This window comes from Tolypothrix tenuis PCC 7101 (assembly GCF_963874875.1).
Taxonomy (GTDB): Bacteria; Cyanobacteriota; Cyanobacteriia; order Cyanobacteriales; family Nostocaceae; genus Aulosira; species Aulosira tenue.
Genome location: NZ_CAWNJS010000001.1, coordinates 2,629,349 through 2,687,019 on the forward strand (window position 1 = coordinate 2,629,349; position 57,671 = coordinate 2,687,019).

At 40.2% G+C, this 57,671-nt stretch carries 48 protein-coding genes (1 of these 48 cut by a window edge); 21 read left to right on the forward strand and 27 right to left on the reverse strand.

Annotation, left to right across the window (positions count from 1 at the left end):
- Window positions 1-57: 57 nt before the first annotated feature.
- The 8 genes from AACU25_RS10845 (at window position 58) to trpD (ending at window position 13,271) form a co-directional block, all read left to right on the forward strand.
- Window positions 58-1,047 (forward strand): cyanophycin synthetase, encoded by a 990-nt coding sequence (locus tag AACU25_RS10845; protein ID WP_096575467.1) that lies wholly within the window; start codon window positions 58-60, stop codon window positions 1,045-1,047.
- A gap of 1,070 nt (window positions 1,048-2,117) precedes the next feature.
- Complete coding sequence (locus AACU25_RS10850; protein WP_096575469.1) at window positions 2,118-4,652, forward strand: P-loop NTPase family protein; 2,535 nt, start codon at window positions 2,118-2,120, stop codon at window positions 4,650-4,652.
- 117 nt (window positions 4,653-4,769) lie between these two features.
- Window positions 4,770-7,730, forward strand: coding sequence for an acetate and sugar kinases/Hsc70/actin family protein (locus AACU25_RS10855; protein ID WP_096575471.1), 2,961 nt, complete (start codon window positions 4,770-4,772; stop codon window positions 7,728-7,730).
- Window positions 7,731-7,818: 88 nt separating this feature from the next.
- Window positions 7,819-8,913 carry a hypothetical protein gene (locus AACU25_RS10860; protein WP_096575473.1) on the forward strand — a complete coding sequence of 365 codons (1,095 nt, stop codon included), beginning with the start codon at window positions 7,819-7,821 and terminating at the stop codon, window positions 8,911-8,913.
- Between the two features lie 100 nt (window positions 8,914-9,013).
- Entirely contained in the window at window positions 9,014-10,291 is a 1,278-nt protein-coding gene (gene tcmP, locus AACU25_RS10865) for a three-Cys-motif partner protein TcmP (RefSeq protein ID WP_096575475.1), read from the forward strand.
- Between the two features lie 44 nt (window positions 10,292-10,335).
- Window positions 10,336-11,085, forward strand: a complete 750-nt coding sequence (locus tag AACU25_RS10870) for a DUF5131 family protein (RefSeq protein ID WP_096575477.1) — start codon at window positions 10,336-10,338, stop codon at window positions 11,083-11,085.
- 69 nt (window positions 11,086-11,154) lie between these two features.
- Window positions 11,155-11,970: a DNA adenine methylase gene (locus AACU25_RS10875; RefSeq protein ID WP_096575479.1), complete on the forward strand. Its 816-nt coding sequence runs from the start codon at window positions 11,155-11,157 to the stop codon at window positions 11,968-11,970.
- A gap of 221 nt (window positions 11,971-12,191) precedes the next feature.
- Window positions 12,192-13,271 (forward strand): anthranilate phosphoribosyltransferase, encoded by a 1,080-nt coding sequence (trpD, locus tag AACU25_RS10880; RefSeq protein WP_096575481.1) that lies wholly within the window; start codon window positions 12,192-12,194, stop codon window positions 13,269-13,271.
- Here the strand turns inward: trpD and AACU25_RS10885 are convergent.
- On the reverse strand, window positions 13,201-14,268 hold the full coding sequence (locus AACU25_RS10885) for a retroviral-like aspartic protease family protein (protein ID WP_096583654.1): 1,068 nt from the start codon (window positions 14,266-14,268) through the stop codon (window positions 13,201-13,203). The two genes, trpD and AACU25_RS10885, sit on opposite strands and share 71 nt — an antisense overlap.
- A gap of 387 nt (window positions 14,269-14,655) precedes the next feature.
- On the opposite strand from AACU25_RS10885, the gene carA reads away from it, so the two are divergent.
- The 5 genes from carA to AACU25_RS10910 all read left to right on the forward strand — a co-directional run bounded on the left by carA (window position 14,656) and on the right by AACU25_RS10910 (window position 18,631).
- Window positions 14,656-15,819 (forward strand): glutamine-hydrolyzing carbamoyl-phosphate synthase small subunit, encoded by a 1,164-nt coding sequence (gene carA, locus AACU25_RS10890; RefSeq protein ID WP_096575483.1) that lies wholly within the window; start codon window positions 14,656-14,658, stop codon window positions 15,817-15,819.
- A 268-nt stretch (window positions 15,820-16,087) separates the two neighbouring features.
- Entirely contained in the window at window positions 16,088-16,432 is a 345-nt protein-coding gene (locus AACU25_RS10895) for an STAS domain-containing protein (protein WP_321206641.1), read from the forward strand.
- Between the two features lie 253 nt (window positions 16,433-16,685).
- A complete protein-coding gene (locus AACU25_RS10900; RefSeq protein WP_096575485.1) occupies window positions 16,686-17,165 on the forward strand; it encodes a Mini-ribonuclease 3 in 480 nt (159 codons plus the stop codon).
- Window positions 17,166-17,261: 96 nt separating this feature from the next.
- Window positions 17,262-18,230, forward strand: a complete 969-nt coding sequence (rlmB, locus tag AACU25_RS10905; protein WP_096575487.1) for a 23S rRNA (guanosine(2251)-2'-O)-methyltransferase RlmB — start codon at window positions 17,262-17,264, stop codon at window positions 18,228-18,230.
- A gap of 98 nt (window positions 18,231-18,328) precedes the next feature.
- Complete coding sequence (locus tag AACU25_RS10910; RefSeq protein WP_096575489.1) at window positions 18,329-18,631, forward strand: DUF1816 domain-containing protein; 303 nt, start codon at window positions 18,329-18,331, stop codon at window positions 18,629-18,631.
- Between the two features lie 442 nt (window positions 18,632-19,073).
- On the opposite strand, the gene AACU25_RS10915 is transcribed toward AACU25_RS10910, so the two are convergent.
- The 4 genes from AACU25_RS10915 to AACU25_RS10930 form a co-directional block, all read right to left on the reverse strand.
- Window positions 19,074-19,931: an alpha/beta fold hydrolase gene (locus AACU25_RS10915; RefSeq protein ID WP_096575491.1), complete on the reverse strand. Its 858-nt coding sequence runs from the start codon at window positions 19,929-19,931 to the stop codon at window positions 19,074-19,076.
- A gap of 94 nt (window positions 19,932-20,025) precedes the next feature.
- A complete protein-coding gene (locus AACU25_RS10920; RefSeq protein ID WP_096575493.1) occupies window positions 20,026-20,616 on the reverse strand; it encodes a CAP domain-containing protein in 591 nt (196 codons plus the stop codon).
- A gap of 65 nt (window positions 20,617-20,681) precedes the next feature.
- Complete coding sequence (locus tag AACU25_RS10925; RefSeq protein WP_096575495.1) at window positions 20,682-21,389, reverse strand: CAP domain-containing protein; 708 nt, start codon at window positions 21,387-21,389, stop codon at window positions 20,682-20,684.
- Window positions 21,390-21,860: 471 nt separating this feature from the next.
- The gene (locus AACU25_RS10930; RefSeq protein WP_321206640.1) at window positions 21,861-22,619 is read right to left on the reverse strand and encodes a DsbA family protein; all 759 of its coding nucleotides are present in this window, start codon (window positions 22,617-22,619) and stop codon (window positions 21,861-21,863) included.
- A 729-nt stretch (window positions 22,620-23,348) separates the two neighbouring features.
- On the opposite strand from AACU25_RS10930, the gene AACU25_RS10935 reads away from it, so the two are divergent.
- A complete protein-coding gene (locus AACU25_RS10935) occupies window positions 23,349-27,992 on the forward strand; it encodes a PAS domain S-box protein (RefSeq protein WP_096575499.1) in 4,644 nt (1,547 codons plus the stop codon).
- Here the strand turns inward: AACU25_RS10935 and AACU25_RS10940 are convergent.
- On the reverse strand, window positions 27,969-28,136 hold the full coding sequence (locus AACU25_RS10940) for a hypothetical protein (protein ID WP_190445703.1): 168 nt from the start codon (window positions 28,134-28,136) through the stop codon (window positions 27,969-27,971). The genes AACU25_RS10935 and AACU25_RS10940 overlap by 24 nt on opposite strands.
- Window positions 28,137-29,082: 946 nt before the next feature.
- Between AACU25_RS10940 and AACU25_RS10945 the strand changes: the two genes are divergently transcribed.
- Entirely contained in the window at window positions 29,083-29,934 is an 852-nt protein-coding gene (locus tag AACU25_RS10945; protein WP_096575501.1) for a universal stress protein, read from the forward strand.
- 80 nt (window positions 29,935-30,014) lie between these two features.
- Here AACU25_RS10945 and psbM read toward each other — a convergent pair whose 3' ends face one another.
- The 5 genes from psbM to AACU25_RS10970 form a co-directional block, all read right to left on the reverse strand.
- On the reverse strand, window positions 30,015-30,131 hold the full coding sequence (psbM, locus tag AACU25_RS10950; RefSeq protein WP_015113622.1) for a photosystem II reaction center protein PsbM: 117 nt from the start codon (window positions 30,129-30,131) through the stop codon (window positions 30,015-30,017).
- Window positions 30,132-30,251: 120 nt separating this feature from the next.
- A complete protein-coding gene (locus AACU25_RS10955; RefSeq protein WP_045871625.1) occupies window positions 30,252-30,548 on the reverse strand; it encodes a 2Fe-2S iron-sulfur cluster-binding protein in 297 nt (98 codons plus the stop codon).
- A gap of 184 nt (window positions 30,549-30,732) precedes the next feature.
- On the reverse strand, window positions 30,733-30,870 hold the full coding sequence (locus tag AACU25_RS10960; RefSeq protein ID WP_006195022.1) for a photosystem II reaction center protein K: 138 nt from the start codon (window positions 30,868-30,870) through the stop codon (window positions 30,733-30,735).
- 186 nt (window positions 30,871-31,056) lie between these two features.
- A complete protein-coding gene (tgt, locus tag AACU25_RS10965; protein ID WP_096575503.1) occupies window positions 31,057-32,160 on the reverse strand; it encodes a tRNA guanosine(34) transglycosylase Tgt in 1,104 nt (367 codons plus the stop codon).
- A gap of 624 nt (window positions 32,161-32,784) precedes the next feature.
- Window positions 32,785-33,237 (reverse strand): hypothetical protein, encoded by a 453-nt coding sequence (locus AACU25_RS10970; RefSeq protein ID WP_096575505.1) that lies wholly within the window; start codon window positions 33,235-33,237, stop codon window positions 32,785-32,787.
- Between the two features lie 371 nt (window positions 33,238-33,608).
- On the opposite strand from AACU25_RS10970, the gene cobS reads away from it, so the two are divergent.
- The gene (gene cobS / locus AACU25_RS10975; protein ID WP_096575507.1) at window positions 33,609-34,382 is read left to right on the forward strand and encodes an adenosylcobinamide-GDP ribazoletransferase; all 774 of its coding nucleotides are present in this window, start codon (window positions 33,609-33,611) and stop codon (window positions 34,380-34,382) included.
- 145 nt (window positions 34,383-34,527) lie between these two features.
- Here the strand turns inward: cobS and AACU25_RS10980 are convergent, their stop codons facing one another.
- Complete coding sequence (locus AACU25_RS10980) at window positions 34,528-34,989, reverse strand: PPC domain-containing protein (RefSeq protein WP_096575509.1); 462 nt, start codon at window positions 34,987-34,989, stop codon at window positions 34,528-34,530.
- 80 nt (window positions 34,990-35,069) lie between these two features.
- On the reverse strand, window positions 35,070-35,747 hold the full coding sequence (locus AACU25_RS10985; RefSeq protein WP_096575511.1) for a ComF family protein: 678 nt from the start codon (window positions 35,745-35,747) through the stop codon (window positions 35,070-35,072).
- Window positions 35,748-35,917: 170 nt separating this feature from the next.
- Between AACU25_RS10985 and AACU25_RS10990 the strand changes: the two genes are divergently transcribed.
- Window positions 35,918-36,499 (forward strand): Uma2 family endonuclease, encoded by a 582-nt coding sequence (locus AACU25_RS10990; protein ID WP_096575513.1) that lies wholly within the window; start codon window positions 35,918-35,920, stop codon window positions 36,497-36,499.
- 18 nt (window positions 36,500-36,517) lie between these two features.
- Here AACU25_RS10990 and AACU25_RS10995 read toward each other — a convergent pair whose 3' ends face one another.
- The 9 genes from AACU25_RS10995 to AACU25_RS11035 form a co-directional block, all read right to left on the reverse strand.
- Window positions 36,518-37,036 (reverse strand): GNAT family N-acetyltransferase, encoded by a 519-nt coding sequence (locus AACU25_RS10995; RefSeq protein ID WP_096575515.1) that lies wholly within the window; start codon window positions 37,034-37,036, stop codon window positions 36,518-36,520.
- 754 nt (window positions 37,037-37,790) lie between these two features.
- A complete protein-coding gene (locus AACU25_RS11000) occupies window positions 37,791-38,195 on the reverse strand; it encodes a VOC family protein (protein ID WP_096575517.1) in 405 nt (134 codons plus the stop codon).
- A 20-nt stretch (window positions 38,196-38,215) separates the two neighbouring features.
- Window positions 38,216-38,812 (reverse strand): MiaE family protein, encoded by a 597-nt coding sequence (locus AACU25_RS11005; protein ID WP_096583658.1) that lies wholly within the window; start codon window positions 38,810-38,812, stop codon window positions 38,216-38,218.
- A 410-nt stretch (window positions 38,813-39,222) separates the two neighbouring features.
- Window positions 39,223-39,945 (reverse strand): SDR family oxidoreductase, encoded by a 723-nt coding sequence (locus AACU25_RS11010; RefSeq protein WP_096575518.1) that lies wholly within the window; start codon window positions 39,943-39,945, stop codon window positions 39,223-39,225.
- A gap of 18 nt (window positions 39,946-39,963) precedes the next feature.
- Window positions 39,964-43,632 carry a PAS domain S-box protein gene (locus AACU25_RS11015; RefSeq protein ID WP_096575520.1) on the reverse strand — a complete coding sequence of 1,223 codons (3,669 nt, stop codon included), beginning with the start codon at window positions 43,630-43,632 and terminating at the stop codon, window positions 39,964-39,966.
- Window positions 43,633-44,428: 796 nt separating this feature from the next.
- Window positions 44,429-44,824 (reverse strand): VOC family protein, encoded by a 396-nt coding sequence (locus tag AACU25_RS11020; RefSeq protein WP_096575522.1) that lies wholly within the window; start codon window positions 44,822-44,824, stop codon window positions 44,429-44,431.
- 412 nt (window positions 44,825-45,236) lie between these two features.
- Window positions 45,237-45,893 carry a DUF1295 domain-containing protein gene (locus AACU25_RS11025; protein WP_096575524.1) on the reverse strand — a complete coding sequence of 219 codons (657 nt, stop codon included), beginning with the start codon at window positions 45,891-45,893 and terminating at the stop codon, window positions 45,237-45,239.
- Window positions 45,894-45,929: 36 nt separating this feature from the next.
- On the reverse strand, window positions 45,930-46,703 hold the full coding sequence (locus AACU25_RS11030; protein WP_096575526.1) for an SDR family oxidoreductase: 774 nt from the start codon (window positions 46,701-46,703) through the stop codon (window positions 45,930-45,932).
- A 176-nt stretch (window positions 46,704-46,879) separates the two neighbouring features.
- Window positions 46,880-47,752, reverse strand: coding sequence for a hypothetical protein (locus tag AACU25_RS11035; protein WP_096575528.1), 873 nt, complete (start codon window positions 47,750-47,752; stop codon window positions 46,880-46,882).
- A gap of 84 nt (window positions 47,753-47,836) precedes the next feature.
- On the opposite strand from AACU25_RS11035, the gene murG reads away from it, so the two are divergent.
- The 4 genes from murG (at window position 47,837) to AACU25_RS11055 (ending at window position 50,599) form a co-directional block, all read left to right on the forward strand.
- A complete protein-coding gene (gene murG / locus AACU25_RS11040) occupies window positions 47,837-48,913 on the forward strand; it encodes an undecaprenyldiphospho-muramoylpentapeptide beta-N-acetylglucosaminyltransferase (RefSeq protein WP_096575530.1) in 1,077 nt (358 codons plus the stop codon).
- A gap of 301 nt (window positions 48,914-49,214) precedes the next feature.
- On the forward strand, window positions 49,215-49,691 hold the full coding sequence (locus tag AACU25_RS11045; RefSeq protein ID WP_321206639.1) for a hypothetical protein: 477 nt from the start codon (window positions 49,215-49,217) through the stop codon (window positions 49,689-49,691).
- Between the two features lie 11 nt (window positions 49,692-49,702).
- Window positions 49,703-49,948, forward strand: a complete 246-nt coding sequence (locus AACU25_RS11050; RefSeq protein WP_096575532.1) for a DUF6737 family protein — start codon at window positions 49,703-49,705, stop codon at window positions 49,946-49,948.
- A 501-nt stretch (window positions 49,949-50,449) separates the two neighbouring features.
- Window positions 50,450-50,599 (forward strand): PsaJ protein, encoded by a 150-nt coding sequence (locus tag AACU25_RS11055; protein ID WP_096575534.1) that lies wholly within the window; start codon window positions 50,450-50,452, stop codon window positions 50,597-50,599.
- A 223-nt stretch (window positions 50,600-50,822) separates the two neighbouring features.
- Here the strand turns inward: AACU25_RS11055 and AACU25_RS11060 are convergent, their stop codons facing one another.
- From AACU25_RS11060 to AACU25_RS11080, 5 genes are all read right to left on the reverse strand, one after another.
- Window positions 50,823-51,626: an SDR family NAD(P)-dependent oxidoreductase gene (locus AACU25_RS11060; protein ID WP_096575536.1), complete on the reverse strand. Its 804-nt coding sequence runs from the start codon at window positions 51,624-51,626 to the stop codon at window positions 50,823-50,825.
- A 527-nt stretch (window positions 51,627-52,153) separates the two neighbouring features.
- Window positions 52,154-53,563, reverse strand: a complete 1,410-nt coding sequence (locus tag AACU25_RS11065; RefSeq protein ID WP_096575538.1) for an oligosaccharide flippase family protein — start codon at window positions 53,561-53,563, stop codon at window positions 52,154-52,156.
- Window positions 53,564-53,645: 82 nt separating this feature from the next.
- The gene (locus AACU25_RS11070; RefSeq protein ID WP_096575540.1) at window positions 53,646-55,148 is read right to left on the reverse strand and encodes an O-antigen ligase family protein; all 1,503 of its coding nucleotides are present in this window, start codon (window positions 55,146-55,148) and stop codon (window positions 53,646-53,648) included.
- Window positions 55,149-55,274: 126 nt separating this feature from the next.
- Window positions 55,275-57,476, reverse strand: coding sequence for a polysaccharide biosynthesis tyrosine autokinase (locus AACU25_RS11075; RefSeq protein WP_190445702.1), 2,202 nt, complete (start codon window positions 57,474-57,476; stop codon window positions 55,275-55,277).
- Window positions 57,477-57,570: 94 nt separating this feature from the next.
- Window positions 57,571-57,671 carry the 3' portion of a sugar transferase gene (locus AACU25_RS11080; protein ID WP_096575544.1) on the reverse strand. Its footprint extends 550 nt past the window's final position, so the window shows 101 of its 651 coding nt (coding positions 551-651); the start codon falls outside the window, past its right edge; its stop codon occupies window positions 57,571-57,573.

The following is a 57,671-nucleotide window of genomic DNA, read 5'->3' on the forward strand; positions in this document are numbered from 1 at the left end:
GAGTGTAATGCACGCTACAAAATATGGAATAAAGTTGAAACCTAATAATTTATAAAAATGAAGACACCATTTGTTGTCACAATAATTGAAAAAGTTGTTGAGCAAATTGGAGCAGTATTAGTATTAGACCCAGAATGTAAATATGTAGGTCACATTACTTTTAAAAATGGGAAAAAAACTGTTTTTCGCTCTACGCATTTCAGCCTTAATGGTTTTGGAGCAGCAGAGTTAGCGAAGGATAAAGGTTCCTCTAGTTTTTTTCTCAATCATTTTGGCTATAAAGTTCCTGAAGGCAAAACTTTTTTTAACGAAAAATTATGCAAACAAATTGAGACGTTAAGAAATATCGATGATGGTTTTAACTATGCTAAGTATTTGGGAATGCCTGTAATAGTTAAACCACTTAATCTCAGCCAAGGTAGATTCGTAACTAAAGTTTATAATAAACGAGAATACTATCAAGTAGCAAAAAAAATATTACAAATTACTCCAGGCTTAATTGTTGAGAGATTCCATATTGGCAATGACTACAGAATTGTAGTCTTAGATCAAGAAGTGATGGTTGCCTATCAGCGAATCCCTTTATTTATTGTAGGTGATGGAGAATCTACTGTTTTAGAGCTTTTGCATCAAAAGCAAGAAATTCTCAATCAACATTCTAGAAAAATTATCGATTTTGAAGATTTTAGAATTGCTCAAAAATTAAAAAGGCAAAAATTAGCCTTTGAGAGTGTGCTTCCCCCAGGTAATATTGTTTATCTTTTAGACAATGCAAATTTGTCGAGTGGCGGAGATGCTGTAGATTTAAGCGACATTATTCATCCCGATTTTAAAAAATTGGCAATTAATATCACTAAAGATATGGGTTTAAGATTAGCGGGAGTAGATATCATTACGAGTGATATCACAATGCCAATGGTAGACTACACAATTATTGAAGTTAACGGTTCTCCAGGATTGCTCAATTATGCTTCGTTGGGTGAATTGCAAACTCGGAGAGTTGAAAATCTCTATCTCAAAGTTCTGCTAACAATTGAGAATGAATGAAGGATTGGGGATTGGGGATTAGGGACTGGGGATTAGGGACTGGGTTTAAAAGAACAAAGTTATTGCACTGAAAAATATAAATTAAAAACACAAATCAAGTGCAGATTTTATTTTTGGATTAAGGTGAGAGCGATCGCACTCTTAAATAAAGAATCCCCCCAAGTCCTGAAAATCCAGGTTGTTTGAGGGGTTCAAATGTTGCAGCAAAAAGTGAATTACTCTTCAGTAAACAGGGTTTCGGTTAAAATTTCAATAAGTTTAGGTTAAGTTTCCGTAAAGAAGCTGTCAAAGATTCGTGAAGCCTACAAATAAAATCAGCCATTCTACATCTGAAATCTATGGCAGTAGGCAGGTTCAAAAGAATCTTCGACTCAGTAAAATTATCGAGAAAATGATTCTCACACGAAATTTTATTGGTGGCTAGAGGGTTTTCTCCCCTCATGGGTGCTGGGGACTGGGGACTGGGGACTGGGGATTGGGGATTGGGGATTGGGGATTAGGGACTGGGGATTAGGGAGATAAGGGAAAAAAATCCCATTACCAATTACCAATTACCCATTACCAAATGACAAATAGATAATTCGTGTAGGCGTAGCCCGCCTATGCGAATCTAACCAATCTTACTACCAAATTTATCTCTACACCCTTATCTAACTTTCTGCCTTTAGCCTCTTGAGGGCAGATATGAGAGATGCACTTGATTATCCGGATGTGTCTAAATCGATTATTTAATGTATCAAAACATAAATAGTTAGCAAAAAATACAAAATCAATAATTTTATAGTTGTTAATTCTTTATAAAGAAGAATGGGAACACAAGAAGGTAATTAACATTCTTTGTAATTACCATAATTGGGCAGATTTTTAACCGCAGATTCACGCTAAGTCAGCGCCGAGTAACGCAGAGGACTGCTAATTTTATTGGGTATGAACTTAGGAAATTTTGTATTTAGAAGTACTATGTATGGTAAAAAAATGTGAAATTTTAATTTTAAATTCCTGTTAGGCAAGGGTGATATTTTTTGTGTTATAAAACTCACAGCAATTTATCTTAGAGCAAAAAATACTCTATGGAAACAGAACAACTGGAGCGTTTTAAAGAGTATGGCGAATTCATCCTCCAGAAATTAGACTCTGTACCTGAATATCCCTCCAAGCAAGAAGATTGGGTACCAGCTAGTCTTGATGAGAGTCTGTTTCGCTTGCGGGAAGCTGCTCAAAAAACTGTAGAACTGGCTACCTCACCTGTCAAAATTGGGGTGATGGGTGAATTTAGCAGTGGGAAAACTTTGCTGCTAGGTAGTTTAATTGGCTACGCTGATGCTTTACCTGTAAGTGAAAATCCAACTACGGGAAACGTTACAGCTATACATATCATCCCCCAGGAAGGCTTTGCAACTACTCAGCTAGGCAATTTTACTGTAGAGTACCTGGATGATGAAGGTGTGCATGATTGTCTGCGGTTTATGTTGGGGGAAGCTAATCGTTGCACCATTGCTGCTGGACTTCCACCGGCGCTGCTGTCGAAGCTGAAGGAACCAAAAGATATTCTCAACTGGTGTGAAGAAACTTGGAAGAGTAGCAATAATTTGGAGTTGCGTTATTTACTGCGGGAATTAGTCACATTTATCCGCGCTTATCTATCTTACGGTGAGGCGATGTGTGGTGGATGCTACCAAATTAATGCTACCACTGCCCGTGAGGGGTTGCAGTTACTCGAGCAGCCAATGGCAATTCAAACCCTCAGCTTTGATGATTTACCACCTGCTCATATTAAATTACCAAGTCCACCGCAAAGATTAGCCTCAAAGTTATTACAGAATAGTTTCCCCTTGATTCGCCGTGTAGATATTGAAGTGAAAATCTCACGGGAAATTTGGGATGTTACAGGTGCTTCAGAATTTATTTTGCTGGACTTTCCGGGGTTGGGTGCTTCTAATTCGGGGACGCGAGACACATTTTTATCCCTGCGAGAATTAGCAGAGGTGCAGACAATTCTCGTATTGCTCAATGGTAAATCGCCAGGAAGTGATCGCGCCAATAAAATCTTTACCATGATGCAGCAGCAGCGACCAGGACAAGACCTCAAGGATCTGATTCTGGTGGGTGTGGGACGCTTCGATCAACTTCCCTTGGAAAGCGAAGGTGGGGAAAGGGAACTCGATCAACTGATTAACGATAGCGCCGAAAATCATCCTTTACAGGAAAGCAGCGTTTTTCAGAAACTTAAAGTTTTACAAACAACTATTGACGCAGCCAGCGCTTTTACTACTCAAAAAGACCGCATCGTTTTACTATCACCACTGTTAGGACTAGCAGATTTAGCGAAACGTTCCACTTCAGTAAAAGCAGGTTCGCCAGAGTTTTTAGCTAACCTCGATTATCCCGATTATCTAGACCGTTCTAAAAGGTTACAAGAAAAATGGGGCAGATTAAGCGATCGCTTATTAACAACTGATGGGCGTAATTATCTTGGCAGACAACTGGGTTACTTTGCTCAAGATGGGGGTATTAGTAAGCTACGGGAATTAATTCAAAAACACGTTGCTACCCACGGACTGAAGCAATTGTATGAAGATACAAAACGTGCGGCGGAAGTTGTGCGTCAGCAACAAGATAATCTCAAAAATATTCTCCACGAAATTCACGAACAAGGAATACCCACCGGAGACAGTCCCGCTTTTCTGGAATTACGAGAAGCAATTGAAAATTTAGATAAAAGCTATAGAAACTTCCAAAAAGATTTAGGAAAAGAACCTCTCAAAGATAGACGCAGCGTTGCTGTTAGCGATGTGGTGAAAGATGAATTAACTTTTAGAATCCTCAGTTGGAGTCAATGGACTTTACTGTTCAACAAAGTCAATAATGGTACAATTGCCCTCACAGAATCTAAAGGTGCAGCTGGCAAGTTATTTGAGCGGGGAAACCGAGTTAATATTACAATTCCCACCAAAAGCGACGATTTTTATCCCATCTTTGCCAAGACGATTCAAGAAGTAGAAGAATTTGCGCGCGATCGCATTAGTCAAGCGATTGGAGATTTGCTAACTAAGTTATCAAATTACGTTGCTAAAGAACGAGAATTTCTGCAAACAAATCTCAACCCAGAGATGGAATCAGATATTGAATCAAAATTTGGTATCGAAGAAGCAGAACTTTTTTATAAACTACTTTTAGGCTGTGACCCTAATCAATGGCAAGAAGCAATTATTTCTGAGATTCATAATCAAGAAAAATCGATTGCACCGGAAATGATATTTCCCTTAGCACGTCAAGATGAAAAACATAATATAGGGCAAATTTTTGATTGGGCCCCTGAACGCAACGGTGCGCCTAAAGCCAACAATCATCAACTTTTTGTCTTGCGTCTTAGAGATGAAATTACTGCTAGCGCCAGTCTGCATCTTGTGCAATATGTCAGCGAAGTGAATCAAAAAGTGAACGCTGAATTACAAGGAATTTTGGATCAAATTATTCCCAGTTTGCAAAATATTTCTAAAAAAGAGAATTTACTTAGACATATTGCTGCTGGCGACACCCCATCACAATCATCTATACCCACTTGGTTGCAAATTCTCGCTGATGTCTCAACGAAGAATTATTAGTAAATAGTGCTAAGAAACAAACTCCATCAAGCAAAAAACGCAAAGTAGAAACTCTGCGAAACTCTGCGCTAACCTTAGCGTTCCTCTGCGTTTAAAATTACCCCCTCCACAAATCCCATGAACTCCTCCCAACTAAATAGCGAACAACAAAAAAGATTTCCCGGATGGTTAGCTGTCGATTTTGGCACATCCAACTCTACTGTCACCCTATTCGATCCCATCGAAGTACCCATCGCCGAAGTATTACCCAGAGAACAAGAAATGCGACTGCGCGATCGCATGGCGCAATGGCTGAATTCTCCGGCGGGAATTGCTTTACCCGATGTCAGTGCTAGCGATTGGGATAAATTTATTGCTGATATTAGTAAGAATCTAGAAATCGAACCTAGCCGCTTAAGCGAAGTGTTTGAAAGTGATAATAGAGAACGATTTTTAGAAGCAATTCGCCAAATTGAACTATGTTTAGGAACAAGCGATCGCTTTCGCCGTGCTGTTAGTAAAAAGCTTTATCAGATATATCATGAAGTCTTCCGCGTTCCTACCCTAGAATCACAAAATCTCATCCCTGTTGTTTTAGATATTGATCGCCGCAGTACCGAAATTAAAAGTGAGTTAGAAATCTCGCGATTATCAGCTTTACAACTGAAAATGGGTAGAGAAGCAAGCGACAACAGAAAAAAAGCGATCGCGCAAGGAACTAGCAGTGCTTTAAAAGAAATTATTAGCCGCTTTCATCACTCACCCAAACGCTATTTTGGACAGGATCGTTCTTTTCCAGTAATTGTAGATGAAGATGAAGAAACAATTAATGTTAACCAATTAATTCAAGCCGCTTGGGGACATTTAATTGAGTTAACCCAAGACTATCGCCAACGCGCTAGACGCAAGTTTTCTGAAGGGGGATTTCTTTCCGCAGTTGTTACCTATCCCACCGTCGCACCGCCTGTTGTGCGTAAGGAAGTTAGGGAATTAGTTGAACAATTAGGATTAGATGATGTCCAAACTGCTTATGATGAAGCGGTTTCTGTAGCTATATTTTTCCTGTGGCGAGAATTTGGCGGTAATCTCAATATTGGGATTGAATCTTTCAAGACTCGTTGTCGCCAAGAAGGAAATAAATGGTCACAAAATGTCCTAGTTTTAGATATTGGTGGTGGTACTACAGACTTAGCTTTAATTGAACTCACATTAGAAGATAAAACGCCTTTCTTTGCTGATAATGAAGACCGAGGCTTAGGGGGACGCTACTATAAACTCACACCCAAACTATTAGGTTCATCAGGACATTTACAACTAGGTGGCGAGTTAATCACCCTGCGAATATTCCGACTTTTAAAAGTTGCGATCGCAGATTTTTTATTAACAGCAGTTTCCACTGGTGATTTAAGCAGCGATAAGCTGGAAGATTTAATTAATTCTGAATTAAATGAACGCTTCCTAGAAAATGGACAATTCAAAAGTGGCAGTATTTTAAAATGTGTGGATAAAGAAAATCCTGAAGGTGACGCTGCTTATAAAGACGCTTTAGATACTGCGGAAAAAGTTTTACCTACCCGTTGGCAACAAGCACCGCAACGTCTGCAAACATTTTATACCCTCTGGGATCATGCCGAAACTGCCAAAATCAAACTCGGACAAAAGACCCCAGAAGACGGTTCAATTTTGACTTTCAGCCTTTCTGAACAGCAAATTTATGAATTGCTAGTTCAAAGTGCCATTAAATACCAAGCAAAAGATACCAGTAGTATCTGCGTCACCATCGATAGTCAGCAATTTGATCGCGCCGCATCATCAGCTATTAAAGAAGCGATCGGTATTGCAAAAGGCTTGATGGATAGCCGCTTACGTCCAGAAGATACCAAAGTAGACTCGTGGAATTCCCACAAAGTTGATTGGTTAATTTTATCGGGGAAAACTTGCAATCTCGACTTGGTACAGCGTCACATCTACCAAGAATTTAGTAAATCTCCCTACTTCGTATGGAACCCCGAACGCATTACCTTTGTGTTGGAATTTACCAAATTAGCTACCTCCGCTGGTGCTTGCTACGCCGAGAAATTACGGAGATTACGCTTCGACCCCGAAGAGTCAAAAGGATTACTTCGTAAAGGCGCAAATCAATTAGAAATTGATGTCAAAAACCTGTTTTATTATTTACCTTGCAACTTCAAACGCAAAACTCAAAGTAACGAACTGCTGACAATCTTTAAAGCCGGACAAGAACTTTATCAACTAGGCGCGGATGAAAGCGTTGCTAAAGTTCGGACTGAGTGGCAAGGTATACAGTTAACAAATATTATTTACCGTCAAGATTATGAAGATGGTGATTTGCGGCTGTGGGGTAGCTTTGATGGCAAAACTTTGATGGAAAAACTGGGATTATCAGAACCAGACTTCCTGAAGAAAATCAAAGTCCAATTTGAAATTGACCAAACCCTACAATTTAGTGTCTTACTTTGTCAAGGAAATCCACATTATTTAATTGATGTTTCTGGTATTGATGTTAATTCTGTAATCTCTGCCGCCTCAGGAACTTCAGCCTTATTTGCTGATGGTAAATTAAAGTGGAATATTGCCGTAGAAAGACCTCATAAAGACTTAAATGATGGTGATATTGCCATCAATGTAATTGAGTCAGCAACAGTAGATCAACCAGATGCTTATCATCTTGTATTTGAAGCCGATAAAGATGTGAGTAAATCACTACAAGAATTCCATTATTTGCGCGATGGTTCACCAGAACCAGGAACCGGATTAATTAGTAATCCTCTACCTCCCTTCCCCAAAAATGGACAACACACCTTCTATGTTGTGCAAACTGACGCACAAACTAATACGAAAAAATGGATACGTATTGGTGCATTAAGTAAACCCGATTTCGCTACAGATTACCCTTGCCAATATCGTGTCAGCATAGACAATTACGGGATTTTACGAATGCACGCCGGGGAAGTACCTTACTGGACATCAAGCGATCAAAAATGTCTCAAACAAGAAGGATGTGTTTACCGTGCTGAACTAGAATTGCAACCCAATGAAGTTGATAAAGAACGCGATCCATTTTGCGGTATTCATTAGGTAATAAACTCACGCAAAAGCGCAAAGACGCAAAGGTTTTAAAATCTTAGCGTGAGAAAGAAAGCAGGTAAAACTAGAGGCGAAATTCATGCAGCACCTACGTCAGCTATTGGCAATAGAAAACTCCCAAATAGCCCAATTATTACGTTTTAGCCTGTACGGAATCGAAGCATCTTTAAAGCAAGCGCAAAAAGAACTACCTAGCGATCCAGGGGCTAAATTATGCGACGAGGTGCTGCAAGAAATTCATAGTATTTTGCAAGTCAAATATCAAAAATCTTCAGAACTAAACTCTAATCATGAATTAAAACTAATTCGTCTGAAGGAAGCTTTTAATATAGATAAAGACCTGAAATTATATTTAGGAAATTCTCAACTTCAAAGCCAAACAGATTCAGAATTATGGAACGAGATGCAACGCAAATTGCTACGAGTTCCTGAAGACTTAGCAACTGCTTGGCGACAACGTGCATTGACTTTAGCGCAAGAAGTTGGTGCAGTAGAAGATAATGCCAATCTCTACACCCTACCCTTCATCAGAGACGAAATTATTTACCCTGGATTGAGTGGTACTATCCAAGCTCAAGGCTTATATTTATCTCAAAAATTACTGCCAAATTCGGAAATTATTCCCAATAACGAATCCAGCGATTTAAATTTACTAGCTGGCTATTTGCTGCTTTGTATAAAATTTATCGAAATAGACCCAGATTTACACCACGCCTTAAAGAGCGTATTTAGCTTTGATATTATTTCCTTAAACTCCAAGCCAGAACAGCAAACTCAATATATTGAAGCATTAACAGGGCGCTTTCAGCGTACTCAAAAAGCTGTAGAAAATGCTGATCCAGTCTTAACCCTACGTGCTTGGATTGACATTGATGAAGCCATACACTCATTAGTATTTGTCCCGCCAAGCGATCGCTATTCTTGGTGGGGTAACCTACAACAAGAATCACGCCGGATGCTGAAAAAATTTGTCGATCAAGCGATTAATGCAGGTAATGAAGTCAGAATCCGCCAATTATCAGGGCTTTACGCCGATATATGCGCTTTAACTAAAGATGACTTACAACTCGATTGTGGTGGTAATCCTGGCGAAGTTTTAGCTTGTCTGCGAGTTTACACACGAATTAATCAAGAAGAATCCCCAGGGCGAGTTATATTTCGCGCATCACGGTAGTTTTTATTACAGGTTGTAATTGTTACCAGTTTTGATTGAATTTGCTAACCTAGTAAAAAGCTGTCAGATGTTAGCTTAATTAATCTACTGAGGTTGATTCATGGCTGTAAAGCAACTGTCTCTGTTTGATCAGCAACCAGAGGATTCAAATAAGTTTTTTACTCGTAAAAGGTCTTGGTCAGCAGCTAAACATCGGATTATGCTGAGATATATACAGGCTTTTTGCTACAGTTTAGCATCAAATAATACTTACATTAACTATGTAGATGGCTTTGCCGGAGTCGGCAAATATGATGAAGGTATTGGTATTGAAAATTTTGTAGATAATTCCAATTTTTGGCAAAGATATAAAACTGAGTTTTTAGATACTGATGGCTCACCTTTGATAGCTCTAAAATGTGCCAAAATTTTTAGATTAGAAGAGCGTGTTACCTTAAGATGTTTTTTTACAGAAGAAAAGAAAGAACTCAACTATAAGCTTAAGAATAACTGTGAATTAACAGGGCAAGGATTACCTTATAAAATTTATGAGCCTCAAGAATTTGGCAAAGCATTGCCTCAAATAATTAATGAACTAGAACAATACCCAACACTATTTTTTTTAGATGCTTTTGGAGTTAAAGGAGTTACCTTCGATCAAATATGTTATATCGCTAATTATGTTAGTAAATATAAAGGAGAGTTGTTTTTACTTTTTAACAATCGCACAGTAGCCCGTCATGCTGGACATTATAAAACTGTGTATGAAAAGTCAAGTTATCAGAAAACGGCAGAAACATACACACAAAATTTAACTAAACTCTTAGGTTATAAATCAGACTTAGACTGGAAACCAAAATGGCTTGAATATCAAGACCAAGAGCAAAAGTTTGAAAGATGGGCGCTTGAATACTTTAAATCTAGGTTAAAAAAGGAAAGTAGTTTTAAAGGAGTGGCTAGTTTTGAAATTAAAGAGACTTACAATGATCCTAGACCTCAATACAATATTGTAGTAGGTAGTAACTATCCTCAAAAGGCATTTGGTGAACTTCTAAATGAATTTTTCTGGCAAGAAAATCAATCACTTTTCTTTGAAGATGATAAAAGTGGAAAGAATCACAAGTTCCTTGCACAGATATGGGAGCGAGAAAATAATGAGAAAATCTTCAATGTTAAACCTATAATAATTGATATTTTACATAGGAAAAACCAAGATTGGATGATTTTAAAAGAAGTAATAACTCTTATTATCCTTGAAATGGGTAACCTTGGTTACTTAAATAGACCAAAATATAGAGAAATATTACTCAGTTTGTATCAAGAAAATATTATAGAAGCTAGAAATTTAGGTGTAAAAGGCAATTTAACTTTGGATAGCTACATCAAAGTAGTAAAATAGTACTAATATAACCATGCTAATTTACAGTTTTGAGGTAATATTCTATGTCGGTATCTTCAACAATAGAATGGACTGAAGCAACATGGAATCCTACTACTGGCTGTCATAAAATTAGCCCTGGCTGCCAAAATTGTTATGCAGAACGTTTTGCAGAAAGGTGGAGAGGAGTACCGGGTCATCCTTATGAGCAAGGCTTTGATGTTAAATCTTGGAATGAAAGAATAACAATGCCTCTTTCATGGAAGAAACCTCGCCTAATTTTTGTCAATTCTATGAGTGATTTATTTCTTGATGAAATTTCAGAAGAATTTATCAAAGATGTATTTTATGTTATGAAGCAGGCTCATTGGCATCAGTTTCAATTATTAACTAAACGTCCGCAAAGGATGCTTGAAATATCCAAAAATATTAAGGAATGGCCTCCTAATGTTTGGGCTGGAGTAAGCGTAGAATCTCAGGCATGGTTATGGAGAAGTGAAATTCTTAAAGAGATTCCAGCACAAATTAGATTTCTATCTTGTGAGCCTCTTCTAGGTTCTCTAAAACTTTGTTTAGAGGATTTACATTGGATTATTGTTGGTGGAGAGTCTGGTGTAGGCGCTCGCCCGATGAAAAGTGAATGGGTGAGGGATATTAGAGAACAGTGTATCCAAGCTCATGTGCCTTTTTTCTTTAAACAATGGGGAGGAGTTCAAAAGAAAAAAAACGGTAGAGTGTTAGATGGTAGAACTTGGGATGAATTTCCTATGAATGTAAATGATAAAAGCAAAAAACAGGTAGCGAATTTTAAATAGTTACATGATTATTCAACAACTATTATCAATATTTAGCCTAATTTAGTTCAATTCTAAACACTAGAAGCAATGCTCAAAAGTCCGCTCCGATATCCAGGCGGGAAATCAAAAGCAATTAATCAAATAATCCAATATTTGCCAGATGGTTTTTCTGAAATTAGAGAACCATTTGTAGGTGGTGGTTCTGTATTTATTTACTTAAAGCAAAAATTCCCTAATCTCAAAATTTGGATTAATGATTTAAATCGGGAATTATACCTATTTTGGAAATTTGCTCAATCTGATTTATGTGAGCTAGTTTCAGAAATTCGTCACATTAAAAATAAATATACAGATGGCAGATCATTCTTTAAAGAATTAACAACTGTAGATATTAGTCAGCTATCTGATTTTGAAAGAGCCGTGCGCTTTTTTGTTCTTAACCGCATTACATTTAGTGGAACTGTAGAATCTGGCGGTTATTCTCAAGAGGCATTCCATAAACGCTTTACTAATTCATCGATAGACCGTCTTGAGAAATTAGAAAGCATTTTATCAGAAGATATTCTTATTACTAACTTAGACTACAGCGAATTATTATATACAGCCGGGGAGAAAGTATTTTTATTTTTAGATCCGCCATATTTTATAGCTACCAAATCTAAACTCTATGGCAAAGGTGGTAACTTACATACTTCTTTTGAACATCAAAAATTCGCAGAAGTATTAAAACAATGCCACCACGATTGGTTAATTACCTATGATGACTCGCCACAAATCCGAGAAAATTTTAGCTGGGCGAATATTTTTGAGTGGGAATTGCAGTATGGAATGAATAATTACAAACAGAGTAATGCAGCCAAAGGTAAGGAGTTATTTATTACCAACTATAAAATTTCCTTGTAGTAAGAAATTAAATTATCTGTATATAGGAATCTGATTTGATTTCTGAAAAAATCTCAGATTGCTTACTGATGCGTTACGCTATCGCTAACGCATCCTACGTGAACTATTCTCTCTATATCAACCATTAAATTGCTAACTACAAACTGTTTCCCATTTTCCGGTAGGATAGCTCCCAGACATCTCAATAAAAGCTCAACCCTACCACACGCAAACAGAATTGTATGACAACTTCCCCCATCTCCACGCCAGAAATCTCAACAAGCTGGTATCTCTTGCTGCAACAATTAATCGATGGAGAATCTTTATCCCGCACTCAAGCTGCGGATTTGATGCAAGGCTGGCTAAGTGAATCTGTTCCGCCTGAATTATCGGGAGCAATTTTAACAGCGCTGAACTTTAAAGGTGTTTCGGCTGACGAATTAACAGGTATGGCGGAAGTACTACAATCTCAATCAAAAATGGGGACTGGTAACCCAATTTTTAATACCCAATCCCCTACTCCCCTAATTGATACTTGTGGTACTGGTGGAGATGGTTCGTCAACTTTTAATATTTCCACTGCGGTTGCTTTTGTGGCTGCTGCCTATGGTGTACCTGTGGCTAAACATGGTAACCGTTCGGCATCAAGCCTCACAGGAAGCGCCGATGTATTAGAAGCTTTGGGCGTAAATCTTGGTGCTGCTAGCGAAAAAGTCCAAGCCGCAGTTCAAGAAGTGGGGATCACTTTTCTGTTTGCTCCTGGTTGGCATCCCGCACTCAAAGCTGTGGCGACATTGCGGCGGACTCTTAAGGTACGGACAGTTTTCAACTTACTTGGGCCTTTAGTCAATCCTTTAAATCCGACTGGGCAAGTAGTAGGATTATTTACTCCGAAACTTTTGGCAACTGTTGCCCAAGCCTTACAAAAGTTGGGTAAGCAAAAGGCAATTGTTGTACATGGAAGAGAAAAATTAGATGAAGCGGGGTTAGGAGATATAACTGATTTGGCAGTGTTATCTAATGGTGAAGTGCAGTTAACTACCATTAATCCTGAAGAGGTAGGTTTAACCCCTGCAACAATAGGCACACTCAGAGGTGGAGATGTGCAAGAAAATGCGGAGATTTTAAAAGCAGTACTACAAGGTAAGGGAACTCAGGCGCAACAAGATGCTGTAGCGTTAAATACTTCATTGGCGCTACAAGTTGCGGGTGCGATCCCACTGCTAGACCATGCCCAAGGAATTAAGCTAGCTAAGGAGATCCTAAATAGTGGCGCTCCTTGGGTGAAATTGGAACAGTTAGTTCATTTTCTGAAGAATTAGCATCAGCACGCGATTGTGGGCGAAATTCCACGACATTGCGCTTGATGGTGACATCATAATTGCCAAAAAAGTCGTGTCCCAGCAGTCCAGTTTCTAAATCTGAGCCTGCGATCGCTACTGCTACTTTATTCACACTGACCCCAGCAGCTGCCATTGAGTCAACATAGCCGATAGTAAATTCTACTTGCTTAGAACTGGCTGTGTTGGCTTTAGTTCTACCGACTGGCACTACACCCAAAGCATTTGCCATGTTTTGAGTAATTACAGTTCCACTAGCCCCTGTATCCACAATCATCTCGAATTTGCGATCGCCGTTGAAGGTGACATCAATAATTGGTGTCCCCCCGATGCGGCGCTTGATTGGGGCTGTAAAGACAGCTTGATCCTCAGTAATTTGTGCCGATGGCATCAACACAGATTGCACTGCAGGCTGTGATTTTGCCACCAGTGGGGATAAAGGTTGAGTAGACTGAGGCGTGTTTTTTCTCGCAGATGGGACTACAACTACTACCCTTTGAGGAGCCTTTTGAGGTGGTTTTACCGCAATTGGCGCGAGAGATTTGGGTGTAGCTTGATTCAAAGCGTACTGAATTTGGCGCTGGTATTCCGAGATTTTGATTTGCGCGACCGTGAAATTAGGACTTTCTTGCTGCACGTTTTTCATCAGCGCGATCGCATCCTGAAACTGAGTTGCTACCAACTTCCAATCATCAGGAGATTGGGCAGACTGGCTAATTGTCATCGCACCTGCGGCTTTGTCCAGCGCCAATTCAAAAGAATTCAATTGAACAGCAGGTTCAGACGGTGGCTGTGATTCTGGGTCGGATAAAGGTGAAGCTTCGACAAAAGGCGATGCTGCTATCTTGTCCGCAAGCTGAGGTTGCTTTTGGTCAACAGTCACAGTGGTCTGTTTGTCTTTACTACAGGCAAAACCCAAAACCGCTAGCGCACTTGTTAAACAAATCAGGGTTGCACGGGATAAAAAAGACTGAAGCATAATTAACTTCGATTTTACCTGCCAGAAGGTGAGGAAATCTACCTTTGTTGTGGGAAAGTTGGGATTGGGAGATTGGGGAACTCGGGGCCCCCTCTGGGGATAAGGGGTAATGGGGACTGGGGACTGGGGATTAGGCATTAGGGATTGGGAAGAAGGGAGACAAGCAGGATAACTATTAATCACTAAACTTTCTGTTCTCTGACAAACACCAAACACCAAACACCAAACAACAAATGACAAATGCTTTTTATCGCTAATTTGTCCGACTCATGGGATAATTAACATTCGCAAGCTTACTAGGGACTAAAGAATAGGTCTAAGACTAGCAAAATTTTCCTAATCCCTAGCCCCTAGCCCCTAGCTCTTAACCCCTAATCCTGATTGCTTATGCCCCTGTCTGACACAATCCCGGCTTTACTTGTCCTAGCGGATGGCACCGCTTATCGCGGTTGGTCTTTTGGTGCTATAGGAACCACAATTGGGGAAGTGGTATTTAACACTGGCATGACTGGGTATCAAGAAGTGCTGACCGACCCTAGTTATTGCGGTCAAATTGTCGTTTTTACCTATCCTGAATTGGGTAACACTGGTGTTAATCCCGAAGATGAGGAATCAGCTAGACCGCAGGTGCGAGGTGCGATCGCCCGCAATATTTGCCACCGCCCAAGTAACTGGCGCTCAACACAATCTTTGCCTGACTACTTGAAACAGCACCAAATCCCTGGCATTTATGGGATTGATACCCGCGCCCTCACCCGTAAAATTCGGATGTATGGAGCCATGAATGGTGGAATTTCTACATCTATTTTGGATGAGGCGGAGTTATTAGAGCAGGTACAGGCAGCCCCCAGTATGCAAGGGCTAAATCTGGTGCGTGAAGTCACGACCCGAAAGGTTTATGAATGGTCTGACCCCACCATCCCCGCTTGGGAATTTAACTCTAATGTCTCTGAGAGCAACGGAGAAACCTTTACCGTTGTTGCCCTAGACTTTGGAGTGAAGCGGAATATCTTGCGGCGGCTAGCCAGTTATGGTTGTCAAGTCATTGTTGTGCCTGCCAATACAGCACCAGAGGAAATTCTCAAATATAATCCAGATGGTATCTTTCTTTCCAACGGGCCGGGCGATCCAGCAGCAGTCACAGAAGGAATTGAAACTACCAAGGCATTGCTAGGCGCTCAAAAACCCATCTTTGGCATTTGTATGGGACATCAAATTTTGGGTCATGCCTTGGGAGCAGAAACCTTTAAACTCAAGTTTGGGCATCGGGGATTAAATCAACCTGCGGGTTTACAGCAACGGGTAGAAATTACCAGCCAAAACCACAGTTTTGCCATTAATCCAGATTCTTTACCAGAAGCAGTGGTAGAAATCAGCCACCTGAACTTGAACGATCGCACTGTTGCTGGTGTCCGTCACAAGTCTTTACCCGTGTTCTCGGTGCAATACCACCCCGAAGCTAGCCCAGGCCCTCACGATGCTGATTACTTGTTTGAGGACTTCGTCAAAGCAATGCGAACAGCACGTCAATCGCAGGGGGCTAGGAATTAGGGACTGGGGACTGGGGATTGGGGAACTCGGGGCCCCCTCTGGGGATAAGGGGTAATGGGGATTGGGGACTGGGGACTGGGAATTTTAAATTTTAGATTGTAGATTTTAGATTCAAACTCAATCCAAAATCGCAAATCCAAAATCCAAAATTGATTTGCCCTATGCCCTAAGTCATCAGGTTGTAGACAAATTGTACCAAAACCATTTATACTGGAGCGTTCACTTTCACCATGAGGAGGGAGTTATTGCTGAACAACTGAATCTAACTGTGAGCCTAAGGGGTACTCGTGAAACCCGGGATAATTATCAGCTATTCCGCCTCACAGGTTTATTAGATGCCTTTTCTGAGCCGACATTTCGCAAGGTACTGGGTGGCAAAATTGATGAGGGGCCAAAGCATATTATTTTGGATCTCTCACAAATTGACTTTGTTGATAGCTCTGGCTTAGGTGCTTTGGTGCAGCTAGCCAAGCAGGCCCAAACCCTTTCTGGCACCTTGCAAATTGTCACTAATGCCCGTGTAACTCAAACGGTCAAGCTGGTTCGCTTAGAGAAGTTTCTCTCCCTGCAATCAAATGTTGAAGCGGCTCTAGAAAACATCAAGTCTTCTTGATTGCTTGACCACTAAAACTAATGTAGCTATCCGATGTTTTATCTGGATAGCTTAATTTTTGTCAAAGCTGTCAAATATAACTCTCTGGTTCTTAAGGAGACATAAAAGATAGCTAATCTGAAATAAAATGTCAAATTCTCAACAGAAAAATAAAACTTTAGTCAGTAATTTTGGTAGTGTATATTATGCTAAGTATTTAAAAACAATATCTATGATGTCTGCCAAATGTAGCCTACTAAGGAATGAATAACTTGTGAAGCCGGAGCAAGAAGAGTTATTAGATGGACAAAATGAACCTCTAACTCAAAATTCATTTTGGACGCAAGCACTCTTGGTAAGCACAGGGCAACTACCCCAATCCATGACGCACTCACAAGTGCAAAAAATTTCTCCTGCGGCATTAGCATACTTGGGAGATGCAATCTATGAATTATATGTTAGAATGTTTTATCTAATGCCATTGCAGCGACCAGATACTTACCATCGTCTGGTAGTGGCACAGGTGAGAGCAGAACAACAAGCGCTACATTTGCGATCGCTCATTCCTCATTTAAAGGAAATAGAATTAGATATAGTCCGAAGAGGTCGCAACGCCGCCACAGGACGCTCTAAGCGAGTTGATCCCGAAATTTACCAGCAAGCAACTAGTCTAGAAACTTTAATTGGCTACCTTTATCTGACTGATTTCCCACGATTAACCGAATTGTTGCAAACGCTCGAGCTAGAAAAATAGTGGGCAACTAATCTCACAAATCTTAAATCCAGTAGAGTTGATTTCGGTAAATTAGGGAATCGCTATGCCCACCTAAAAGTTATCCCACACACTCGTATGTCGAATAAATCAAAAAAAATTACCACGGTTGGCGAACCTAATCGCGTTGCTCCCCCTGTGAAAGTTAAAGGTAAGCGGATTCTGGCTAATCCCATCCGCAATCCCAGAAAGGTTGATGGTAAGCCTGTTGCTGTTAAAGTGCAGCAAAACCGGAACTTTGTGCCACCATCGTTGCCAAGCAAGGCGATCGCAGAAGATAGTGACATTATATATGGCCGTCATCCAGTATTAAGTGCTTTGGAAAACCAAAGAGGTCTTAACCGCATTTGGATTACTGCTCGGTTACGCTACGATCCCCGCTTTCATCATCTGATCCTGCAAGCTAAGGAAAATGGTGCAGTCATTGATGAAGTAGAACCAAAGCGCTTAGATCAAATTACTGAGGGAGCTAATCACCAAGGGATAGCAGCACAAATTTCCCCCTACAGCTACATCGAATTACATGATTTAATTGCTAAGGCCAAATCTGTCAACGATCCTGTAATCATTGTTGCTGATGGGATCACCGATCCTCACAACTTGGGTGCAATTATTCGTACCGCAGAAGCTATTGGCGCACAAGGTTTAGTAATTCCCCAACGACGGGCTGCTGGAATCACTTCTACAGTGGTAAAAGTAGCAGCTGGTGCTTTAGAAAACTTTCCAGTCTCCCGCGTTGTCAATCTCAGCCGTGCGATGGAAGAACTCAAGGAAGCTGGTTTTTGGATTTATGGCACAGCAGCTACAGGTAGCGAACCTTTGCATACAATCAGCTTTAGCGGGCCGATTGTTTTAGTAATTGGCTCTGAAGGTGAAGGGCTGAGTATGCTAACACAAAAATCTTGCGACGTACTGGTATCAATTCCCCTCCAGGGAAAAACACCCAGCCTGAATGCCTCAGTAGCAGCAGGTATGGCGCTTTATGAAATTTATCGCCAGCGCTCCTTAAACACACTTTACCTAGACAAATTGCACAAACCTCTTTAAAAATTCAGAGTAAAAGAGTATAAAGAAATGTAAAGCAAAAACCAGACAGCAAAATATCATTTAATATCCAATACCTCATTCATAAATTGGCAACTACCATGAAAACCATTTGGGATGACCTAAAGGAAACGTTGATTAGTACAGTCAACAATCTTGGCTTGGCTTGGTGGGTAGAGATTGTGACACAAAATCCCCGTTGCACATACTACTTTGGCCCATTTTTGAACTCTGTGGATGCCAATGTCGCCGTTAAAGGCTACATAGAAGATTTGGAGGCTGAAGGCGCACAGGGAATCATTGTTAACGTTAAGCGTTGTAAACCTGATTCTTTGACAATTGCTGATGACTTGGGGGAAAGGATTGACCGTAAAGTAAAGCCTGCCTTTAGCGGTCAATATTAATTAAATTAGGCTCCCATTCAGTCTTCTCAGTGTTTAGTCCTGTAGAACCTACACAACCACAAAGTTGCTTTTGTCTGGATTTTTGATTGGCTGGCGATAAGCCCTTGATAAGACAGAATGCTTGATACTTCTCAGTACGGGCTAAACGCCCTGCTATCACTGATAGGGCTTGCAATCAATCACTGGTCAATAGTTAAAAAAATTTTCCCAATTTGGACTATTGACCGCAAAAACTAATGATAGTAAAAGCATTATTGATTTATGTAGAAAAAACCAAATGTAACTAGATTAATTCATCGCAAATGAATTAATTCTGAGGATAATTAATTTGTAATTTTGAATTCCCCACAGGGGTTAAATAAACCTCTTTGGACGAAACAATTTAGTCTCAAAAATCAGTGCGTCTCCAAGCGGAGAATATTAAAACCGTGATTTTTAATCCTTAACTGGCTAGAATTTCTTGAGAATGAAGTTGTAGCCAGTTGTCAATATCTCCTAATACTTGATCTGGAATTTCCCAAGGGAATAAATGGGCAGTATGGGGATAAGATTGCCATTGACAATTTTTTAGATGGCGAGCCGTTTCTAAACTAGCATCAACTGTAATGTGACGGTCTTGGGCACCAGCAAGTACTAGGGTAGGACATTCAATTTGCCATAAGTCTGTTAGCCTGTTGTACCCAGAACGAATGGCAGTAAACAAGGCATTAGTAGCAGCCCCAGATGTTTGTAAATAAGCGGGTACAGCGTCCTTAGCGATATAACTGTATGCTGTAGGTGTATGTTGTTGGATTAAGTAACGAAACAGCGATCGCTTACCAAAAGTATCAATATTCCATTGCCAACTAGGTTTAATATAGTTCAATATTCCTGCAACACCAGTATATAAATTATCCTGCCAAGTTATCGGAGGATGATTCCCACGGGGTCTGGCGGCTGTAGCCACCAAAATTAGCCCAGTTACACGCTGTGGGAAGCGCAATGCTAATTCCATCGCCAAAATCCCACCTAGCGACCACCCCAATACTAGACATTTTTCAATCTGAAAGCGGTCTAATAAGGCTTCTAAGTCGTATAAATGGTCTTGCATATTAAAATTGCCCTGGAAGCGACTTTTCCCATATCCACGCAAATCAGGGGCAAAAGTTTGGTAGCGCTGTGAGAGGTGATTTATAAATACAGCCAGACTACGACCAGAACCGGGATGACCATGTAAAGCCAGAATGGGGAAGCCTTGACCTTGAACGTAGACATTCAACTTCGCAGCACCAGCCGTAGGATAATTATGGCGATCGCCCATTACGTTCTGTTCTCCTGACTACGCAAAAAAATACCTTGCTTCTAATTCTGACATACCGATAGCAGCAAGGATTTTAGGAAGATTTTGTGTGTGATCAAAGCAATTTTTCTTGATAACCGCCAGCGTAAGTAATCACGCACATCTGTCTATATAAAGTGTGAATCCCAAACGCTACTCCTGTGACTTTAAAAGCTGAGTTAAACATATTTCGACGATGACCGCGATCGCTTACTCCATCGTCAATAATTAACTGCATGATGATGTCTTGTGCTATGTGAGAACCATAACTAATATTTTCTGCGGCGGTGATTTGCCAATTACCATAGCGACTCATGCGAGTAAAGGGATCGCTACCATCACTACCATAGTGGCCTGTTATACCCTTTGCTCCTTGGTCTTGCACGTGATCTCTCGCAGCCAAAGACATCCCTTCAGATATACTCAAGGCTCCCACAGGACGAGCTGATTTGAGAAATGCGATCGCCTCATCAACAGCTTTGACCCCTTCTTGAGTCTGCAAATAAACCCGTTCCGATATGAGGACTTGCTTCCCATCAAAACGCCGTCGCCAATTATCTAAAACTTGAAGATATGCGGTGGGATTTATCCGCACTTTATTCATTTGTGCTATGACTTCTTGTTCTAAAAGTGATAGAGAAATACTATTGGAAATGTTAGATTTCATGAGTTAATAGTCAAGATTTGTACAGACGCGATTAATCGCGTCTGAAAAAGAGTCAATTAGCTATTTCATCCTTTTTCTATATAGCCTCCTGCATAATTAATTACGCAGATTGTTCTATATTTTTTGTGAGAACCATAAGCCACACCAGCAACCTTGAAGCTACCGTTAAATATGTTTGTGCGATGACCGCGATCGCGCACGCCATCATCAATAATTAACTGCATGACAATATCTTGGGCAGTATTGGGGCCATAGCTAATATTTTCCCCTGCAGTAGATTGCCATTTACCATAGCGATTAATGCGAGTCACAGGGTTGCTACCATCACTACCCTCATGACCTGTGATTCCTTTGGGGCCTTGGTCTTTGACATGATCCTTCGCACCTAAAGACATACCTTTAGATGGACTTAATGCTCCCACAGGACGGGCTGACTTGAGATATGCGATCGCCTCATCGACGGCTTTTACCCCTTCTTGTGTGATCAAATAGGTATTATTAGAGATTTTGACTTTGTTTCCTTGAAAGCGCTTTCTATAGTTTTGTAATATGGGAAGATAAGATTTAGGATTTGTTCGCACCTTGTTAGTTTCATCAATTACCTGTCTTTCCAAAGGTGAAAGATAAGTTGCTTTCGCTAACAAAGTTGAATTAGCTGGTTGAACTACAGCCTGAGGAGATTTTGCCATAGACTGGTTAGTGGGTAGCAGTTGTTGATAACAGCTAGCTATCAAAGTCAGGGGCAAAAATAGCCAAAATCCTGGGCGACCCATGAATTGCCTCTCTAGAATAATTTTCTTTTTAAGGGTTTCTATACTTGTATTTAGATACACTACAAGTCAATAAAGTTTCCTAAATTTCAACTAAGTTATTTATCTAGAAAATTTTTCACAATTGACACTATAAAACCTACAATGGTAATAAATATTCGCAAAGAAAAGCGCAGAGTTACGCACAAATAATACAGACAACTCTCTCATACTTGGCGTGAACCTCTGCGTTGTACAATTCTCACTCAACAGTATGTTGTAACCTTTATAACAATAAACGTAAAGGGTAAGTACACAATCTGCTAGGGCAAAACAAAGTTTTGCCCCGATCTAGCAATTTTGATGTCCAGACAACACACCGTAAAGCTACGGCATTGATTGAGATTGATATAGCACCAACAGCTTCTAGCCCCTCAGGACGGCTTTGAAAGCTTCTGTCCCATAAATGTTGGTTTAAGCGTAGCGCAACCCAACCTACTGGTGCCCTATTCCTTCTGACTGAGCATTAGCCAACAAGCTTTCGATTTTGGATAACTGCACCACACCCGAGAAGTTGTTACTATTCATGATAAAAAAGGGTGTGCCACCAAGCCCTAATTTTTCCGCTAGTTGAATATCTTTGCTAATGGCTTGTTCAGCAATAGGGTTAACACCAAAGGCATCTGTTTTAAATTTTTCTACATCTAAATTTAAAGATTTGGCTGTTGAAAGATATAAATCCTCACTTAGTTGCTGTTGATGAGTAAATAGAGCATCATGATATTCCCAAAATTTACCCTGTTGATATGCCGCCCAAGCTGCTTTAGCTGCTGGTAAAGCTTGATCGTGAATTGGAATCAGGGGAAAATGTTTGTAAACCAATGTAAATTTGTTTGGATACTTGGTTAGCAACTGCTTGAGGGTTTTGTGAGCCTCAGCACAGTAAGGACATTGAAAATCAGAAAATTCTACCAACACTATTTTGGATTGTGGCGAGCCGATGGTAGGTGAATCGCCAATCACCAATTGGGTATTGGTTTTTAAATCTTGTAAAAATACTTGTCGTGTTTGTTGTAATTTCTGTTGCTGTTGCTGCTCGAATTTTTGGACAGATTCGATAATAACTTCTGGGTGTTCGCGGAGTATTTGTAATACTTGCTGTTCTAGTTTGGGATTGGCAGAACTAACGGCTATTGCAGGAAATGACCAGCCTAAAACCAAACATGATAGGCAGATTAATAACCATGTACGCATATACTTAATTGATGGGTGCATTTTACCACGCTGGAATCAATTTATTAGATTTGGGAAATCTGATCATCGTAATTTGTAATTCATAATACCTGCTACAGGCAAGCAACAAGATACTGAATTTTCAATTAAGAAATAACAATTTATATTACGAAATTTTTAGGGCTTACGCGACTGGTATACCCATCTTCTTGTGTAAGACTCAAGAGTCAAGGGAAACCCGCCCACGGCACTTGCTCCTCTTGATCCTTGACAGCCTAAACAAGAAAAATATGACATTTGCGAAAGTCCTAAGTTTTTTAAAATTAACTATTATTCAGCATTTTGTTAAAAATCCTGCAAAAATTAAATTATTCAATTTTTAGAGGTACACAACCACTGTAGTCTTCTATTTTTAAACATAAGTGATCGCATATTTTTGATTTGCAATTCCCTAATTTTAGATTTCTTTGGCCAGATTAGCTAAAAATCTTTGCTCAGGAATTTTTAACTACGCAAATATAATACAATTTAAACTCCTAAGACAAATGATTCTCTGTATAAATTGGTTGTTTTGTATATTAACAAGCATATTTATCCCGTTGTAACAAAATGTTTATTTAGATAAATAGCGTAGATACTTTTGTGGAGCATTCTCTAAAAAGCATCGAACAATCAATCTCAATAAACTAAAATCGATACCTCGCATTTGCAATATCCGATCAATATGCCAGCCTATATAAGAATTTATCTATGGTTGCTGAATTTGATTACAAAATTTTGATTGTGGACGATGTTCAAGACGATCGGGTAATTTATCATCGCTATTTAAATAGAGAAACTCGCTACACTTATCAGATCATAGAAGCAGAATCAGTTAGTGAAGCACTGGAATTGTACGATCGCAACTTACCCGATCTCGTAGTGCTAGATTATCAGCTACCCGATGATGACGGCATGGTATTTCTGCGGGAATGGCAAAAGCGATATAACGATACCCTGGTGCCAGTGGTGATGTTGACAGGAAACGAGAATGCCGCAGCCGCAGTGGAAGCAATGAAATTAGGTGTCCAAGACTATTGGATCAAAAGCCAATTAACGGCCGATTTATTTTGCCAAGGAGTTCGCACAGCCTTAGAACAGATACAGTTAAAACGGCAACTCTTTTTTCAACAAGAACAACAACGCCTAGTTAATAGTATTGCGCTTCGCATTCGTCAATCTCTCCAGCTTCAGGATGTTTTGCAAACTACAGTTGAGGAAGTGCGTCAATTGCTCCAGGTAGATCGCACTTTGATCTACAAGTTTGGCCCTAGTATGACAGGTATAGTCACAAATGAATCGGTTCTGCCTCAGTGGAAAGCCTGCTTAAATGCGGAGATTGCAGAGACTTGTTTTCAACAAAGTAGCGCCAACAAATACGATCAAGGTTGGTTGTGGGCTGTCTCCGATATTGCTCAAGCTGGCTTAACTAAATGTCATCAGCAACTGTTAGAAAATTTGCAAATAAAAGCAAATCTGGTGGTACCCATTTTGTTAGCAGTAGGAAATGGGCAGAGCAATTATACAGACAAAGAATCCACGAGCCAACACAAACTATGGGGATTGCTCATCGCTAATCAATGCGATCGCCCGCGTTATTGGCAAAATGCCGAAATCGCTTTGCTCAGTCAGTTGAGCGTACAACTAGCGATCGCTATCCAGCAATCGGAAATGTATGAGCGGGTGCAAGCTCAATTGTACGCACAAGTACAAGCTGAATTGCAGGAAAGGCAACGGGTTGCCGCAGAATTTCGCGCCTTGGTAGAGTCTGCTTCCGATATTATTTTTCGCATTGATCGCGATTTGCGCTATCTCTATATCAACCCCGCTATTGAGCGGATGGTTCCCCAAGCTAGTAGTAATTGGCTGGGCAAAACTTTAGAAGATTTGGCAATTGATTTACAGACAATCGCTTTATGGCGTGAACTTCTCAATCGCATTATTGTTACACGCACAGAAGCCACCATCGAACATCCCTTCCCGATATCACACTCAGAAACTTGGTGCCAAACCCGCATTGTTCCGGAGGTAGATCGAGCAGGCAAAGTGCAATCGTTTTTATGTATTGCCCGCGATATTAGCGATCGCAAACGTAGCGAAGCCACATTAAAGTTGCAAGCGCAAATCCTCGATCAGATACATGACGCGGTGATTAGCACAGATATAAACTGCATGATTCAAAGCTGGAATCACGGCGCAGAAAAATACTTTGGCTATCAAGCTCATGAAGTACTTGGGCAACATCTCAGCATCATCTACCCAGATGAAAGGGAACTACAAACGAAGGTATTAGAGCCGTTGTTGGTCAAAGATTATCATGAAGCGGAAGTGCAGTGTTGCTCAAAATTGGGAATTTCTCTATATCTGAGTTTGCGTCTTTCAGTGGTTCGGAATCAGTATGGTGAAATTATTCGCCTCATTGGTTGCTCCAACGATATTAGTGATCGCAAAAATATGGAGCAAGAATTGCAGTTGTTGAACCAAGAGTTAGAATTTAGAGTCCGAAAACGCACTGCACAGTTACAAGAGAGTCAACAGTTCATTCAAAGTATCACTGACAATATTCCCAATGTACTTTACATCTACGACCTGGAACAAAGATGTAGTATTTACACCAATCGAGAAGTTGTCAAAACTCTAGGCTACTCGTCCGAAGAGATATCCACAATGGGATCATCTTTCCTGACTCAGCTGATGCACCCTGACGATTTAGCAAATGCGGCTGCTTATTTTCACAGCTTACGCAGCGCTGGCGATGGCGAACGGCTAGTGTTCGAGTATCGTCTGCGAGATATTTATGGCAGATGGCGCTGGTTTCTTAGCCATGACACACCTTTTCAGCGTGGAGAAGATGGGCAAGTAAAACAAATTATTGGTATTGCCCAAGACATAACCGATCGCAAGCAGATAGAGGAGCAATTGCGGTACAGCGAAACCCAACTGAAAATGCTTCAGCGCATAGCAAGGCTAGGTAGTTGGGAATTTGACCTGCAAACTAGAGAAATTACTTGGTCAGAGGAAGTTTTTCGGAATTTCGGACGTAATCCTGATCATGGCACTCCCACCTACGAAGAATTGCAGCAGCTGATACATCCAGAAGATCGCGATCGCTTCAATTTGCTGGTGCAAAGGGCAATTGAGCAAGCACAACCCTATAATATTGAGTTTTGCCTTTACTGCCCTAATGGTAGCCTGCGTTACTTACAAGCACGTGGAGAAGCCGTCTGCAATGAAAGCGGTGAGGTAGTGAAGCTAATAGGCACTTCGCTAGATATTACTGAGCGCAAACAAGCCGAAGAACAACTACGAAATCTGTCTGAACGTCTGACTATGGCTATTCAATCAGGGGGTTTTGGCATCTGGGAATATAATCTTCCCCAGGATAAATTAATTTGGGATGACCGGATGTTTGAAATTTACGGTGTCAACCCTAGCAATTTTTCCGGTAATTTCAATGCTTGGGTGAGCTGTCTGCATCCAGATGATCGCGTGCAAAAGCTGACATTAATTCAGGAATTTTTAGAAAAGGGTTATGAATATAACACTGAGTTTCGCATCGTGCAGCCAGGAGGTAAAATTCGATTTATCAAAGCTTATGGAATGATCCAAGTCAATCAGGAACAGGAAATCGTCAGAGTTATTGGTATTAACGATGACATTACTGACCTGAAGCAAGCAGAAGTAGCTCTTAAAGACAGCGAACGTCGTTATTCCACCCTAGCCGCAGCCGTCCCAGTCGCAATTTTGCGGTTCGATGTGGCTGGTAACTGTTTTTATGTTAATGATCGCTGGAGCGATCTCACAGGTAGGCCTAGGGAAGCAGCCTTAGGGATGGAATGGACAAAAATCTTGTACCAGCAAGACAGCGACCTCCTACTCACTGAATGGTCGCAATGGGCTGTTACTGCAGAAGGACTCTACCATAATGAAGGTAAAATGGTGCGGCCAGATGGTATCGAGGTTTGGTTTTATGTGCAAGCAGTAGCCGAAACTAATTCTGATGGTGCAGTAGTTGGCTATATTGGCACATTAACCGATATCACAGCGCGCAAACAAGCAGAAGAAAAATTGCAACAGGTAAACGAGCGCTTAACCCTGACTAATGCCGAACTCTATCGGGCTACTCGACTCAAAGATGAGTTTCTAGCAAACATGAGTCATGAATTGCGAACGCCTTTGAATGCGATTTTAGGGATGTCCCAAGGTTTACAAGATGAGATTATGGGTATCCTCAACGATCGCCAAAAATCTGCCATTGATAGTATTGAACGTAGCGGTCAACATTTGTTAGCACTGATTAACGACATTCTCGATTTAGCAAAAGTCGAATCTGGCAAATTAGAATTGCAACTCGCTCCAGTAGCGATCGCCTATATTTGTAAATCTAGTTTGTCTTTTGTCCAACAACAAGCGCTCTCTAAAAACATTCAACTCTCAATTGAAGCACCCTCGAATTTGGCGGACATTGTGGTTGATGAATTACGAATTCGTCAAGTTTTGATTAATTTACTCAGCAATGCTGTCAAATTCACTCCCAATGGTGGCAGTGTAAAGCTGACGGTGAGACAGGAACAGTCCGACAACAAAAATTTACTTTGCTTTTCGGTGATTGATACCGGGATTGGCATTGCTCCAGAAAATATCCCCAAACTCTTCCAACCCTTCACCCAAATTGATAGTCGATTAAATCGCCTGCATCCTGGTACAGGCTTAGGTTTATCACTGGTGCGTCGTTTAGTGCAATTGCATCAAGGTTCCATCGCTGTCACCAGTGAATTAGGACAGGGAAGCTGTTTTACTGTTTATTTACCCTACCGCGTAATTGAGCCGTTAGCGATCGCTCCATCGTTAGTGGAATCTGAATCTACAGTTAACCCATCACTACAAGCGACTCTGAATCAAAAACAGTCTCCAGCAGCAGCCCCAAGCTTGAACCAATTGACTATTCCCATAGCATCCCCAGATAAACCAACCTCAAAGGCTTTAATTTTGCTGGTAGAGGATCAAGAAGTCAATGCCCTCAGCATTTCTAGCTATTTAGAAGGTCGGGGCTATCATTGGTTGTGGGCCGCTAATGGCCAAGAAGCAATTACTATGGCCAGTACTCAGCATCCAGATGTGATCTTGATGGATATCCAGATGCCAGAAATGGATGGATTAGAAGCGATATCACGCATTCGCTCCGATCTGCAATTAGCTCAGATCCCAATTATCGCCATTACCGCCTTAGCCATGCCTGGCGATGAAGAAAGATGTTTGCAGGCTGGAGCTGATTTATACATTACTAAACCAATCAAACTCAAGCAACTGATTGCTGTTATTCAAAAATTATTAAGCGATCGGGGGAATGGGTGATGGGGAATGGGGAATGGGTAGAAGTCGGGCATAAATGCGATCGCTAATTTTGCTCCAAAAAACAAACAGCGCGATCGCTTTGATAATCAGCAACCAAAATTTTTTAACTACCAGACTTTTGTGGTTGATACGCTTCAAACCCATCTTATACTGATAATTATTATGTCTAAATATGAATTCTAATTCAGTAAATACACATAAACAGTCATCGCTCTAGCATCAACTTGAGCAAAATTTAGATATATTTTGCTGTTAACTTGCGAGAAATTTCCTGTTTTATCTCAAAATCATCAGTCAGAAGTCAACGGTGAAAATACCTTATTGGAAAATTTTTGCTAATTGCCATAGCAATTTATGAATAAAGCAAGTACAAATTATTTATAAAAATATAACTTTATCTAAATGTGATTTAAGGATTTAAATCTTGATAAATCCGACGATTATCGTAAAATCAGGTTATAGTGCTACTCTACGAAGCTTTATGAGACAACTGAAGCTGCTTAATTATTCTTAAATTTTATTTAAAAATAGTGAATTTATAATAAATTCAATGTAATATGTTTGTCTTTTATTTAATTTATTTGCATTACTTAAATAGCTTTTAATGAACAAAGATGAACATAGGTTAAAAATAATAAATACCATCATATTTTATTAAGTTTGACAGGCTAAATTGAGAGTATGCTTAATCATTAGAGACTATTTAAGAACTTAAGTAACGGAGCGCAAATAAATATCTCAATCTTTAGTACTCCAGCCCATAACTCTCAACACCGCAAAAATGACGGTGTAGATTATTGACAGTGCTTGACTTTGAGTAGTGCTGATTACGAGTTCTTAGTTTCTTATCCCCATAGCTAAATTTACGGGATTAAGCAAAGAAAAAAGCTGTTTTTTCTGCTTATCTACAACTAGTGAATTCAGGCTTCTAAAAGCTCGGTTAAAAGCTGAATTTGCCCTTAATGAGAATTCATTTTAGTGATTTGATGAGAGCAGAAAAGTGACTAGGTTTTCAAGGCTGTGATGAAAATCTAGCTAATCCAAATTACTACGAGCAGAAACCTAAGCAACCTTAACAACAAGACGTAAGATGATAGAAAAAATTTTGCTGGCTGTATCTGGATTGGGGCACGCAGAAGAGATGCTCAAGGCTTTGAAAGAAGTGCCATCAATTCAAAGTGCAAAAGTTACAGTTTTGCACGTAGTTAATGCTAAATCCGCTGCTTCTGAAATGACAGAGAAGTGGGAAGAAGGCGGCAAGATTCTAGCTAATGCTATTCAGTCTTTGAACTTAGATCCGAGTCAGGTTTCTTCCATCTTGCGCCAAGGCGATCCTAAAGATGTAGTTTGCAAGGTAGCTGATGAAATAGATGCTGACTTAATTATTATGGGTTCACGGGGACTCAAGCGTTTGCAATCGATTTTATCGAACTCCGTGAGCCAGTATGTATTTCAACTGTCGTCTCGCCCCATGCTGCTGGTAAAAGATGACATTTATGTCAAGAGAATTAACCGCGTCATGGTGGCTATAGATAACTCTGAGTCCGCAAAACATTGTTTAAGTTTGGCTTTGTTCCTGCTGCGAGATATTCCCGGAGGTCAGTTATTTTTAGCTAATGTTAATACAGATTTACGTGGTAAATCATCTGAAGCAACCGAAATTACTCCAGAGAAAAATTCAGTTTTGGGTGCAGCAGTTGCAGAGGCTGAAAAATATGGAATTAAAGCTCGTAGTTTCATTAGTAGTGGTAAACCAGGTGAAGAAATTTGCAGCTTGGCAGACAAGTTGAACATAGATTTATTATTACTTGGATCTCCAGATCGCCGTCCATCGGTAGCTAAGAGTTTTGTCGATATAGATAGGCTAATCGGCTCATCTTTGTCTGACTATGTTCGCGTCAACGCTACTTGTCCTGTGTTGTTGGCACGAACCACTAGTTAAGGTCACAATAGATTTAGCGGTTGATAAACAAAAACCCCTACACCATAGGTGCAGGGGTTCTTTATTTTATAAAAAACGTATTAACTATCTTTTTTACCTTCGCGGCTAGCTGTTTGGATGTACAGAATCAACAAAAATACAGAGGGAACGAGCACGAACAGAATGCTCGCTACGAACCCTAGGTCATTCACTTGCATGGCAAGAAAGCCTCTCTTAGATTTCCAGTCAACAACATTAGAATAGCATCATCGATGGCAGAGTTTATGGAAATTTTCTGCTTTTGCAAACCTGAAACCAACCAGAAATAGCCTACAAAGCTAAGGCTTTGTAACTACACTCACAGGCCCATTTACTAAAGTTTGGCAAGCAAGGCGGTAATTTGCAGGCTTTTTCTTCAATTTGCGGTTTTCTACATCTGTGCGCGGAGAAAGATTGTCTATTCCTTCAGTAATCTCGACTATGCAAGTACCACATTGACCATAGCCGCCGCAATTAGTCATTTTTCCAAACAATGTATAGATATCTATACCATTTTGCATTGCTTTTAGCCGAAGATTAGCACCATCCGCAGCCACTACTTCCTTATCTTCTTTAACGAATTTTATATTACCCATAACTGATACCTTACTGACTTTTAGCGTGGCTTTTGCCTGTTTGTTGACTAGGATTGATATACTAATTTAAGTCTATATTAATTTATTACAAAATATTAAGAAATATCAATTTGAGTAAACAATCTGATACCAAAAAATAGGACAGGTTTTTTGTACCTGTCCCAGCAATTTTAAATTAATTAACTTACCTAAATCCGACTGCTGCTTGCCAGACGAAAGCAAGTAACAAGAAGAAAACGGGAATGACTGGGAGAACATCCACCAAAGGATCAAAAATTTGGTAAGCTTCTGGTAATTTTGCTAACAACAGTGCTGCTTCCATATTTGTTTATATCCACCTATCCAACACAGCATTTCATAATTGATAGGTATCTTAACATGGTTTGGTCATTAGTCATTTGGGGTTTGTCATTTGTCATTTGTCGTTGGTCATTACCCATTACCCATTACCCATTACCCATTACCCATTACCCATTACCCATTACCCATTACCCATTCCCCATTCCCCTCACTCCAGCCAGTGTCCAAATTCACTGTAAAAGCGATCGCTTAATATGGCTTCGCGGATGCGTTGGGTAAAGCGAATCAGTTCGGTGATGTTGTGAATACTTAGTAAGGTGTAGGCTAAGATTTCTTGCGATCGCACTAGATGGGAGATGTAAGCACGGCTAAAATTTTGGCAAGCGTAGCAAGGACAAGTTTCGTCTAATGGTGTAAAATCTTCGCGGAATTTAGCGTTTTTCAAATTCCAGCGTTCGCCTTGGACGATGGCGGTACCATGTCTAGCCCAACGGGTGGGAATGACACAGTCAAATAAATCTACCCCAGAAGCGATCGCGATCGCCATCTCTTTGTACGTACCCACACCCATCAAGTAACGCGGCTTTTCGGGCGGTAATAATGGTGCGGTTGTTTGTACGATTTGCGCCATCAGTTCTGGGGGTTCTCCGACACTCACGCCCCCAATTGCATATCCTGGTAAATTCAACTTTGCTAAAGCCACAGCAGCTTGCGATCGCAAATCTAAATATACACCCCCCTGCACAATGCCAAATAGCGCCTGATCGCTACGTTGATGAGCCACTATGCAGCGTTCTAACCAACGATAAGTACGCTCCGTTGCAGCCTCTACTTCCTGGCGAGTTGCTGGGTAGGGAGGACATTCATCAAACGCCATAATTACATCCGCCCCTAGAGTATTTTGAATCTCTATCGAGCGTTCTGGTGTTAATTTAATAATTTGCCCGTCATGGGGAGAACGAAAAGTTACGCCTTCTTCCGTAATTTTTCGCATCTCACTCAAACTAAAAACCTGAAACCCACCAGAATCAGTGAGCATCGGCCCATTCCAACCCATAAATTTATGCAGTCCTCCACCACCAGCCACAATCGCTTCACCTGGTTGGAGGTGCAGATGATAAGTATTAGACAAAACCATTTGCGCGCCAGTATCCCTGAGTTGGGCTGGCGTGACAGTTTTGACATTAGCTAGTGTCCCCACAGGCATAAATCTTGGGGTTTCTACAGGGCCATGAGGAGTGAAAAAGACTCCCGCCCTAGCTTTTGTCTGGCTACAGCAAGCAAGACATTGAAAAGAAAAATTGGCACTCAAGGTAAAAGTAACTTTATTTCGCTAAATATTTTGGCAAACATAAAAATACTAATACCAAATCAAATAATGTTTGCAACACCTCAATATATTGTAGAGGGCAAGGCAGTGCCATCTTCCTACAACCTGTTGCATTCTTTTTTCAAAATGGTATAACTTTATAGCGAACTCAGGAATAACAGAATATTAATTTTTATCGCCTGTTCATGGGCGCAATTCCTGATCGATGGCTGACTTTAAAACTTGGTGATGGCTAAATGCTAATTCAGCAATCATTTGTTTCTCAAATGAATGGAGTACACAACAGAGGCCCAACAATTTTTATGCCCTAAAAATCATCTATACCAAAAGTTGGCATAGCCTCTAAAAGAAAATTTTTAATCGGCTGTATTAGCTAATCGCGCCTAGTACAGCATGGTGGAAATCAAGCTACCATTTCCAACAGGCACAAGCCTTGATGATATATAAACCTTTTGACTTGCCTATTGCAGTATTAGCCCCTTTTTTCTGGGTGCTAAATATGCAATTCTATGAGCAATAGCGAGAAAAACTGCTGAATCCTGAGTGCTGAATCAAAAATAATAGTATCTAGCCCTAGTTTAAACACCTTTTTTTATTTAGGGCTAATTAAAACGAATCAGAAGCATCGTCATCAATTTCAGCATCCCATCTGGCTGAGAGTACTTGATCCATCATGGCTTCGATGGCGCTGACATTCAAGCTTCTCTCTCTACGCTCTTGTAGAGGTGTAGAAAGGGGAATTAACCGCAAACACATACCTTCTTGGATTAAATCAAAGTAGGTTTCTTGTTGGGGGGACTGTTTTAGTTCTAAATAATCAAAACTATAAACATTCAAATACAGCGCTTGGTTTGCGACTAAAGTAGACCTTTGAGGATTGGCAAATACTTCCATTACATCGCCATCACCCTCGCTCTGTAATTGACCTTCGTGGGTGTAGATGTAGTGGACTCGACCTAAATCAGCTAACAAGCGCCTAATGTCGAGCTTATTCACAATAATTCCCGTGTTAATAATGCACGGAGCTGGTATTCTTGTGTCGGGTAGATGATGACTCATAAAAAAATAGGGAATGAGCGAAGGTGAGGTGCAACAGAAGCACAACAGTTTAAGTTAATAGGCTCCCTGTGTACCCCTATATTTAAAAAAATATCAACTTTCTTAGGCAATCGTCTAATAACCTTGATGAAGTTATTAGTTCAAGGATACAAGACAAAAGTGTGTCTGAGGAAATATTGCCTAATAATTTTATTTTCAGTATATAAAACTACTAATAAATAGTTGTTGTTACTGAAACTAGCATAACAAAATTTTGTGGATGAATCGCCAGAGAAAAGAAAACTTATAGAAAGCTTTAATCTGTTCTTCTACTGGCTGTGCAGTAATAGAAAGCGGTATTCCACAAATAGCTTTTCAAGAAAGTAAATTATATGACAAATCAGCCTCCGTGGTGGAAAAAGCTGTTGCTAAATCTACTATCTAGCGTGATATTTTATACTACTATTCCATTACCATATGTGAATGGATTGGAATTCGATAAAGTAGCACGTTTTGCTTTGCTAGTAGGGGTGTTGATTGGGGGAATTTTAGGGTTATGTGATACAGGAATGAGTTATCTGGGTATACCAATATTAACTCGTAGTGCTTTAGTAATTAGCTTAGGAATTGGCATTACTGGCGGATTGCATCTAGATGGTGCAATGGATACTGCTGACGGATTGGCGGTAGGTGACCCAAAAAGACGGCTAGAAGTGATGGCAGATAGCGCTACAGGTGCATTTGGAGCAATGGCAGCGATCGCCATATTACTGCTAAAAACAACAGCGTTAACAGAGGTAGAAACCCATCGTTGGCTGATATTGATGGCAACTTGTGGTTGGGGACGCTGGGGACAACAGCTAGCGATCGCTTGTTATCCTTACCTTAAACCTACTGGTAAAGGCGCAATTCACAAACAAGCCATTCAATCTTATAAAGACGTATTACCAGGGCTTTTGTTACTGATGGCTTTAAGTGGTTTATTTTTTTTAATAGATAGCCAGCAGAAAATTTTAGCAATAGCAATGGTAATCGCCGGGAGTGCGATCGCCACTATAACCGGTGCTTGGTTTAACCACAAATTAGGCGGACACACAGGCGATACCTACGGCGCAGTCGTGGAGTGGACTGAAGCCCTGTTTCTCTGTGTGCTAACGGTTTTTTAATGGGGATTGGGGATTGGGGACTGGTGATTGGGGATTGGGTAAAAGGGGATGAGGGGGCAAAGGAAAATCCCCAAACACCAATTACCAATTACCCATTACCAATTACCGATTACCCAATGCCCCATGCCCAATGCCCCATGCCCATTTATTTAATTGGCTGCAACTTCGTCACCTTAAGTTTAAAGTTACCAACACCAGTTTCCCCGAAAGAGCGAACGCGAATTATATAATTTCCTGTCTCTGCAATGCGGGTAAATAATAGGGAATTACTGGTGCCATCAGGGCCATCATCATTTTCTGCTAGGGTAGTACCATTAGGTGAAAGCAGGGTAATAATGCTGTCAAAGTTATCGGATGACAAATCAACTGCTAAATTATCACCTTTAGTTAACTTCACAGAGTAATCACGAGCGTATCCGCCCTGACCTGTGGGAATATCTTTATCTGAAAGTGTATCGGAAAATTCAGAACTAGTTGTAGTTAAAGGAATTGGACTATATAACTTATTTTGAGCAAAAGCGGCAGTTGTACAGATGCTCATTGCCAATAAGGTGGCAGGAAAGATAATTAATCGTGGCAAACTCGCTGCAAAGCCTTGACTTTTCATTTAAAGCAAAATTCCCAAACAACAGGGTGATTTGGTCAAATATAGAGTTTACTTGAATTACTTTTCCATGAGTTGTTAAGTTATGGATTTTTTATAGCAGTAGCAAGTGCTACTAACCCTGAAACCGTGATTCCACACTGGCTAAGTGTTTGTACCGCAGCAGCGGCGGTAGCACCTGTAGTGTAGATATCGTCTACTAACAACACTGGGAAAGTTGGAGGACTGCGGCGAAATTCTTGACCAACAGCAAAAGCTGCTGCCAAGTTTTGTTCTCGCTCAGATACCGATAAACCAAATTGTGCTTTAGTTTCTCTAACTCTTTCTAGACCATTTAGTTTGAATTTTAACCCAGTTGTTTGGCAAAAGCTTTGTGCTATGAGTGCTGCTTGGTTATAGCCTCGCTTTTTTTGCTTGCTGGCGTGGAGTGGGATGGGAACAACAGTCAGCTTTTGATGACGTATTGGTGAATTTAATAACCAAGTCTCACCTAACCATTGACCCAACGGCTGAGAAATTTGTGGTTGATTTTCATATTTCATCACTGCGATCACTCTTTTTAGCGAACCACCATAAATTCCCCAGCTAAATACGGGTATAGGTTGTTGCCAGAACTTATTAGGGTCTTCTAGGCGACATTGCTGCAACTGTCTTTCACAGTATTCACACACTTGACGAGATGTACTGCGCTGACACAAAGGGCAATGGGATTGGAGAAAAAGGTTAAGTAAGCCTTTCAATGCGCTTCTAGCATAAATCACAGCTAGCTTGTCCTTTCAATATCAGAATTTAACTGACATTAATCTGGCACAAATTAACTTTGGTGTTGGGGGTTTGTCATTGGTCATTTGTCCCCAATTACCTATTACCCCTTTCCTTTTTCAAGTTACGATACTAAAATCTCCCAATTCTCAAATTTGCTCAACAAACCATGCAAAACACAGAAACGACGTTACCGCTTCGCCTGTGGACAGTTGAGGAATACCACCGGATGGCTGAGGCTGGGATTTTTGGTGCAGATGAACGAGTGGAACTCCTAGAAGGAAAGATTATCTGGATGAGTGCCAAAGGAACAGCCCATCGTTCGGCTGTGGGGAGAACAGATTATTTGCTAAAAAATCGGTTGGTAAATCGGGCTTGGGTAGCTATTCAAGACCCAGTAAAGTTAAATGAAAAGTCTGAGCCAGAACCAGATATTGCGGTCGTCAAAATAGATCCATTGGACTATGCGGATCATCATCCTACCCCATCTGAGATTTACTTAATTATTGAAGTGGCAGATAGCAGCCTGAAACTAGACTGTGAAATTAAAGGTAAATCCTATTCAAAAGCGAGAATTCGTGATTATTGGGTGTTAAATGTGCTTAAACGTCAATTAAACGTCTTTCGGGAACCAACAGATGATGGCTACCAAAGCGAACAGATTTTGTCAGAAGATGAAACTATTTCACCCCTAGAGTTTACAGATTTAAGGATTACAGTTTTACAGATGTTACCGCTAGTAAATAAATAGCTAGCCTTCTTCATCCCGTCACTTAATCCCCAGTTCCCAGTCACCGAGTAATGGTTGATTGAGATATTTAACATAAACGCGATCGCACCTTGGGGTTTCTACTCCGGTTGCGGGTTGATAGCCGTTGCTTTCATAAAGTTTGACGGCTTCTACTAAAACGCTGGCGGTTTCAATCCAAATTTGCTGAAAACCACGGGCGGCGATCGCAGCTTCTAGTTGTTGTAATAAATATTTCCCTAGCCCTATACCTCTGATACTGGGTAAAAGGTACATTTTCCTTATTTCTACGGCTTTTTCACCCCGATTTACGGGGTAATATGCCCCAGTTCCTACTAGGTGACCTTGGTGTTCAATTACCCAAAACTCACCGCCTGCGGCTAAGTAGCATTCTTCGACTTTGACCACATCTCGGTCAGCACCGTTTGGTTCCCAGCCCAAACCGTATTCTGATAATACATAACTGATGACTGCGGCAGTGCTTGTGCGATCGCTCTGCTCCCAGTTACGAATCAAAAAGTCTCGGTAATAATCTCTCATCGTAAAATTTTCAATAATTATAATTTTGAACGGGAGCAAAAAGAGAGTCAAGTTTGCACAGAAAATTCTTCTGGATCTATATCCCAATTTACCTAACCTATAGCTACTCTGGCAGAGTTGATCTCAGGCGGTACTATTAATGTATGAATTTTGCCAGTACTAGAGCTAGTCATTTTTATTAAATGCATCGGTTCGACATCGATAATCAGCATCAATGCGAAGTCAGGTGTATTCTTACCAAGAATCGAGTGCTTGCGCCTGTAATTGCTCACACATATGATCGTAGCCTATAGCTTGGATCAAAACGCGTCTAAGTTGGGCGTGCTGTTCTTCTAAAAGCCACTGTGCTTGCTATTCGTGAGGGTGTAGCTTGCCGTATTTATCCGGTAATTTGACTCCGTCAAACAATTTTGGATTATGGATTTTAGATTTTAGATTGACCCCATAGATAAATCTGGGGGCTTCTACCATCAAAGAAGTATCGATGATAGTAGTATCAAGTATGCCAGCCAATTGCACACTATACAAACTTTCGCATAGATAAATATTCAACTACCGTTTTCAAATAGTTGATATAGTCATTGCAATATCTGTATCAAAATCCTCACAGAATGATAAAGTATTTCAGATTCCAATGTATAAGCAATCTGAAAAACTCTTGCTCTATTTCTTAATTATAAATCGATAATATCCAGGTCATCAGACTTTGTTTTAGGTGTGGTTCAGACATTGGGTAATAGCTGGCGGGAAATTTTTAAATGACGATACCCATATTGGTGTAAATCTCAATTAAATTACCATCAGGATCGCGAAAATGAGCTGTGCGGATTCCCCATTCTGGACGGTCTGTAGGTGGAGCCATTAAGATGCCATTATGCTCTTTGAGCTTTTGATAAACTTCATCGACGTTATCGACTGCAAAAATTAAGGATGTTTTATCCTGGCTGGCAAAGGATGAAGGCTGATCCATGCTAGGGATGACTTGAGCCATTAACTCTTTTTTGAATATAGCTATTTGAATAGATCCGGTACTAAACTCAGCGTATCCGCTTTCTTCATCACCCCAATCCAAATTCAAACCTAATAAATCTCGGTAGAACAAAAAAGTGTCTTTGTAATTGGAAACGAGCAGTCTGAGATGTGTTAACTGAAGTTTCATAATTGATGCACGTCAATGGATTAACTATGAATTCTAGGTTCTGGGTGTAAATTTGCTAGCAATTCACTTTCAACAAATGCTAGTTCATCGAGCCGTTGCCTGACAATTGCTCGGTCAAAATAAGTATCTGCTAAAACCCAGTACGTACCAAAGTGACGGGCTTCTGATGCCATCAAACCACGGTAAAATTTTGCTAACTCTGGCTCAGGACAGTGTGTAGCTAATAATCCTAAACGTTCGTGACTGCGTGCTTCAATTAATCCAGTGACGAGTAATGAATCTAAAAATCTGTCGGGTTCTTGGGGACGAACTTGTGCTTTTAAACCTGCGCCGTAGGGAGGTGGGGGTAAGGGTGCAAGGGGAATATTGCGGCGTTCTAGCCACTGGTTGACAAGTTCAAAGTGTTCTAATTCTTCGCGAGCGATCGCAGTTAATTCCCTGACCATTTTCGCATTAGAAGGGTAGCGAAACATAAAATTTAACGCCACTCCCGCAGCTTTGCGTTCGCAGTGGGAATGGTCGAGCAGGATAATATCTAAGTTAGCGATCGCTTGTTCTACCCAAGCTGAACTAGTAGGTTGTTTGAGAGCGTTGATAGTCGGTAATTCGGTAAGCACAGGATAAAAAAACTCCAGATATCTCAATGTAGCTGAGATAGCCCAGCACATTGATTTTAATCTTTTCACAGTGGACTGTTGACTGTTGACTGTCAACAGCCCATGAAATGATTATGGCAATTGATATGACTTACGCAAAAGTTACGTCATTACGAGCGTAGCGACGTAATGACGTAATCCCCTAAAATTATGGGATTGCTTCCCTACACTAAGTTCCGGTCGCAATGACAAATTTTGCTGGCGTAAGTCCTGAACTGAGATAGTTTTTAGTTTAGGGACTTCCAGAAATTAAATTATTTAATCAGCAAAAGCGAAGATATTTAGCAAATTCTTTCTCTCCCTCTGCGCCCCTGCTTCCTCTGCTTCCTCTGCTACCCTAGCGATAGGATATTTTTTTAGTTGGAAGTATCTTACCAGTCTATTCGTTGGCGATCGCGGAAGAATCCACCAGTAGGGCTATGATCAGGAAGCGTGGCTAACCAGACAATTGTATCTGCGCCTTGTTCTAGGGTTCTGGGTGCGTTTACGCCACCCATATCGGTTTTCACCCAACCTGGACATACTGAATTAACTAAAATATTTGTTCCTTGTAATTCACTAGCAAAAATTCGGGTGACAGCATTCAATGCGGTTTTGGAAATACGATATGCTGGAGAGCCTCCCCCCATGCTACTGAGTTGTCCCATTCCGGAAGAAACATTCACAATTCTGCCGTAATTCTGGTTTTTCATTAAAGGAAGTAAAGCCTGGGTAACTCGTAAAGCACCGTAAACATTAGTTTCTATTGTTTGTTGTATTGTGTCAATTTTGGTATTAAAAATACTCAAATTATTACCACTTGCTTCTGAATCAATGTAGATGCCGGCATTATTTACCAAGGCATCAACTTTACCAAATTCTTTATTCAGAAATTCTGCTAATTTATGAGCGCTTTCATCACTAGTAATATCTAGTGGATGATAAATTACATCTAATTCCTCATCTGTTAATTTTGTAGCCGCAGCATTACCTTTTTCTTGGTTGCGGCTAGTGAGAATTACTTGATATCCTTGTTTAGCTAATTCGCGGGAAACTTCCAATCCTAAACCGCGATTTCCACCTGTGATAACGGCAATTTTTTTATTATTACTCATGGTTTCCTCTCGATAATTTTAATCAATATTTATTATTAGCGAAGATAAAGTACTTAATAAATCTGCCGCAGTGTAGGGTTTAGCTAAAAACTCTTGAGCGCCGGCTGCTAAAGCTTCTCGACTTTGAGTAGGTAAACCACTAGTAGCGATGATTTTGAGTTGCGGATTTAATTTTTTGAGGGTACGGATAGCAGTAAATCCATCTAAACTTGGCATCATGATATCGATTAACACTAAATTAATTTCCTGCTGATTCTGGACGTAAATTGCGATCGCCTCTAGACCATCGCTAGCAACCAAAGTTCTATAATTAGCTTGTTCTAGTGTTGTTTTGGTGGCTAATTGCACCATAACCTCATCATCAACAATCATCACTAGCTCTTGGTTGCCTGTTGGTATTGTCACTGCTGATGCTTGCTCATTGATGGCTGCTTCTATGGCTGGTAAGTAAACCTTAAATTTTGTGCCTTTACCCTCTTGGCTCAATACTTGCACAAAGCCCCCACTATTTTTCACAATACTCATGACAGTGGAAAGCCCTAATCCTGTGCCTTTACCAGGTTCTTTGGTGGTAAAAAAAGGGTCAAAAATCCGATCCATCAATTCTGGGGGAATACCTGTACCTGTATCGGAAATGGTAATCACGACATAATTTCCCACCTGGGCATTAAGATCCATCCGGGCATAAATTTCATCAATAAACTGATTTTCAGCAGATATATCGAGAGTTCCACCATCAGGCATTGCATCACGTGCATTGACACAGAGATTCATCAAAATCTGATGTATTTGGGTAGGATAGCCTTTCACCATCCACAGGGTTCTAATAGGAATGTTGGTGGTAATTTCAATAGATTTAGGAAATGTCTGTGTAATAACTTTTGCTACTTCTAAAAGCAAATGTCCAATTTGTAAACAGATGGGTTTGCCTTCTGTTCCTCTAGAAAACATGAGTATTTGTTTAACTAAGTCGCTGCCACGTTTAGCACTTTTAGTTAATACTTCTACCAGTTCTTGAGTTTTGCTATCAACTGCGGGGATTCTTAATGGTAAAAGTTGAGAAATTGACAAAATAGGTGTAAATATATTGTTGAGGTCGTGGGCAATACCGCTAGCTAGAGTTCCCAAACTTTCCAAACGTTGGGCGCGCAGAAATTGCTTTTCTAGACTCTTCTTTTCTGTAATATCAGTGTTGACAATCAGGATTGATTTTGGCTGTCCTGATTCTTCCTGCACCAAAGTCCAACGACTCTCAACGATAATTTTTGTACCTGCTTTGGTAACTTGCTCCAATTCTCCCCGCCAGCAGCCTTTCTCTAATGTACTGTTCATTGCGGCTGCGAGTTGAGATGCATCATCGTTAAATAACTCTTGGGCTGTCTTCTCTATAGCTTCGGCGGCATCAAAGCCATATAATCGCTCAGATCCTAAGCTCCAAAATAAGATTTTATTGTGTAGATTGGTGACAAAAATCGCATCTGTGGCAATATCAATTAAGGCTGCTTGTTCGCGCATTTTCTGTTCTGCTTGTTTGCGCTCTGTAATATCGGTAATCATGCCTAAACCACCGATATATTCACCATTTTCATCAAACATGGGGGTTCCAGAGACAATCGCCCAGACATCACGTCCATTGCGATCGCAAAATTTAAAGTCGTGCTGTTCTTTAATGCCTGGTTGCCGACGTTGCCAATATTGTAAGGCGATCGCTTTTCCCTGGGCATCCATAAATTCAAACAGCGATTTTGCCTGCATTTCCTCGATGGTATAGCCCAACATCGAAGCCATTTGTTGATTAACTAAGGTTGTTTTCCCCTCAGCATCTACAGCCCATACCCCTTCTATGGCAGTTTCCACGATGCAGCGATATTTGGCTTCACTTTGGCGCACAGCCAGTTCTGCTTGCTTTTGCTTGGTAATATTGCGCGTGATGATGAGTACTGATGCAACGGTGCCATTTTGGTCAAATTCTGGGACACAGCGGCTTTGGTAATATTTCACACCCATAGGGCTGGGAAATTCAAATTCTATTTCTGCTGGCTGACTTGTGGTAAATACTTGTGTGAGAGTTTTGTTCCATATAGTTAATTGATCTGCTGGCATTCCTAACTCTTCGTTGGTTTTACCAATAAACTCATGAGCAGGTAAGCCTGTTTCAGCTTCAATGGCTCGATTGACGTAAAGATGGCGGAAATGAGAATCTAATCTGGCAATAATATCGGGTGCATTGTCTGCTAGCGCTCTAAATGCTTGTTTTTCTTGAGATAGTTCAGAAGTGCGCTGTGCTACGCGGATTTCTAATTCTTCACGGGCTTGACGGAGGACTGATTCTGCTAATTTACGCTCGGTGATATCATCTACTACCCCTACCAGGCGTATCGCTTGCCCATACTGATTGTAATAAAAACTACCACGAGCATTCACCCAGCGAATCTGATTATCCGGGAGAATTATCCGATATTCACATATATAGTTTTGTCGATTGGCGATCGCTTTTTGCATACTTGCTTGAACTTCTGGCAAATCTTCCGGGTGAACTCGATTTGCCCAATCTTGGTAACTACGTTTTGGGGTTCCTGGTTGATAGCCAAAAATAATCTCATGGTAAGGTGTCCAAATTGTCTCATTCTTGACCATATCCCAATCCCAAGAGCCAGCTTGAGCCGCCTCTAGCGCTAGTTTTAAACGCTCATTACTTTGTTGCAGTTCTACTTCCAACTGCTGACGTTCGAGTATTTGCTGGTGCAATTCATTTCTTTTTTCAGCAATCTGCTGTTGTAATGTGATAATCACACTCGACACTTCTAAGGGATCGACTGCATTGAGAAAACTGCTTTGAGTGACAATTCCCAACAGTTCGCTGCGATCGCCAGTTACCACTAATCTACGGATATAGCGCTGCTGCATCTGTTGATAAGCAGCCCACATTGAATCCTCTGGCTTGACAGTAAATATAGGCGTACTCATCACTGTTACAGCTTGGGTATGGGCTAAATCCAGATTTAATGCCCGAAATTGCACAATATCTCGTTCGCTAACGATGCCTATGGGGTATATTAATTCCGAGTCGCCTGCTGCTTGAGCTTCGACAATGACGATACAGCTAACCCGATGCTGGCTCATCTGTTGAGCTAAATCGAGTACAGAGGCGTTATGAGGCGCATGAATTACCTGAGTCAGCATTACTTCCCGGACTAGGCGCAATTTCAGCAGATTAGCAGGTTGGAGAGCTTGACGGAGGCTGTTGTGAGTTACAATTCCCAGTAATTTTTCCTGCTCATCCACAATCGGAAGATGGCGAATTTGATGCTGACGCATCAGAGATAGGGGAATTGCAGCATTGTAAGCATCGCTGTATTGCAGGGTGATGGCTTGTTGTGTCATCACTTCGCCTACTTGAATGTTTGCTAAGTTTACCCCCATAGCAATGAGCCTGACTACGTCTCGCTCAGTAAATATACCTCGTATAGCTACTCCTTCGGTAACTAACACATAACTATTGATTCCCGAACTGGAAGAACTCAGTGTTGATGTGGACTTTGCATCATCTAAACTACAACTCCTACCTCGCGCCTGACTCATAAAAGCGATCGCATCCATCACAGTAGTATCAGGTGTCACAGTCAAAGGATGGGGATCGATAACCTGTGCAAGAGCAGGTAATGCGAAGAGATGGTCATTTTGCATATTGTACTCAATAGTTTTTATCTGCGATCGCCAAAATTCACCATGACAATGGGTAGAGAAAATTTGTGATTTGGCAATATTTTTCAGGTGGAATTTTCAAGGGTTTATCCCAATTGAGTCTATCTTCGACTTCTTTAATTTTTAGTTTATCTATTCACCAAAATATCCCGTATGCCATGAAAATATCAATCTCCATATCTATTAAACTTTTCTTATCAATAGATAACCCAGAGATATAAAAGCCTATATTAAATTTTTTTGTTGCGAAAATCACAGACAAAATATTGATATCGCAGTTTGCAAGTAAATGAGGTATCAACTAGGGAATAAATATCAAAATTCTTCTTCCTCATAGCTTGAAAATAGGGAAAATGTTACAGGGGAAGAGAGATTTTCATGTTTGGTTTTGGGCTTTTTACATTGCAGCAAGGATTTTACAGCGTTACAGCTTACAATTAACGCACACTTGATTCCTATATATTTGAGAATTACTTTTAATTATTACTAATGATATTTGTCAATTTTTCCCTTGCGTCTTAAAACGCTCAAAATCAGCGCTTTGAAGCTTTTAAGCTTCTATATCACCATCTTACCTTGAATCAATTTATTTTAATAGATTGCCAACTCTTAGATCATCCTTATGATACAGAATAAATGCATTATTATTTTCGCATCTACCATTAGATATATTTAAGGAATATTACTTAAGCAAAAGTTGCTGCCCAGATCCCCGACTTTTTCAAAAAGGCGGAGATCTAAATCTCGCTAAAGTCAGCAACATTCCACCCTACACATACTACGCCAAAGCATAATCGCGATTATATTCAACTAACTCAATTTCATTACCATCGGGGTCGTTGACATAAATTCTATGCTTTGTTTCTGGTGCTGTCATTGTGTAATAATCAATGCCTTTAGCTTCTAGTAATGCTTTCATAGCTTCGCCATCATTAATTACAAAGCCGACGTGATTAATCCCAATACTTTCGTAGGGTTTATGTACTCGCTCTTGTTCTGAGTCATCATTCAAGGCTAAATAAAACTGATTGTTACCAAAATGCATCCAGCGATCGCCATTGAATATTCCTTCGGCTCGCACATACCAATCAGGAAATAAAGTTTGGTAAAAATTCCGGCTGGCATCGATATCTTTACAAGAAATGTTAATGTGTTCAAAGCGAATCATAGTCATAGTTGGCTCCTTTAAAATGGAAAAATAGAAGACTTATGAATTTTAATTAGTTCGTAATTTAGATTAGTCAAATAATCTCCTGTAAAGGATTAGCAAAGATATTAATATTTGGTTTTTAGCAAAAGAATAGTGATTGTATAGAACAGAATTCAGAAATCAGGAACGGAGCCTGAGACTCAGAAAGCTCCGATCATAAATGTGGCAAGTCTTGCGCCTAAGTTGGCAATGATACCAATGACTAGGCTTTCTATAGCTGGGGTGATTTATTTTCTTGCTCTAAATAAATCATAGTCGAAATGATTATGAGTTGCAACTAGCTGAGATAAAAAATCGCAGATGTTGTTGATCTGCGATCGCAAAAGTCAAATCCCTCCGAAGAGAATTTGGATGAGGTTGATGTTATGTGAAAGTATTACCAAATAAATGGAATCAAACGGGCGCTAGATTTTTGGTACTCATCATAGTCTGGATACTTGGCAGACATAGACTGTTCTTTCTGTGATACGCGTTGTAAGTAGATGGCAAAAACGATTCCAGGTAGCAAATAAGCCCAAGGCGAACCGGCTACCACACTAAAACTTAAATACCGTAGCAAATCGCCAAAATAATTAATATTACGCGAAAAACGCCAGATACCATCACGAACTAGCCCCGCACCATAATCCTTGGCGGTTAGCTTTTGGACATCGGCGGTAGCATTGATCAGTGTACCAAAGGTATATAAAGGCAATGCTATGGCGGTTGCCGTTATTGATAAAGGAATAGGATTAGTAAATGCCAAGTAGCCTGGTAGGGCATAAAGAACGCCGACGAACAACAGCGCGAATAAGAACCTACTAATCCCTATAGGTTCATTAAATATCTGACGGCGTTGGGGATAAAACCACTGTTCCAACAACCACCACAGACAATAGCTGATGTGCAGACAAAGATAAATAACCTGTCGTAAATCTTGGATGCCGAAGACAACAGCAAAGATTAGCAACAGGATAATTGTAATAACTTTAGCTATGTTAATAGCTGTGAGCGCTGTTAACCCTGTTTTTTCGGCGTTGGCAGTATTCTCCATAAGTTTACCGACTCAATATTTTAAAGTTACTAACTTTCATGTGCGCCGATTAACCAGTGTAGCGCTAGCTTGATCAACAGGCATAAGTACTACTTCATTGATATTCACATGAGGCGATCGCGTAGTGCAGAAAAATATCACATCAGCCACATCTTCTGGCGTTAGGGGTTGCACTCCTTGGTATACTTTTTTGGCGCGATCGCTATCGCCATGAAACCGCACATCGCTAAATTCCGTTTCTACCATACCGGGATCGACAGAAGTCACCCGCACAGGAGTACCTAACAAATCTTGTTTTAAACCTTCAGAAATTGCTCTGACAGCAGCTTTTGTACCACAATAAACATTGCCGTTGGGGTAGGTTTGATGTCCGGCTATCGAACCAATATTTACCACATGACCGCGATCGCGTTTTACCATCCCCGGCACTACATAACGGGTAAGGTAAAGTAAGCCCTTGATATTGGTATCAATCATTTCTTCCCAGTCTGTAAAGCTGCCTTCATGCAACTTGTCTAAACCGCGACTCAGTCCCGCATTATTTATTAGTATGTCAATCTCTGACCAAGCATTAGGGAGACTGGAAATAGCAGATTCCACAGCCAGGCGATCGCGCACATCTAGTTGTAACAAATAAGTTTCAGTACCAAATTCTCCACGGAGGTTAGCAGCTAACTCCTGTAACCGTTCCAGCCTTCGCGCCGCCAAAATCAACCTTGCACCCGCACCAGCAAAAACTTTGGCACAAGCAGTCCCAATCCCACTACTTGCGCCAGTGATCAGAATAATTTGATTTTGCAGGGAAATCATTGTTAGTCAAGAGTCAAGAGTCTAGTGTCCATTGTCCAATAATTCGGAACAATTGACTAATTGGGGATTGGGGACTGGGGACTGGGGGAAAAGGGAAAGGAAAAAAAGGGAAATTATTATTACCCATTACCCATTACCTATTACCAATGCCCAATGCCCAATGCCCCATGCCCTATTTACTTTTTCACAACCTGTAAACGCTGTGTCACCATCGTCATCCCATCTCCCCGGAGGATGACAGCAGAAAGCCATTGGCTACCAGGGGTTGAAGGTGCGCGTCCGACTTTAAAAAGTCCGCCAGAGTTGAGTAATTCTAAATCCACAGGTGTGGGGTTAAGATATTTGTCTGCTTTAATAGGTTCTTCTATGGCGGTTCCTAAAAGAAACTCATCGCCTAATGGTTCTTGAACAATCGCATCAAAATTATATTGCTGTCCAACTTGGACTTGTTGTGGTAACTTAACATCAACTTGAGGTGGTTTGCTACCTGAAGTTAGCAGGGTACGTTCCGACAAGATATCTTGACGGATGATTTTTGCACCTGCGATTCGCTGACGCGATCTAATTGTGGCGTTGAAACTTAAATTATTACTGTTAGCCGAAGGTAAACCAGTTATATTAGTGACGGTTTCAGCCACAATCCCATTGCCTTGTGATTGCCAAGATTGCAGTTGGGTACTGTATCTTAATTTGGGATATCGTTTCCAGAGGTCAACTAAGGCTTTTTCTAAAGTTTGGCGATTTAAACCATCGCCATGAGTAAAACTAGGGCTGTAGAATTCGATTACCTTTTTAATATCACCTTGAGTAGCGGCTGTATCAATTTGTGTTAACAAATTTGTCAATTCGGAAGGTGCGTTTTGTGCGTATTTTCTAGCAGCTACACGCTCAGATGTTGATTTCCTAGAAAGTTGTGAGTTTCTTGGTGTACTGGCTTGAGTACATTGCCAAGTACTGACGATCCCCAGGGTCACTAAAGATAAAATTAGCCCGATGCTGGTGGGAAATTTGCAGCGGCGTTTCAGTAATAAAGTAATAATCTTAGTCATTGGCAAGAATTTACTGATTTCACTAGAGAAGGTGAGGAAATTGTTTTATCTTAGTTAAACTAAGCGCTAAACGGTAGGGTTTTGATGGTAGAAGAAGCACCGATTAGGTTATTAATAGCAGCCAGTGGGACTGGTGGACATTTGTTTCCCGCGATCGCACTGGCCCAAAAACTTCCAGAATATGAAATTGAATGGTTGGGTGTCCCCAATCGTTTAGAAACTCAGCTTGTACCCAGACACTATCCTTTGCATACTATTGCAGTCGAAGGGTTTCAGCAAGGTTTTGGCATTTCGTCTTTTCGCATTTTAGGTAAACTCATTGGTTCGATTTTGGATGTGAGACGCATCCTCAAACAAGGTAATTTTCAGGGATTATTTACCACGGGAGGTTATATAGCAGGCCCCGCCGTGATTGCGGCGCGTTCTCTAGGAATACCTGTAGTTTTCCACGAATCTAACGCTTTACCAGGTAAGGTAACACGCTTTTTCGGCCCTTGGTGTGATGCTGTGGCTGTGGGTTTTGATGTAGCTGCCCAGTATTTACCCCGTGCTAAAAATGTTTACGTTGGGACTCCCGTGCGATCGCAATTCCTCGATCCCGGAATCAATGTCTCGCTAGATTTACCCATCCCTGATGGCGTTCCCTTAATTGTTGTCTTTGGTGGTAGTCAAGGCGCAGTCGCAATTAATCAGTTAGTCCGTCAATCTGCACCCGCTTGGTTTGCAGCTGGCGCTTATGTAGTGCATTTAACAGGAGATAAAGATCCAGAAGCGGATAGTCTCAAGCATCCCCAATATATCGCCTTGCCGTTTTACGATAATATGGCGGCCTTGTTGCGACGGGCAAATTTAGCCATTAGTCGTTCTGGTGCAGGTAGCTTAACAGAATTGGCGGTGTGTGGTACGCCAGCGATTTTAATTCCTTACCCCTTTGCAGCCGAAGATCATCAAACTTACAATGCGAAGGTGTTTACCAAAGCAGGCGCAGCCTTAGCATTCCAGCAATCAGAGTTAACCACCGAAATATTGCAGAATCAGGTTTTAGAATTATTGCACTCACCTAGCGAACTAGCCAAGATGGGAGAGAAAGCAAAAGCGATCGCAATTCCCGACAGTGCTGATAAATTAGCGCAATTACTGCGTGAAGTAGTGGAAAGGTAGAAAATCAACTACTAAATGCAGAGTATGAGGAGTGACTTTTTTAAATCTGCATATTTTTTGGTGGATGAATCTGGCGTAAATAGATGCTTGCAACTGTAGGAAAAACCGTAATTCCTACAATAAGAATTGATGGAACTGCAAAAACATTAAACCGTTGACTATAGCAGCACAAAAATATCAACGGTTTAGCATATTTTGATGATCTCAACAGACTAGCAAAACGATCCCCATGCAGATGACATTTTGATTCCTGTCTCGATATGCTTAATTTATAACGAGTTCTCATTTCGAGCAAACCAAAATGCTAGCAAGTACTGTCATGCAACGATTGGCCTGTAGTTCTTTAATTATTTCATCTTTAATTGCAATAGCAGGACATTCAGCTATGGCTCAAAGTCCGATAATTCATGCTCAAATGGGGATCAATTATGCAGCAAAAGTCAAGGCTTTTGATAGCAATGATGTAATTAAAATTGCTCAATCTCCTAGCGGAATTGATGAAAAAGCTGCCGTTGACTTAGTCGCTAAACTACCACAAGTCAAACGTAAAACTAGAGAAATTGAACAACTTTCTAAGGGAAAGATTCGTGTCGCTACAATGATTGATAGTTCACCAACTCCCGAAGCACCTTACTACACGGTGCGAGTTGTAGAAAATCATGTAGACCATGTTGACACCATTTATTTATTCCGGGTCTTGAATCCCAGTGGTAACATTCAAGTTTACGATATTCTCAAGGATGAATATATCTCCTTAGAAACATGGAAACCTAATTAACAATTTGTAAAATGCAAGACAAAAAGCCCATAAGTCCGTGGAATTACAAACCTTGGTGGTGTCAACCCTGGTCTATAGTTCTTACAGGTATAACGCTGATTAGTGGTAGTTGGCTAATATTTAAAACTATTTGGCTAACAGTTATCATCTCTATACCTATCTTGCTTTGGATGGGCTTTTTTCTATTAATCTGGCCGCAACTAATTATTCGCAGTGGTATTTTAGATTCTTACCAAAACCAAAATTTAGATCATTGATAATTTTGGGTTGCAGTCTCGCTATCAAACTATAATTTAATTTCTGAAATCAACGTAGGGTGCGTTAGCCTTAGGCGTAACGCACCTTTCTATTTTATAAGAAGTTATGAGGTGGCGGATTGGCATTTTCCCCGTTATACAAGAAAATTTGGTGCATTTTACTCGTTTACTTAATAGCGTTTAAATACTCACTAAGTAGCCAAAATCAGCATCCAATTTAATACCATGCCTTCCTTTAGTTAGAAGGTAAGGCAATTAATTTTAATTAACCTTTTGAATATAACGCAAATTTGATTTCTGATTTTGGGATTTTTACCCAAAATTCCACAGAAATATTTGTCAGATTACTTGACGACTCAGATTCGATTTTTGAAGTTCACGTAGGATGCGTTAGCGATAGCGTAACGCATCCGCACCAAAGCTGAGATTTTTTCAGAAATCAAATCGGATTCTTATTGTAATCAAACATCTGCAATCATTCACTGAATTTAGGAGTCATCAATGCAGAAATCCAACGACCAATCACGCTATTTTCAGAAATATCTTTCTCTTGCACCAGTTCTGTCCGTACTAACTATATCCATAGCTTTTTCTATATGGGCGATTTTTAATTTTATCTTCCCCGATTTGCTTTTTCATCCCATGCCATAATCATGCGTAATCTGCTTTACAGCGATTTTCAGGTAAATGAACCACATCTTTATATCTTACGCAAATGAACAAAGAAATACAGATATTAGCGTGTGGTCTAAATACATGAAAACTGCTTTAAGAAGACGCAATTACCTACAAATGATTATGTTTCAGGCAGAAATTTAAATTCTGCCTGTAATTGTCTTTAATTCCAATTAAAACGTTTATATCAATTCACAATTTATTTAACTTCCTGCATATTTTTCACAATCTTTGTAACCAAATTCCTAGGTGTAAATCTCACCATTTCTGCCAGAATTCTATTTTTCAACCCAGGAATAGCAACAGTTTTACCTTCCATTAAGGCACGATAACCGATTTTTGCTACTGTTTCTGCATCCATCATATTATTATTTTCTATTTGTTTAGCACCTGCAAGCCCTGTGCGTTCATGAAAAGCTGATTCTGTTGGCCCGGGACAAAGAGCTGTTACAGTGACACCTGTATTTTCTAATTCACTTGCTAGTGCTTGAGAGAATGATAAAATATAGGCTTTGGTAGCAAAATAAACTGCCATTAAAGGGCCTGGTTGAAAAGCAGCTGCAGAAGCAAGATTTAAGATTTTCCCCTCACCTTTGCTCACCATATCTTTGAGAAATAACTTAGTTAAATGAGTCAGGGTGACTAAATTTACTTGCAGCATATCTAGCTCAGTATTCAAGTTAGTTTCACTAAATAAACCATGAATACCAAATCCAGCATTATTTACTAGCACATCAATCTGAATAGATTCTTGTTGTAATTCTGCAAAAATCTCTTCTGGTGAAGTTTTTATAGATAAATCCTTAACTATAGGTTTTACACAAATGTCAAATTGCTGCCTAATTTTCTCAGTAACATCAGCTAGCCTTTGCGCCATGATATCTATTAATACAAGATTATAGTTATTTTGGGCAAAAATATATGCCAATTCATAGCCAATCCCGTTAGCTGCGCCTGTAATCAGAACGGTTTTTTTGTAATTGTATTGCTGTGCTTTGTTCATAAGAGAAAATATGTAGATTATACCTAATGGGTTTGGCGGTTCTAAAAATTATGCAAAATAATCGCGGAACAAAATAGAAATATTTAGCGTCCTTAATTTATTGGAAATATGAGTTACAAATTTTAGATTGTAACCCATAAAAACCAATAATTAAGCTCCTCTCTTTTGAATATAGTTCCATGACTATAAAGCTGTTGTATATCTCAAGACAAACTGCAAATATCATAAAGTTATGGTTTGCCAACAATAGCTTTAACTAATACCAAAGTAGTATTCCGAAAATCTCTAGGATGATTTTTACTTTCCAGATGTCATCCAAATATAAAATGCGCTAGAATAGCCTATTTCTAATATATTGAGCGTTAATTGAGAGTGGCGATCGCTACAACTTCTCAACAGTTCCAATATCAAAATTAAGTTTAATTATGAACATATCTAAAACAGTATATTTATATAAGCAAAAAAAATAATCATGTAATTTGAATTACATGATTATTGCATTGAGGATTACTTGATGCAATCAATTTTTAAGCTGCCGACCGCCTAGCTGCCCAAATATCCAAAGGAATTTTACGAATACCCGGACAATAAATAAATATCGCTCCATAGCTAACAACCAGCACTCCCACTGCTGCAACTGGTGGTAAGAACACACCAGCAAACATAGAAATTGTCGAGACTAAGGTAATCCAAAAGGCATCCCAATAATCGGGTGAACCAAATAACTTAGCAATCGATTTATGAAGCAGGTAGAAGCTGGGTAAAGCCAAAATTTCTGACAAACCGTATCCCCACAATCCCATTAGCGGGAGGAAAATTATGGTTGCTAACCATAGAACACCTACATACCAAGCGTTGCGATGAGCAATTTCATAGTTATGTCCTACAGCATACAAACTAGATGTATGCAGTTCAAAAATCGCTCCTACCAAAACTCCTACTGCAATGAAGGGAAAGATTTGAGCACTGATTAACCACTTATGAGAGAACATTAAAGGAATTAACCAGGCAGAAGTACAAGAAAAAGCAGCACAAATCGGCCCAATTAATAGAGCCTGATATGTCATTCCTTTACTAATTGCCTTGCGCGTTTGTTCTGGCTTATCCACTAATTTCGCCATCACGCTAATGGACATCCGCCGCACCACCAAACGCAAGATTGCTAATTGCTCTGCCAATCGCATGGCAATACTGATGTAGCCAACTATCTCCGTACCGCCTAAACGACTCACTAATAAAGGCAATCGTAATCTTCTCAGGTTTAAAATGCCATCAGAGCCAGAATAGGTAAGTCCATAATTTATGGCGGGTTTAACTACTTTCCATTGCCAACTCCAGCGCCAAGGAACGGGATAATAGTAGTACGCCATTACTAGTTGGACTAAATATCCCAAAACTGTGCCAATAATCGGCCCCCAATAGCCCCAGCCAATTAATACTAGGGGAATAGCCGAAACATACAACACCACACGAGACACTGCTTCTAACAAACCCACCTTGTCAAAACTCAGTTCTCGTTCCAACATACTAGTCGGAACTCGACTCACCATATCCATCCACAACGCAGGTAAGACGGCTTGTAATGCACCAGTCACCTCTGGCTCTTTTGTCCACCAGCCAACCAGGGGAGCAGCACACCACAATACAGCACAAATCGCTATTCCCAAAAAGTTATAAAATGCCTGGATTTGTGCGGGTTCTTCATCAGTAAGATTTGGCTGACGTACTAGGTAAACCTGCAATCCCAAACGGCAGACTTGATTTAAAAAATAAAAAATACTTAGAACAATAGTGACAATACCATATAGTCCAGGGCCTAACATTCGAGCAATTACTAGTACATTCACCATTGAAAGGGCTGCAACTAGTAATTGTCTCAGTGTCATTGAGACACCGCCGCGAATAATTTTTCCTTTAATATCTTTTGTATTAGGCATTTATAGAAACATCTTGATTTTAGTTAATAATGATGGGATGAGATTGATGCATGATAATTTCTGCTGGAATTACCAGAATTCATTATTCAGAGCGTGACAAGCGGCGGCGAGTAGAATTCCTTTGATAATTAAAATATTTCGGTTTTGTAGATGTAGCTGAATCAACTTCAGCATTGATCGGTTTATCCCAATCCCAGCCAGCTACAGCTAATAAAGTCCACCAGTAGAAAAATAGAGTAGTGTGATTCCAAACATTTCCTGCTAACATCCCTACTAACATAGAGACAAGAAACGCTAGCATAATAAAACAGAGATTGCGTTTCGATGAATTAGGTGGAACAGAGTAAGCTAGTTGGAACAGACGAACAAATAGGGCACCAATTAAAAACAAAAATAGAATAAATCCAAAAATCCCTTCTTCAGCCAAAAATCTCACATAATCGTTATGAGAATAGCTAGCAAGGGGAGTTAAGAACCTAGAGGTGTCTAATCCATATCCTAAAAGTGGTGAATACTTCCATTTTTCTAGTAAGAATGTCCACTGAGCAATCCGCCAGTTAAAACTATTGCCATCATCCCATTGCAACAAAATTGCGCGAGATACATCAATATCTGGGTTTAATAGTGGTGTGCCATACAAAGATTGCAAACGCTCTTGCCCCATAGGTGAGCTAGCAAAGAAAAATAACACCAACCCAAACAGTAAAATACCGCCAATTAAGTTGACTATATTCATTTTTGGTGCGACTAATGCTGGAATAAAAGCAACCAGCATCATTAACCCTGTTAATGATTTACTACTAACTAAGAAAAAAGCCAGCGCTGCAACTAATATTAGCCAAGGTAAACGTTGCTTTACTTGCCCTACTTTCCAAAGTGCAACACCAAGAAAAAACAAAGTGAATGTCGCAAAAGCATTGGGATGTCCCAAAGTTCCATTCATCCGCGATCCAGCTTCAATAGCGTATCCGCTTTGAAATACTAGAAACGAAGGCAGCATTGATGGTGGTAACAAGATTTGCAAAGTAGCTGCGGTGATGGGAATAATCAAACTTAAGAATAAGTAAGAAATTACTTTCTCTGCTGTTAGTCGATCCTTAAGTTGCATCACTAACAGGTAAATCATCAATCCCGAAAATACTCTGATCCATTCCCGCATAGCTACTGGTAAGTATGAGGCTCCTAGCCCTAACCCACCTATTGCTTGTAAAACTACCCATAATCCTTGCAGAGCAATCCATCCCGCTAGCAACCACCAAAATCCATCGGTATGTATTTTTTGTCTGCGAAGCAAGAGAACTGCCACATAAAGCAATGCCAAGATATCTATTCCTACAGCAAATGCAGCAGGTAGTTGCTGATCAGAAAAGGCATCTAAAGCACTGCGTAAAATTAATAAACCTAAAACGGTTTGCTCAAAGTTTTTAAAGAAATTGATGAGGATAGCAATAGCAACAAAAAGCACAAATATGTACAGTGGTTGTAAGTTTGCAACCACACCAAAAATAATGCTAAGAATAAGTCCTAAAATACTAATCCAAATGGTAGGACGAAAAAGAATATTGCTACCTTGATCTATTGCCATTATCTGTCAAATATGTATTTGTCTCATCCGAAAAGCTGCACAATAAAAACTCAGAAGAACTGCTATAGCACCCCGTAAATTGAGCCAATATCTAAGTAAAAGGCTGGCAAAATTATTATTCTTGTACTAGCCAGTATGTTTGCCTGTTTCCTTAACCATTGACCATGAGGAAGAATGTTCAGCTGCTGCTAATTGCTTTCTTTCAACAGTAGAAGCAAGTGCAGGAGGAGCTTTTTCTAGTGGTAGTACAGTTTCATTCATGACTACGCCCAAAACAACGCTACCACTCTTTTGTAAGTTAGATATTGCTTGCATAGCAGCATCTCTAGAGGTAGTGTTAGGCTTAACAACTAGAAGTACACCATCTGAAAATTGGCTTAAGGTAGCAGCATCTGCAGAATTTTTGATGGGAGCAGAATCAACGATTACATAATCATAATGTTTTGCCGCTTCTTCCAAAAGCTCCGCCATCGCATCTGTCTCAATAATCATAGATGGGCGATCGGGGATTTTACCAGAGCCTAGTACTGATAAATTGGGAATTGCTGTTTGTTGAACTGCATTCTGCCAAGGCACATTCTCTGTAATGACTTCTGTTAATCCTAGGGAAGAAGGCAGATTCAGCAAACTTTCATACATGGGATATTGAAAGTCTGCATTGATAATTAATGTGCGTCTTGATAAAATTCCGGCTACAGCAGCTAAATGTAATGCTACTGAAGATTTTCCTTCTCCACCACTGACACTGCTAATAACGATAACTCTGGCGCTCTCTTTACCAGCAGATTCTAAGGTTTTGAGCAACATCCGGTATGGCTCTACAGAGTCGGAGGTATCCAACAAATTGTTGAGGTCTGCCAAACTAGAGGTTGCAGGTGAAAATTTGGGTAATACTCCGATTACAGGAGTTTCTAGCCAAGCTTCAACTTCAGATGTATCGCGCAATGTGGAAGCCATGAGTTCCCGAATTAATACCATTGCGCCAGCCGCAATAATGGCAATGACGGTACTGAGTACTATAATTACCAGGGGTCTTGGTGAAACTGGATCGGTAGGAATTTCAGCTTGTCCAATAATCCGGATGTTGCTGAGGATTTGTCCTTCTGCAATCCGGGCTTCTTCTAGCTTATCTTCTAAGGCTTTGAGAGCTTTATCAGCTTTTTCGCGTTCCCGAGTCAAGCTTACCAATGCTTGTTGAGAAGAGGGAATTTTTGCTACACGCGATCGCAAACGCTGGATGTCAGACTGGACGACGTTGAGCTTATTTTCTAAGCCCTGACGTTCAATATGACTGGTGATATACAAAGACATTAAGTCTTGGCTTAATTGGTTAGAGGCAACTTGGCTAGAAGATACCGCTTGATTTGCAGGAACTATTTGTGATAGTTGTTGATTATACAAAGAACGTAGTTCGTCTCGCTTATGTAACAGCGCTAAAACATTAGGATGTTCGTCTGTCCACCGGAAGCGAGCATCTGTGAGTGCTACTTCTACACTTGTAAGTTGTCTTTGCAGTTCTTTGAGCTGTTCATCTTGCCCAACACGACCAGCAACGTATGCCCCTTGAGAATCATTTACCCCCACTACTTGTTGTAATGATTGGTCTTTGTTTCTAGCTTCTTGCAATTGGGCGCGCAGCTGCCTTTCCTGATTTTCTAGCTCTGTTAAGCTTTCAATTAAACCTTGAGTTTGGGTTTCTGATGCCACTAAAGAATAGGTTTCCCGATATCTTCTTTCTGCGATCTCAGCTTGTTTGAGCTTGATTTGTTGTTGAGCGATTTGCTCTTCCAGAAACTTGCGTACTGATGAAGCTTCTGTGCGAATTAGCTTAGTGTTTTCCACCATCACCAACTTGGCAATCTCGTTTAACAGATCGGCTGATACTTTGGGATAGGGGTTTTGATAGCTAATTTGCAACAGATTCGTTGCCGGTATAATTTCTACCCTAATGGCTTGCTGTAATTGCTCAATTGTGGGTAGCTTCTCGACTGGTATTTCACTATTTTTCTGAAATTTTTTGAGCGCACTCCGCAGAACTTGAGGAGATTTTACTAATTCTGCTTGTGTTGCTACTGGGTCAGCAGCTTTACTAGGTGCTTTATTATTAATATCTGTTAATGCTTGGCCTAGAGATGTTAGACCAACTTCTTTTTGCCCAACAAGTAGTCTTATTGATGTTTCATATAAACGAGGTGAAATTGCAAAACTAATTGCAGCTACACCTACTAATACAGATACAAAAGTTAATGCCGCCGCCCAAGAATGACGTTTAATAGCGGATGTTGAAGATAAAGGAAAAGCAGCTTTACCCATTAATGTGCCTGCCAAGATTTCGCTTTGAAAGTATACTAAAACTGGTTAAAGTAAATTTCTTTAACGTAGAAAATACTATAGGTTAATAATTATGTTAACAGATAAATAGTTAGTATGCTCCTTTGCTCTTTAAGACTACATGAATTGTTTTTAAAATTAATTTGAGATCGTAAATAACAGACCACTTTTTCTGATATTCTAGATCCATTT

Bases quoted from the DNA above. Each gene is read 5' to 3' on its own strand.
- AACU25_RS11065 (WP_096575538.1), bottom strand. From the start codon at position 53,563: ATGCCTAATACAAAAGATATTAAAGGAAAAATTATTCGCGGCGGTGTC.
- AACU25_RS10980 (WP_096575509.1), bottom strand. From the start codon at position 34,989: ATGAAAAGTCAAGGCTTTGCAGCGAGTTTGCCACGATTAATTATCTTT.
- psbM (WP_015113622.1), bottom strand. From the start codon at position 30,131: ATGCAAGTGAATGACCTAGGGTTCGTAGCGAGCATTCTGTTCGTGCTC.
- AACU25_RS11000 (WP_096575517.1), bottom strand. From the start codon at position 38,195: ATGAAACTTCAGTTAACACATCTCAGACTGCTCGTTTCCAATTACAAA.
- AACU25_RS10995 (WP_096575515.1), bottom strand. From the start codon at position 37,036: ATGAGAGATTATTACCGAGACTTTTTGATTCGTAACTGGGAGCAGAGC.
- AACU25_RS10860 (WP_096575473.1), top strand. From the start codon at position 7,819: ATGCAGCACCTACGTCAGCTATTGGCAATAGAAAACTCCCAAATAGCC.
- AACU25_RS10955 (WP_045871625.1), bottom strand. From the start codon at position 30,548: ATGGGTAATATAAAATTCGTTAAAGAAGATAAGGAAGTAGTGGCTGCG.
- AACU25_RS10945 (WP_096575501.1), top strand. From the start codon at position 29,083: ATGATAGAAAAAATTTTGCTGGCTGTATCTGGATTGGGGCACGCAGAA.
- AACU25_RS10870 (WP_096575477.1), top strand. From the start codon at position 10,336: ATGTCGGTATCTTCAACAATAGAATGGACTGAAGCAACATGGAATCCT.
- AACU25_RS11025 (WP_096575524.1), bottom strand. From the start codon at position 45,893: ATGGAGAATACTGCCAACGCCGAAAAAACAGGGTTAACAGCGCTCACA.
- AACU25_RS10885 (WP_096583654.1), bottom strand. From the start codon at position 14,268: ATGCTTCAGTCTTTTTTATCCCGTGCAACCCTGATTTGTTTAACAAGT.
- AACU25_RS10845 (WP_096575467.1), top strand. From the start codon at position 58: ATGAAGACACCATTTGTTGTCACAATAATTGAAAAAGTTGTTGAGCAA.
- AACU25_RS10930 (WP_321206640.1), bottom strand. From the start codon at position 22,619: ATGCGTACATGGTTATTAATCTGCCTATCATGTTTGGTTTTAGGCTGG.
- AACU25_RS10925 (WP_096575495.1), bottom strand. From the start codon at position 21,389: ATGGGTCGCCCAGGATTTTGGCTATTTTTGCCCCTGACTTTGATAGCT.
- AACU25_RS10875 (WP_096575479.1), top strand. From the start codon at position 11,155: ATGCTCAAAAGTCCGCTCCGATATCCAGGCGGGAAATCAAAAGCAATT.
- AACU25_RS10855 (WP_096575471.1), top strand. From the start codon at position 4,770: ATGAACTCCTCCCAACTAAATAGCGAACAACAAAAAAGATTTCCCGGA.
- AACU25_RS10920 (WP_096575493.1), bottom strand. From the start codon at position 20,616: ATGAAATCTAACATTTCCAATAGTATTTCTCTATCACTTTTAGAACAA.
- AACU25_RS10970 (WP_096575505.1), bottom strand. From the start codon at position 33,237: ATGAGTCATCATCTACCCGACACAAGAATACCAGCTCCGTGCATTATT.
- AACU25_RS11050 (WP_096575532.1), top strand. From the start codon at position 49,703: ATGCAAGACAAAAAGCCCATAAGTCCGTGGAATTACAAACCTTGGTGG.
- AACU25_RS11035 (WP_096575528.1), bottom strand. From the start codon at position 47,752: ATGACTAAGATTATTACTTTATTACTGAAACGCCGCTGCAAATTTCCC.
- AACU25_RS10910 (WP_096575489.1), top strand. From the start codon at position 18,329: ATGAAAACCATTTGGGATGACCTAAAGGAAACGTTGATTAGTACAGTC.
- AACU25_RS10850 (WP_096575469.1), top strand. From the start codon at position 2,118: ATGGAAACAGAACAACTGGAGCGTTTTAAAGAGTATGGCGAATTCATC.
- AACU25_RS11030 (WP_096575526.1), bottom strand. From the start codon at position 46,703: ATGATTTCCCTGCAAAATCAAATTATTCTGATCACTGGCGCAAGTAGT.
- AACU25_RS11045 (WP_321206639.1), top strand. From the start codon at position 49,215: ATGCTAGCAAGTACTGTCATGCAACGATTGGCCTGTAGTTCTTTAATT.
- AACU25_RS11010 (WP_096575518.1), bottom strand. From the start codon at position 39,945: ATGAGTAATAATAAAAAAATTGCCGTTATCACAGGTGGAAATCGCGGT.
- AACU25_RS11015 (WP_096575520.1), bottom strand. From the start codon at position 43,632: ATGCAAAATGACCATCTCTTCGCATTACCTGCTCTTGCACAGGTTATC.
- AACU25_RS11070 (WP_096575540.1), bottom strand. From the start codon at position 55,148: ATGGCAATAGATCAAGGTAGCAATATTCTTTTTCGTCCTACCATTTGG.
- AACU25_RS10960 (WP_006195022.1), bottom strand. From the start codon at position 30,870: ATGGAAGCAGCACTGTTGTTAGCAAAATTACCAGAAGCTTACCAAATT.
- AACU25_RS11020 (WP_096575522.1), bottom strand. From the start codon at position 44,824: ATGACTATGATTCGCTTTGAACACATTAACATTTCTTGTAAAGATATC.
- murG (WP_096575530.1), top strand. From the start codon at position 47,837: ATGGTAGAAGAAGCACCGATTAGGTTATTAATAGCAGCCAGTGGGACT.
- carA (WP_096575483.1), top strand. From the start codon at position 14,656: ATGCCCCTGTCTGACACAATCCCGGCTTTACTTGTCCTAGCGGATGGC.
- AACU25_RS10990 (WP_096575513.1), top strand. From the start codon at position 35,918: ATGCAAAACACAGAAACGACGTTACCGCTTCGCCTGTGGACAGTTGAG.
- rlmB (WP_096575487.1), top strand. From the start codon at position 17,262: ATGTCGAATAAATCAAAAAAAATTACCACGGTTGGCGAACCTAATCGC.
- AACU25_RS10935 (WP_096575499.1), top strand. From the start codon at position 23,349: ATGGTTGCTGAATTTGATTACAAAATTTTGATTGTGGACGATGTTCAA.
- cobS (WP_096575507.1), top strand. From the start codon at position 33,609: ATGACAAATCAGCCTCCGTGGTGGAAAAAGCTGTTGCTAAATCTACTA.
- AACU25_RS11055 (WP_096575534.1), top strand. From the start codon at position 50,450: ATGCAGAAATCCAACGACCAATCACGCTATTTTCAGAAATATCTTTCT.
- trpD (WP_096575481.1), top strand. From the start codon at position 12,192: ATGACAACTTCCCCCATCTCCACGCCAGAAATCTCAACAAGCTGGTAT.
- AACU25_RS10940 (WP_190445703.1), bottom strand. From the start codon at position 28,136: ATGGGTTTGAAGCGTATCAACCACAAAAGTCTGGTAGTTAAAAAATTT.
- AACU25_RS10915 (WP_096575491.1), bottom strand. From the start codon at position 19,931: ATGGGCGATCGCCATAATTATCCTACGGCTGGTGCTGCGAAGTTGAAT.
- tcmP (WP_096575475.1), top strand. From the start codon at position 9,014: ATGGCTGTAAAGCAACTGTCTCTGTTTGATCAGCAACCAGAGGATTCA.
- AACU25_RS11060 (WP_096575536.1), bottom strand. From the start codon at position 51,626: ATGAACAAAGCACAGCAATACAATTACAAAAAAACCGTTCTGATTACA.